The organism is Nonomuraea aridisoli (assembly GCF_003236395.1).
Classification (GTDB): domain Bacteria; phylum Actinomycetota; class Actinomycetes; order Streptosporangiales; family Streptosporangiaceae; genus Nonomuraea; species Nonomuraea aridisoli.
Genome location: NZ_POUD01000014.1, coordinates 1 through 51988, shown reverse-complemented (window position 1 = coordinate 51988; position 51988 = coordinate 1). Strand labels below are relative to the sequence as shown.

Genomic DNA, 51988 nt, shown 5'->3' with positions numbered 1-51988 from the left:
ACGCTCGCCACGGTCATGCTGTCGGTGCGCACCCCCGGACGGCCGGGGGCCGAGTCGCCGCCGAGGAGCAGGAAGTTCACTCGCTCGGCGCCGTTCCAGGGGTCGTGGGCGAGGACGGGCGCGGTGCTGTCGCCGGGGGTGAACAGCGTGTTCACGACGTCGCGCGAGACGTAGGCCAGGCGGGTGGCGTACGCGGTGGGGGCCAGGACGAGTGCGCAGAGGGCGATGGTGAGCGTGGTGGTCAGCACGCGGCCGACGAGGTCGGAGCGCGGAGGCCGGACGAGGAGGAACGACCAGACGATCACCGTGATCCAGGCCAGCGCGATCACCACCAGGGCGACGGTGAGCACGGTCATCCAGCGCGGCTGCACGGCCAGCGACAGCAGGTTGACGCTGAACGCCGTGAACACGGTCAGGGCGCCCGCCAGCATCAGCACGTACGCCGCCATGAGAGCCACGCCGCTCTTGCGGCGCTCCGTGGCGATGTGCGCGACTCCCCACAACACGGTCGAGGCGACTGTCAGCACGATGCTCGCGCCCAGGCCGAAATCTCGCTCTTTCTCCGTCATGCCGGCCGAACCCCCGTTGTGTGCCGATCCCAGAGACCTTAGTAATGGGATGTGCGTGAGAGCCGGTACGAAGGGGAAGGGGCCTGTCAATTCCCCGTCAAAACCACCTTGGGCTCCCACGTGACCATGCACAGACGACACGGCAGTTACGGGTTCGACGCCCCCTGGGCCCTGGCCGGGCTGCTCGCCGGAGCGGTCCTGCTGCTGGCGCTCGCGGCGGTCTCGCTCGTCCTCGACGTGCCAGCACCGGGCGTCGTCTTCCTGTTCGGGGCTCTGTACACGCTGGCCAGCGCCGCGAGCCAGCTCTACACGACGCGGCGCGGCAGGTTCGCCGTCTGGCACGAGGAGCTGCGACGGCTGCGCGGTGACGAGCGGCTGCTCGACCTGGGCTGCGGGCGGGGCGCCGTGCTGCTGCTCGCGGCCCGGCGGCTGGAGACCGGCCGGGCCGCCGGCGTCGACCGGAGGCGGGGGCGCGCCGCGCGGGCGAACGCGGAGGCCGAAGGGCTCGCCGACCGGGTGGAGATGGTCACGGCCGACCCGCGTGACCTGCCGTTCGAGGACGGCGTGTTCGACGTGGTGGTCTGCGGGCGCACGCCGTCCGTGGGGGAGCGGGCCGTCGAGGAGGCGTGCCGGGTGCTGCGGCCGGGCGGGGTGGTGCTGGTCGCCGCCGACGTGCGGCACTCCGCGGCGTACGAGGCGGCCCTGCGCCGGCTCGGCGCGCGGGACGTGCGGCGGCGCGACCTGGGCTGGCGCCACTGGTACGGCGGCCCGTGGGCGCGGACGGAACTCGTCGAGGCCGTGAAGCCCAGCGGATAGGCCACGTTTGCCGGTCGTCTTCCGGGTATCCGAAGGTCGGTATGAGCGACGTGGAGACCGGCACCGTCACCACCAAGGTGCCCGCGCGGCTGGACCGGCTGCCATGGTCCCGCTGGCACTGGATGATCGTCATCGGGCTGGGCACCGTCTGGATCCTCGACGGGCTCGAGGTCACCATCGTCGGTAACCTGTCCGCCCAGCTGGCCAAGCCGGGCAGCGGCCTGGACATCACCCAGGCGCAGGTCGCGGGCGTGGCGGCCGCGCTCTACGTGGCCGGGGCCTGCGCGGGGGCGCTGTTCTTCGGCTGGCTGACCGACCGGTACGGCAGGAAGAAGCTCTTCATCATCACGCTGGTCGTCTACCTGGTGGCCACGCTGATGACGGCGTTCTCGTTCAGCGCGTGGTGGTTCTTCCTGTTCCGGTTCATGACGGGCTTCGGCATCGGCGGCGAGTACGCGGCCATCAACTCGGCCATCGACGAGCTCATCCCGAGCCGGCACCGGGGTCGCATCGACATCATCATCAACGGCAGCTACTGGCTCGGCGCGGCGGGTGGCGCGCTGCTGACCGTGCCGCTGCTCAACGACCTGCCGGTCAACATCGGCTGGCGGGTCGCGTTCGGGCTGGGCGTGGTGCTGGGGCTGGCCATCCTGCTGGTGCGCCGGCACGTGCCGGAGAGCCCGCGCTGGTTGTTCATCCACGGCCGCGGTCGCGACGCCGAGCAGATCGTCGAGGGCGTCGAACGCGAGATCGGCCCCGAGAGACTGCGTGAGCCCGAGTACGAGATCACCGTGCACCAGCGCAAGTCGATCGGGTTCGTCCGCATCGCGCACACGATGGTCGCCCTCTACCCCAAGCGCACGGTGCTCGGGCTGTCGCTCTTCATCGGGCAGGCGTTCCTCTACAACGCGATCACGTTCGGGTACGCGCAGATCCTGTCGACGTTCTTCCAGATCGACACGCACACCGGCTATTACTTCGCGGTCATCGCGGTGGGCAACTTCCTCGGGCCGCTGCTGCTCGGCCACCTCTTCGACACCGTCGGCCGCATCCCGATGATCTCGGCCTGCTACATCGGGTCGGGGGTACTCCTGCTGGGCACCGCGTGGCTGTTCGACCAGGGCGTGCTCACCGCGGTGACGCTGACGGCGTGCTGGTCGGCGGTGCTGTTCGTGGCCTCGGCGGGGGCGAGCTCGGCGTACCTGACGGTCAGTGAGATCTTCCCCATGGAGACCAGGGCGCTGGCCATCGCGTTCTTCTTCGCGGTCGGGACGGCGGCGGGCGGCATCGCGGGCCCGCTGGTCTTCTCCACGCTGGTGGAGAGCGGGGTGCCGGGGGACACGGCGCTCGCGTTCGCGATCGGCGGCGTGGTGATGATCGCGGCGGGGCTGGTGGAGGTGTTCCTCGGGGTCAAGGCCGAGCGCAGGAGCCTGGAGTCGATCGCGGCCCCGTTGACGTCCGCCGAACGTGCCTCCTGAGCGGGGCTCGCATTTTTGACACTACTGTCAAAGTAGGGAAGATTGGCCCACCACGACAGGGGTGTCAAGCATGGCCTCCCTGTGTGACGAGCCTTCCCCGCCGGGGGACGGGGAAGGCTCGCACCTGTGGAGAACTGGTGCGACGGTGTGCATCAGGCGTCATGACTCTCAACCCGCCCAGGCGGCGAGCAGGTCGTCCGGCCGCCAGACCTGATCCAGCGGCAGATCGGGCGCCGCGCCGGCGCGTGTGACGGCGATGCGGGGGGTGTCGTCGCTCGTGCCGGGCACGACGGCGGCGGCGCGGACGAGCTGGTCGTAGTCGTGGCGGTCGAACGGCCGGTTGTCGAGCCACTTGATAAATCCGACGAAGTGCACGCGCCCCGCGACAGGGCCCTTGTCCGCGCCGACGAGGTCGATCTCGGGGTTGTTCCGGCGGTTCCACCAACCGCCGACCTCCTCCGTCTCCGGCCAGGTGTCGTCCGGCAGGGCCCTGGCGAGCGTGTCGCGGACGAGAGGCTCGACGGCCCGGCCCCGCCAGGTCGTCCAGGATCGTTCGATGCGCCGCAGCGCCAGGTCAGGACGGCCACGCTCGCTGTCGCCGATCGCCCGCCGCAGGAACGCCAGCCAGAAGCGGAGATAGTGGTCGGCGACGCGGTATCGCCGGTTCTTCGTGTCCTGCCGCGTGGACAGCGGGAGCTCGGCGGCGACGACCTGCTTCGCGGTCAGCGTGGCGAGTATGGGTGCGAGCGTCCCTGACGGGAGCGGGGACGCTCCTCCCGCCTTGGCGGCGATGCCGGCGAAGGTGCGTTCGCCCGTGCCGATGGCCTCCAGCACCGTTCTGGTGTGGCCGCCCGCGGGGAACTCGCCCAAAAGCGTGAGCTGGCCCGCGGCGAGCAGGGGCGACAGCGGGGAGTCGAGGCTCCGGCTCAGGAAGTCGCCGCGGGACGTGCCCGGCTCCCAGGAGCGGACTATTTCCGGGAAGCCGCCCGTGATGAGCAGGGCGTCGACGGCGTCGGCCGCGGACAGGCCCGTCATCTCCGCGACGTCGCCCAGGTGCAGCGGTCTGACCGTCATCTGAGTGGCCCGGCCGAAGAACGGGCGCCCGTACTCCTGGAGCGCCTCCATCATCGTGAGATCGCCGCCGACGAGGATCAGCAGGATCGGTCTGGCCGACAGGAACCTGTCCCAGGCGGTCTGGAGGGCTCCTTCGAACTCTCGGTCCTGTTCCACGAGCCAGGGCACCTCGTCGAGGACGACGACGCACGGGTCGTCGCCGGCCGCCGTGGCCAGGACTCGCAGTGCCTCGTTCCAGTCCCGGGGCCGGGCGCCGCGCACCAGCTCGGCGTGGGGAAGCCCGGCGCAGCCGATGGTGTCGACGAAGTCGGCGCGCTCGGCGGCGGGCGCCCGGCCGCGTGAGGCCTGGAAGACGAGGTACGGGAGCCCGGAACGGTCGCAGAACTCCTGCGCGAGCCGCGATTTCCCGACCCGGCGACGGCCCGTCATGATGACGGCCCTGCCTCTGGTCGTCAGCTTCCTCTCGGTGACGAGACGTAGCTGGTCGTCCAGCAGCCGGAGATCGTGCGCTCGACCCGTGAACTCGCTCGCCATAGGGCCGCTCCAAAGTAAGAACCAATCTAAGTAAGAATCCACCTTACTGAGGGTTGTGGCACGATGAGGGCACTTCGGAGGTGGGTCGTGGCGATGGTGGAGCGGGTGGAGGCGGTGTTCGCCGGCGGGAAGGCGTCCCGGGTGCATGGGCTGGTGGTGATGCGGGGCGGCGAGGTGGTGCTGGAGCGGTACGGCGCCGGGGCCGACTTCCGGCTCGGCGAGCCTCTGGGGCGGATCACGTTCGACCGCGAGACCCTGCACGACGTCAGGTCGGTCTCCAAGAGTGTGGTGGCGCTGGTGTACGGCATCGCGCTGAGCGAGGGGCTGGTGCCCGAGCCGGGCGCGCCCCTTGTGGCACAATTTCCGGAATATCCGGACCTGGTGGCCGACCCGGCGCGGGCCTACATCACGGTCGAGCACGCCCTCACCATGACCCTCGGCCTCGACTGGAACGAGGACGCCCCCTACACCGGCCCGGAGAACAGCGAGGTCGCCATGGAGCTCGCCCCCGACCGCCACCGGTACGTCCTGGAGCGGCCGGTCGTCGAGGAGGCCGGGAAGCGCCGGACCTACTGCGGCGGCGCGACGGCCCTGATCGGCGAGCTCATCACCAGGGGCACCGGGATGCCCGTGGACGCGTACGCCGCCGAGCGCCTCTTCCGGCCGCTCGGGATCACCCGGCACCAGTGGGTCAAGGGGGGCGACGGGGTCGTCATGGCCGCCTCCGGCCTCCGGCTGCGCCCGCTCGACCTGGCCGCCATCGGACGACTCGTGCTCGACGGCGGCCGCGACCTCGTCCCCGCCGGCTGGATCGAGGAGATGACCCGCCCCCGGGTGACCATCGAGGGCGACTTCGCCTACGGCTACCAGTGGTACGTCACCGGCGACCGCCAGCGGCTCGAGTGCATCGGCAACGGCGGTCAGCGGCTCGTCGTCGTGCCCGGCGAGGACCTGGTCGTGGCGGTGACGGCCGGCGACTACGACACGGACCCGGCCGGCACCACCGCCGTCCTGAAGGCCGTGCTCGGCTAGGGCCGGGGGCCGTACTGGAGGCCGTGCCGGATCGGGGCCGTGCTCGGCCGGGGCCTGGGGGCGTGCTGGGCTAGGATGCGTGCAGCGTCGCGTGCCGGTGACGGGCTGCGTCAGGCATGGAGGCGTCCGACCAGGAAGGCGGTCACGATGACCCTTTCCGCGGCCCCCACCCGTGCGTGAGGGCGACGACAACCGGCTGATCGCCTGGGACCGTGAGCTGACGGCCGCCCACCAGCGGCTCCGCGCAGCGCTTCGCGTCGCGAGAGACTCCCTCGACGGTGGCGAGGCCGTTCTCCCGCGTGACCTGCTGCTGTACTGCCACGGCTTCTGCGCCGCGCTGAGCGGGCACCACGTCAGCGAGGACACCGGGCTGTTCCAGGCGCTGTCCGCGCGCCATCCCGACCTGCGGCCTGTCATCGCGAAGCTGGAGCAGGACCACAGCATGATCGCGTGGCTGCTCCAGCAGCTCGGACAGGCGCTCGACGCGGGCGCGCCGGCGAACGAGCTGGTTCTCCACCTGGTCGGCATCTCCGCGATCATGGAGTCGCACTTCCGGTACGAAGAACGCCGGCTGCTCGGCACCTTGGCGACGCTCGACCTCGACGCCGAACCGAGCTCCTTCCTCGGCCCTCTCTGACCCTAGGGAACGAGCAGGACCCGGCCCTCGACGGCACGGCCCTCGACGAGGCGGTGCGCCTCGGCGGCCTGCTCCAGCGGGAGCGTGCGGCCGATGGAGGCCTCGCTGCGGCCTGAGGCCAGCCGGGTCAGCATCTCCGGGTAATGGACGCCGAACGTCCGGGCGGCCCAGCCGGGCCCGCCGCAACCGATGATCGTCACGCCGCGTTCCATGAGGTCGGCGGCGGTGACGGCGGCGGGCTCGCCGCTCAGCAGACCGTAGTAGAGCATCCGGCCGGTGCCCGGGGTCAGGCGGTCGAGCACCTGCCGGGCCGACGGCCCGGCGATGGACTCGAAGACGACGTCCACGTCGGGGAGCCGTGCGGGCCAGCCGGGTGCGCCGTGGTCGAGGACGGTGTCGGCGCCGTACGCGAGGGCGCGGCTCCGTTTGGCGGCCGATCCGGCCGTGGCGATCACATGTCCGGCTCCGAACTCCTTCGCGTGCCGCACGAGGTACGTGCCCACCGAGCCGGCGCCCGCCTCCACCAGGACGGTCTCCCCATCGTCGAGGCGCGCGCGGTGGAGCAGGGCGAGGGCGATCGCGCCCGGCGCGGCGGCGGCCAGCGCCTGCGAGGGGGTGACCCCGTCGGGCACCGGGCACGCCATGGAGGCGGGGAGCACCACGTATTCGGCGTACGCTCCGACGCCGCCGGTCACGCCCACCACCGTGCGGCCGAGCAGGTCCCGCGCCACCCCTGCCCCGACCTCCACGACCTCGCCGGCCGCCTCCGCGCCGATCACGGCCGGCGGCGACAGCGGGAACGGCAGCACGCCGGCCCTGATCTGGGTCTCGGCGTAGGAGACGCCGACGGCCTGCGCGCGGATGAGGACCTGGCCCTCTCCCGGCCGCGGGCGGGGCAGCTCTGCCGGCTGGAGCCGTTCGGGGCCGCCGGTCCCGGTCAGGACGATCGCACGCATCGCGGGACACTCCCTCAATTGAACCAATGGTCCAGTTAATATATGGACCACCGGTCAAGTTTGTCCATCCGAAAGAATGGCCGGATGGAACGTCGAGAGCGGGCCGACGCAGCGCGCAACCGGCGGGCGATCCTGCGGGCGGCCGAGGAGCTGCTGCGGCGGCACCCGCCCGAGCAGGTCTCCGTCGAGCGGGTCGCCGCCGCCGCGGGCGTGGGCAAGGGAACGGTCTTCCACCGGTTCGGCAGCCGTACGGGCCTGATGCGCGCGTTGATGAGCGAGCGGGCACGCGAGCTGGAGGAGGCCGTCACGCAGGGCCCGCCGCCCCTCGGTCCCGGCGCGGCGCCCTCAGAGCGGCTGGTCGCGTTCCTCGAGGCGGTGGCCGAGCTGGCGGCGCGCAACGGCAACCTGATGGCGGCGCACGAGCACGCCGTGCTGACCAGCAAGTCCGAGCAGCCGCGGGAGGCCAACCCGATCTACGTGTTCTGGCATCGCCACGCGTCCGGGCTGATCGCCGAGGCGCGGCCGGACGCCGACGCCGAGCTGATCGCCCACATGCTGCTCGGCACGCTGCACATGGAGCCGGTCGCGAGCCTGTTGCGGGCCGGCGGGCACGAAAGACTGGCCGCGAGCTTCGCCGACCTGGTCAGAGGGCTGCTGAAGCCGTGAACGGTCAGGAGCGCTGGGTCGCGGCGATCAGGCGCATCAGCGACGTGTGCAGGTGCTCCAGCTCCTCGATGTCCATGCCGAGGCGGGCGACGATGGCCGGGGGGATCTTCTCCGCCTCGGCCCTGAGCCGGCGGCCGACGGGGGTGAGGGTCACGGCGAGGGTGCGCTCGTCATGGCTGTTGCGCTCGCGGTGGACGTAGCCGAGCGCTTCGAGCCGCTTCAGCAGCGGGGAGAGTGTGCCGGGGTCGAGCTGGAGCAGCTCGCCCAGTTCCTTGACCGACAGGGGCTCGCTCTCCCAGAGCGCCAGCATGACCAGGTATTGCGGGTGGGTCAGCCCCATGGGCTGCAGCAGCGGCCGATACAGGCCGATCACGCTGCGTGAGGCGATGCTGAGCGCGAAGCACACCTGCCGGTCGAGCTTCAGCAGATCTGTCGCCTCTGTCACAGGCTCCATGTGTCCACGCCTCCGACTGCTCCTGCTAGATTAATTTGTGCACCAACTAATAGCGTGCAAATAGATGGTACTCCCATCGAGCCCGGGAGGGACGACCTCATGTTTCACCGCAAGCCGCTGGAGGAGCGCATCGCCGAGCGCCAGGCCAAGCTGCCTCCCCTGAAGGAGGGCAAGCACTTCGAGCACGGCCCGGCCAAGTTCGTCTTCGTCGCGCTGCTCACCGCGGTGGCGGCCATGCACCTCGTCGGGCTGGCCATCGTCATGCACTTCACCTGAGAGGCAGACGGGGCACGGCGTCGCGGAAGGCGGTGACCGCCGCGCGGATGGCGGGGTGCTCGCCGTTCCCCCTCCTGAACGCCGCCAGGGTGCGGCGGCCCAGCGGCAGGCGGGTGAGCGTCACACCGGGCGGCGGGGCGGTGGCGGCCAGGCGGGGGACGATCGCGACGCCCTGACCGGCCGCGGCGAAGGCGAGCACCGTGTCGAAGTCGTCGACGTGGTGGCGTACGTCGGGCTCGAAACCGGCCGCCTGGCAGGCCCTGATCGCCATGGTGTGGCAGAGCGTGCCGGGCTTGTTGGTGATCCAGGCGTCGTCGCGGGCGGCGGCGACCGAGGGGCGGCCGGTGAGGTACATCGCCTCGGCGAACAGCGGCTCGGTCTCGATCGAGGCGTCGGTGACCGGCGGGACGAAGTCGTACTCGTGCACGAGGGCCACGTCGAGCTCCCCGGCCCGCAGCGCCGCCGAGACGTCGGCCGGGTCGATCTCGGAGACCATCGGCACGAGCCCGGGGTGGGCGCCGGTCAGCCCGGCCAGCGCGGGCGGCAGCAGCACGCGGGCGGCCGTGGGAAAGGCGCCGATCCGGATCGGCCCCGACGGCCCGCCGCGGGCGGCGGCGAGCGCGGCGGAGGCGCGTTCGAGCTGTTCGAGCACGGTGTGCGCGTGCTCCACCAGCAGGTGGCCGGCCGGGGTGAGCGACACCGTGCGGCCCGTGCGCTCCAGCAGCCGCACCCCGGCCTCCCGCTCCAGGGCGCTGAGCTGCTGGGAGACCGCCGAGGGCGTGAACGTCACCGCCTCGGCGACGGCGGCGATCGTGCCGCGCCGGGCGAGTTCGCGGAGCAGGTGGAGCTTGCGCGGGTCGAGCATAAGACAAGCTTAAGCTGGAACGAAGAAATCGGCGCTGGACCTAACGGGTCGCCGGGCGGCACGCTCGAAGCATGCTGAGAGGAATCCACGTACCGCTGGTCACCCCGTTCGACGCGTCCGGCGAGGTCGCCCTGGACGCGGTCGAGAAGCTCGCCCACCGGGCGCTCGACGAAGGCGCGGCCGGGCTGGTCGCCCTGGGCACCACCGGCGAGGTGGCCGCGCTCGACCCCGCCGAGCGCGCGCGGGTGATCGAGGTGTGCGCGCGGGTGTGCGCCGAGCGGCAGGCGCTGCTCACGGTGGGCGTGACGGGCAACGACACGCGCTCCACGGCCCGTGCGCTGCGCGACCTGCCCGAGGGGGCCGGGGCGGCGCTCGTGACGGTGCCGTACTTCCTGCGGCCGGGCGAGCGCGGGGTCGTCGCGCACTTCGAGGCGCTGGCCGAGGAGACGCCGGTGCCGCTGGTGATCTACCACATCCCCTACCGCACCGGCCAGGCCGTCGGCGCCGCCACCCTGCGCGAGGTCGGCGCCCACCCGATGGTGGCGGGCGTCAAGTACGCCGCGGGCGGCATCGACCAGGACGCGGTGGACCTGCTCGCCGACCTGCCGGAGAACTTCGACGTGCTGGGCGGCGACGACGTCTTCGTCTCGCCGCTGCTCGCGCTGGGCGCCTCCGGCGGCATCCTCGCCTCCGCCCACTTTGCCACCAGGTCCTTCGCCGACCTCGTGGACGCCTGGCAGGCGGGCGACGCGGCCCGTGCCAGAGCGCTCGGGCACCGGCTGGCCCGGCTCTCCGCCGCCCTGTTCACCGCCCCGAACCCGACCGCCATCAAGGGCGTGCTGCACGCCGAGGGCCTCATCCCGACGCCGGACGTACGGCTCCCGCTGGTGCCGGCCGACCCCGGGACCGTCGCCGCGGCCCACGCGGTGGTGCGCCAGGAGCACTGATGTTTTACGTGAAACCTCGCCGCGGTTGACCTCAACCGCGCTTGAGGTAGCAGGCTCGGACCCATGACGGAACTGATGAGAGCGGCGGCGTTCGCCGAACCGGGCGGCCCTGAAGTGCTGAAAGTGATGGAGCTGCCTGCTCCCCAGGCGGGGCCGGGGCAGGTCCGCGTCCGGGTGCGGGCGGCGGGCGTGCAGCCGTTCGACGCGGCCGTACGGGCGGGGTGGCTGCCTCCGTACCTGCCGGACGTGGCCTACCCGCGCATCCCGGGCAACGAGTTCGCGGGCGTGGTGGACCAGGTGGGGCCCGGGGTGAGCGGGGTCGCGGCGGGCGACGAGGTGCTCGGGTTCTCGCGGTTGTTCTCCTACGCCGAGTACGTCGTGGTGCCCGCGACCGACGTGGCGCCCAAGCCGGCCGCGGTGCCGTGGGAGGTGGCCGGCGGGCTGACCGCGGCCGTGCAGACGGCCGAGCTGGCGATCGACGGGATCGACCTGGCCGACGGCGAGACGTTGCTCGTGCACGGCGCTGCCGGCGCGGTGGGCACGGCGGCCGTGCAGATCGCGCGGCGGCGCGGGGCCACCGTGATCGGCACCGCCCGCGAGGTCAACCACGACCACCTGCGCGCTCTGGGCGCCGTCCCGGTGGTGTACGGGGAGGGGCTGGCCGGGCGGGTGCGCGCGCTGGCCCCCGGTGGTGTCGACGCGGCCCTGGACGGCGCCGGCGGCCACGCGCTGGAGGTCTCGCTGGAGCTGGTCGCCGGCCGCCGCCGCATCGTCACGCTGGTCGAGCACGGCAAGGCGGCCCAGCTGGGCGTCCGGGTCGTCCAGGGGGAGCGCACCGCCGAACGCCTCGGCCGCTACGCCGCCCTGTACGCCGAGGGCGCCTTCGCGTTCCCGGTGCGCCGGGCGTACCCGCTGGAGGACGCTGCGGGGGCGCACCGCGAGATCGAGACCGGCCACGGGCGGGGCAAGGTCGTGCTCACCCTCTGATCACCATCTGGTCCGCAGGGCCTCGGCGACGGCGAGCTGGACCTCGGGCAGCTCGCCCGCGCCGCCCTGGACGTCCCACAGGCAGTTCTGCAGCACGCGGCCGAGCGTCCAGCCGGCGGCCCGCCGCCGGTCGAGGCCGAGCGCGTCCACCATGAAGTCGAAGCGGCGCAGCACCGCGCGCGGCACGTCGCCGGTCGCGACGACCTCGTCCCAGCGGTTGTGCAGCGCGGGCAACAGGTCGAACCCGGGGTCGCCGGCCAGCGGCTTGGGGTCGATGGCCAGCCACGGCTCCCGGTCGGCGGCGAGCACGTTCTCGTAGTGCAGGTCCCAGTGGAGCAGCCGGTCTCCGGGCTCGTGGACCAGCTCGGCGACCACCCCGGCGCACCGCCGCAGCCACTCGCGGTCGCTCTCGCGGCGCAGCCGGGCGAGCGCGCCGTCCACGTCGTCCAGCATGCCCTGGGCGATGTCGCCCAGCCGGCGCATCCCCTCGGGGGCGGGATGCGCCACCAGCCGGCGCAGCAGCCCGGTCAGGACGTCCAGCGCCTCCATGACGTCGGGCACGGAGCCCAGGGAGCGGTCGGCGTCGAGCCGTTCGAGCAGCAGCGTGCCGGTCGCGGGGTCGGCGTCGAGCAGGAGCACGCTGCCGTCACCCGCCCACGTGCGCAACCCCGGGGCCTCGGTGACGTTCTCGTCGGTGACCGGCTGGAGCTTGAGCGCCGCGCGGGCGCCGTCGGCGCGGACGACGGGCAGCACGAGCGACACCACGCCGTGCCGCGGCTCGCCGTCCAGCCGCAGGTCCCATTCCTCCAGGTAACGCTCCGCCAGCGCGGGCAGCCCGGCGGACCAGGCGCGACCGGCCTCGCCGTCCCACTTCACGTGGGACGCGGTCAGCGCCTCGGGGACCTTGATCCGCATCTAGAAATGCCAGGGGTACGGCGACCAGTCGGGCTCCCGCTTCTCCAGGAACGCGTTGCGCCCCTCGGCCGCCTCGTCCGTCATGTACGCCAGCCGCGTCGCCTCGCCCGCGAACACCTGCTGGCCCACCAGCCCGTCGTCGACCGCGTTGAAGGCGAACTTGAGCATGCGCTGCGCCGTCGGCGACTTGCCGTTGACCTTGCGCGCCCACTCCAGGGCGGTCGCCTCCAGCTCGGCGTGCGGCACCACGGCGTTGACCATGCCCATGCGGTGGGCGTCGGCCGCGCTGTAGGTCTCGCCGAGGAAGAAGATCTCGCGGGCGAACTTCTGCCCGACCTGCCGCGCGAGGTAGGCCGAGCCGAAGCCGCCGTCGAAGCTGGCCACGTCGGCGTCGGTCTGCTTGAAACGGGCGTGCTCGGCGCTGGCCAGGGTGAGATCGGCCACGACGTGCAGGCTGTGGCCGCCGCCCGCCGCCCAGCCGGGCACCACGCAGATCACGATCTTGGGCATGAAGCGGATCAGCCGCTGCACCTCGAGGATGTGCAGCCGCCCGGTGGCCGCCGAGCCGTCGGCGTACTGGTAGCCGTCCTTGCCCCTGATGCGCTGGTCGCCGCCGGAGCAGAAGGCCCAGCCGCCGTCCTTGGGCGAGGGGCCGTTGCCGGTCAGCAGCACGCACCCGACGTCGGTGGTCTGCCGGGCGTGGTCGAGGGCGCGGTAGAGCTCGTCGACCGTCTGCGGGCGGAAGGCGTTGCGCACCTCCGGGCGGTTGAAGGCGACGCGTACGGTGCCCTGGTCGACCGCCCGGTGGTAGGTGATGTCGGTGAAGCCGAATCCCTCGACGGCCTGCCACGCCTTGGGATCGAAGAGCTCGGAGACCATGGCCGAGAGCTTAACCGATCGGACTTTCCCCCCTTTCCGCACGGCGTGGCACCTCGTCGCCGTCGGCGACGAGGTGCCCGCGTACGCCGGTCTAGGTGACCTCGGCTCGCAGCTCCGCGAGCAGGGCCCCTTGGTCGGCGAGCATGTCGGTGAGGATGCGCCGGGCGGCGTCGAGCAGATCGGCCAGCTCGGGTGTGGCCAGGGTGTAGACCACGGTGCTGCCCTCACGGATGGCGCTCACGATGCCCGCCCTGCGCAGGACGGCGAGCTGCTGGGAGAGGCTCGAGGCCTCGATGTCGATCTGGGCCAGGAGATCCCTGACGGGAAGCGGCCCTTCCTGGAGTAGCTCCAACACTCGGATGCGAGCGGGGTGGCCGAGCGTTCGGAAGAAGTCGGCCTTGGCCTGATAGACCTCCACGTGCATATCGTCCAGACTAATCCAGCGCAGTTGCATAATTCTTCAAGTCGTAACCTTGTTGGGTAGCATGACAGCGGGGACTAGGGAGTAGCCATGGGTCGAGGAAGAGCCAAGGCGAAGCAGACGAAGGTCGCTCGCCAGCTGAAGTACGCCAACCACAACATCGACTACGACCGGCTTCGCGAGGAGCTGGGCGCCGACGGGCGACGCGAGGAGATCTACCCGCCCACGCCGTCCGAGCAAGACCCCGAACGCATGCGCTGACGCGGGTCCGTTTCGCGGGGCACGGGTTCGCCCGTACGGGCGCTCACCGTGCCCTGAAGCGCTGACAGTGCTCTCAAACGCTGACAGTGCTCTCAAACGCTGACAGCGGCCGTCAGGCGGCGCAGGTGTCGTGGGTGGCGTCGAAGCCCTTGATCGCTTCGGTGTCGTCGGCGCGCTGCGCCTTCAGGCCCTTCCAGTCGTCGCCGATCACCAGCACGAGCCGGTTGGTCCGCGCGGCCGGGAGCTTCCGGGGGGTGTCGGCGAGGAGGTCGGCCGAGAGCGTGGGCACCCGGGTCTCGCCGTTCGGGCCGTAGAGGATCGTGGTCCTGGCCTGCGGCTTACGGGCGGTGTCGCCCACCTTGGCGATGTGGTAGCCGCGCTGTTCCAGGAACGCGGCCACCTCGGCGGCCAGGCCGGTGCGCCAGGTGCCGTTGCGCACCTCAATGGTGATCTTGGAACGGCCGACCTTGGCCTGGCCGCCCTTGACGCCCTCGACGCTCTGGTCCTTGGCCACGATCTGGAACAACCGGTTGGCCTGCGGCTGCACCCACTCGACGCGGCCCGGCTGGGTCAGCGAGTAGTGCCACGGGGTCGTGATGAAGCGGATCTTCCCGGCGTCGATGCCCTTCAGGCTGCTCGCGAGGTCGAACATGACGCCGGGGGTCAGGCCGCTGTCGGTCGTGACGGCCTTGGTGCCGGCGTTGAGCACCTCGTAGAGCCGGGCGGGGTTGGTGAGCGTGTCCCCGCTCAGGATCTTCTTGATCATCGAGGCGATGAACATCTGCTGGCGCTGGATGCGCCCGATGTCGGAGCCGTCGCCGAGGCTGTAGCGGGCGCGTACGTAGCCGAGGGCCTGCTCGCCGTCGAGCGTCTGGCGGCCGGCGGGCAGGTGGAGCAGCGCCTTCTTGTCGTCGACGGGCTCCGGCAGGCAGACCTCGACCCCGCCGACGGCGTTGACCATGCTCTTGAAGCCGGTGAAGTCGACCTTCACGTAGTGGTCGATGTGGATGCGGGTGAGCGACTCGATCGTCTTCCACGTGCAGCCGATGCCGCCGGAGTTGAACGACTCGTTGATCATGCCGAGGTGGGCGCGCTGCCCGGGGAAGCTCTTGGTGGCGCGGCACGCGGGCAGCTGCACCAGCGAGTCGCGCGGGAAGCTGACCACCATCGCGTTGTCACGCTCGGACGACACGTGGACCAGCATGATCGTGTCGGTGCGCTCGCCGGCGATGTCGTGGCCGTACTTCGCGTTCTTCCCGTCGCGCTGGTCGGAGCCGACGACCAGGACGTTCATCGCGGACGTCGCGACCTTGGGCGGGCGGGTGGCGCCGAGGTCCTCGGCGCTGACGTCTTCGTGCGTGACGTTGCTCGTCAGCCGGGCGGTGACGCCGACCGCCACCCCGGCGACCAGCAGGACGACCACCACGGTGACACCGACCGCCCAGCGCACCCAGTGGCGCCGCCGTCTGGGCGGCGCGCCGGGCTCGGAGGGCGGCGCGTCGACAAGCCCGCTGCTCACGTGACTCCCAAAGGGATGAGGCTCCGGGCCACCGCGCCGAGAGCCGTTGAACGGGCCTGAGTGTACTCAGTCCAGGTCAGCGCCGTGCGCTCAGTCCGGCAGGTCGACCCGCAGCGTCACCGTGCCCCGCAGGTCGAGCCAGGCCGCGCCGGGCCCGCGGACGAGCCGCAGGATCACCTCGTCGCAGCCGGGACAGCGGCCGACCAGGCCGGGGTCGGGGCCGTACACGTGCAGGGAGCCGATGGGGCCGGTCAGGCCGCAGTTGGCGCAGCGGCCGGTGGCGGTGGTGACGTCCACGGCGAAGATCTCGCCGAGCGGGCCGGCCAGCGTGTTGCCGTCGAGGTGCTCTGCGGTCATGTCAGCCTCCGGTAGGGCCGAAACGTTCGGTTCTGATGCGCTCCGGCGCGTGTCCCAGCGCGAGGAGCAGGTCGGCCGCCGCCTCCACGAATCCGGTCGGCCCGCACACGTAGCAGTCGGGCGCGTGCGCGGCCGGCCAGCCGCCCTCGGCCAGGTCGGCGAGCATGATGCGGCCCGCCGGGCGCGACACGCCCTCCGGCGCGGAGCGCGTGTAGAGGTAGGAGACGTCCAGCCCGGGGTCGGGGCGGCGCAGCTCGTCGGCGTAGTAGACGCTGTCGGGGCCGCGCAGCGAGTACAGCAGGCGGAACGGCGCCCGGCTGCCCGCCTGCCGGCGCGTCCTGATCATCGCCATCAGCGGCACGATGCCCGACCCGCCGGCCACCAGCAGCACCGGCCGGTCGTTGTCCGGCCGCCAGACGAACCAGCCGCCCACCGGGCCGCGGATCTCGACCTGGTCGCCGGCCTCCATGATCTCGGTGAGGTACGGCGACACCTCGCCGTCGGGCACGTCCTCCACGGTCAGCTCGACGTGCTCGCCGTCGGCGGGGCCGGCCAGCGAGTAGCTGCGCTGCGTGCGGTAGCCGTCCTCGGCCGTCAGCCGGACGTCGACGTGCTGGCCCGCCAGGTGTCCCGGCCAGCCGGGCACCCGGAAGCGCAGCGTGCGCGCGGTCGCGGTCTCGGGCGTGCTGCCCACGAGCTCGGCCGCCCGCCAGACCAGGCGGCGCACTAGTCGCCCTCGTAGCGCTGCTCGCGCCAGGGGTCGCCGTAGTTGTGGTAGCCCGCGGTCTCCCAGAAGCCGGGGTGGTCCTCGTCCAGCAGGCGGATGCCGCGCACCCACTTGGCAGACTTCCAGAAGTACAGGTGCGGCACGAGCAGCCGGGCCGGGCCGCCGTGCTGCGGCTGCAACTCCTCGCCGTCGAAGCGGTGCACGATCCACGCCTTGCCGTCGAGCAGGTCCTCCAGCGGCAGGTTGGTGGTGTAGCCGCCGTAGGAGTAGACGAGCGCGTAGTCGGCGGCGGTGTCGACGTCCTCGAAGAGCGTGTCCAGGGAGACGCCCTCCCAGGAGGTGTCCAGCTTGGACCACTCGGTGACGCAGTGGATGTCGACCGTCGGCCTCTCCTGCGGCAGGGCCAGGAACTCCGGCCACGTCCAGCGGTGGGTCACGCCGGCCTCGGTGTCGATGGCGAACTCCCACCGCTCGGGCGGGACGCGCGGCGTCGGACCCGCCGACAACACCGGGAAGTCCTCGACCAGGTACTGGCCGGGCGGGAGCCGGTCGCCCGCGTCTCGGCGTCTGCCGTGGAAACCGCGCGAAATGATGCTCACAATGCCCCCCATGCCCCTATTCGGGCTGTTACATCAGGAAGTATCCCTCAAGGACGGGCGCGCGGGGTCACCAGGCCCGACTCGTACGCGAGGACCACCAGCTGGGCGCGGTCGCGGGCGCCGAGCTTGGTCATCGCCCGGCTGACATGAGTCTTGGCGGTGGTCGGGCTGATCACCATGTGGGCGGCGATCTCGTCGTTCGACATGCCGCGGGCCACCAGCGCGGTCACCTCCCGCTCGCGGTTGGTGAGCACGTCCAGCCCTTCCGGATCGGGCTCGGGACGGCGGGCGACGAACTCGCCGATCAGTCGGCGGGTGATCGCGGGCGACAGCAGGGCGTCGCCGCGGGCCGCCACCCTGACGCCCTGGAGCAGGTCGGCGGGCTCGGTGTCCTTGACCAGGAAGCCGCCCGCGCCCGCCCTGAGGGCGTCGAAGACGTACGCGTCCAGGCCGAAGTTGGTCAGGATGACCACGTGGACGCCGTTCAGCCGTTCGTCGGCGGCGATCCGCCGGGTGGCCTCGATGCCGTCCATCACCGGCATCTGGACGTCCACGAGGGCCACGTCCGGGCGGTGTTCGAGGGCGAGGGCGACGGCCTGCGCGCCGTCGGCGGCCTCGGCCACCACCTCGATGTCGTCCTCCGCCTCCAGCAGGGCGCGGAAGCCGGCGCGGATGAGCGCCTGGTCGTCGGCGAGCAGCACCCGGATCACGAGGGGTCCCCCAGAGGAAGTTCGGCGCGTACGGAGAAGCCGCCCTCGGGGCGGGGGCCGGCCAGCAGCCGGCCGCCGAGCGCCGTGACGCGCTCGCGCATGCCGGTCAGGCCGACGCCGGGCACGTGCGGCTCGCCCGGGGTGGCCAGGCCGTCGTCGTCCACCTGCACGACCAGCTCCGCGCCGCCGTAGTCGATGCGCACCGACGCGGCGCCGCCGCCGGCGTGCCTGGTGACGTTGGTGAGCGCCTCCTGCACGATCCGGTACGCGGCCCGGTCCACCTCGGCGGGCAGCTCGCGCCGCTCGCCGCAGACCGTCACCGTGGCCGGCAGCCCGGCCGAACGGGCCCGTTTCACCAGGTCGCCCAGCCGGTCGAGCCCGCTCCCGTGATCGGCGCCCGGATCCTCGGGGTCGCGCAGCACCTCCAGGGTGGCGCGCAGCTCGCGCATGGCGTCGCCGCTGGCCTCCTGGATGGCGAGCAGCGCCGTGGGCACCTCGTCGCCGCGCTTGCGCGCCAGGTGCACGGCCACCCCCGCCTGCACCTTGATGACCGAGATGCTGTGGGTGAGCGAGTCGTGCAGCTCCCTGGCGATCCGCAGCCGTTCCTCGCCCGCCCGGCGGCGCGCGGCCTCCTCGCGGGTCCGCTCCGCCTCCAGGGCGCGCTGCTCGACCTGCTCCAGGTACGCCTGCCGATGCCGGCTCACCGTGCCCGCCACCCCGGCGGCCACGAACCAGCCCAGCAGCAGCGTCGTGTCCTGGAGGATCTCCTGCGGGTCGCGGCCCGGGGCGGCGGCGGCCAGGTTGCCTGCCAGGCTCGCGCCCAGGAACACCGCCCCCGCCAGCGCCGCGGGCAGCAGGTGACCGGCCCGCACGACGGCGAACACCGCCAGCAGCACCGGGAACGCGGCCGGCGGGCCGGGCTCCACCCGCACGGCAAGGACGAGCATGCACGGCGTGGCGACCAGCAGCGACACCAGGGGCGCCCGCCGCCAGGCCACGAGCGACGCCGCGCCGACGAGCACCGCCGCCAGGTCGAGGGCCCCCGCGCCGGGGATGGCCAGCACCGTGACCGCGAGCAGGACGGCGACCACGGCGGCGAGGGCGCCGTCCAGGGCCAGGGGGCGCCATCCAGGCAGAGAGGTCATTCCTGAACAGTAGAACGCGTTCGCCGCGAGGTCATCGGCATCGAGGCGGAGGCCCGCACTACTCCCGGCGATGTACGCGCCCCGGCCGTGCGCCCCCGGCCGTAAGGCCAGGTGTCTTCCCCGGCACGACGCCCGGTCGCGGCCCGGGAAACCACGATGGCCGTCATGGAGACGATCCGAGCAGGAGGCCGGTGATGGCCGGCCGATTCCGTTACGTCACACCTGTCGGGGCGCGGGACGCCACCGGGCGGACCGCCCGCGTCTACGCCCAGCTCGCCGACGACTTCGGCATGGCCCGCATGCCGGTCTTCCGCACGCTGTCGCCGGCGCCGGACGTGCTCGCCGCGACCTGGGCCATGTTGCGGGAGTCGCTGCTGGCCGGGCGGGAGCCCAGGAACGCCAAGGAGGTCGTCGCGCTGGGGGTGTCGATGGCCAACCGGTGCCCGTTCTGCGTGGACGCGCACACGACGTTGTTGCACGCCACCGGCGACCACCGGCTCGCCGAGGTCGTGGCCGGGGGAGGCACGCCCGGCGACCCGTTCCACGCCGCGCTGCTGGCCTGGGCGCGGGACGGCGGCCCGGCGCCGGACCCGGCGGCCGGGTACCTCGGGACGGCGCTCGCGTTCCACTTCATCAACCGGATGGTGTCGGCGCTGCTCACCGACGACCTGCTCCCGGCCGGGCTGCAGCGCTCGCGCCTGGTCAGGAGCGCGGGCGGCCGGGCGCTGGCGGGGGCCGTCCGCCGGGAGCTGCCCGTGGGCGCGAGCCTGCCGCTGGTCGAGGGGCTGCCCGCCCGTCCCGAGCCCGCCTGGGCGGCGGGCACCCCGCTCGGGGCCGCGTACGCCGTGCTGCGGGCGGTGGCGGAGGCGGGCGGGGAGCTGCTCTCCGGCGCCGCCCGCGCGGTCGTCGCCGACACGGTGGCCGCCTGGGACGGGACGCACCCGCCGATGAGCGGCGCCTGGCTGGACGGGCCGCTGGCGTCGCTGTCCGCCGGGGACCGGCCGGGCGCCCGGCTCGCCCTGCTGGTCGCGCTGGCCCCGTACCGCGTGACGGACGCCGACGTCGCCGCCTGGCGCGGCGACCGCCCAGACGAGGACGTGGTGCGCCTGTTCGCCTTCGCGGCCATCACCGCCACCACGGCGCTGGAGCCCCGGCTCGCCGCGACGATGCCGTACGCCGGAGGGCGGTCGTGAGCGCGCGGCAGGCCACCCGGGCGGCGTGGGGCGTCCGGTGGCTGCAGGCGCTGCGGGCCGTGGTCGTGCTGCACGTCGCCGCGTTGCTGTTCCAGGCCGTCACGGCGGGCATGTTGTTGTCCTCGCCCGGCGGGCGGGCGCTGCACGAGACGTCGGGGCAGGCGCTGGTCGTCATCGGGCTCGTGCACCTCGTCGTCGCGCTTCTCGTGTGGCGGCCCGGGGGCGGCTCGGCCAGGTTCGCCTGGCCGGCGGCGGCGCTGCTGCTGGTCACGGTAGGGGCGATGGCCCTCGGCATGGCGGGCGTGACCACCCTGCACGTGCCGATGGGCGTGGCCCTGTTCGGCGGCGGCCTCCTGCAGCTCACGCGCGTGATGGCGGCGGCGCGGGCTCCCCGGTCGTGAGGGGACCCGCTAGAGCCGGCGTGGGCGGTCGGAGGAGGGCCAGACGTAGTCGAGGTCGTCCGGGGCGTCGCCGAACAGGGGGCGGTAGTGGGCCGGGTTCTTGCGGAGCAGGGCCGAGCGGTGGCTGAGATGGAGTTTCTCGTCGCCGAGCCACGGCGGCAGCTCGCCGTCCGCCGCCAGCTCGGCCTGGGTGCGTACGCGGTCCGTGCCCAGGAGCTCGGCCAGCTCGCCCGTCATCGTCGCGGCGCACGTATCGGGCCGGCCCATCGCGCACCAGCGGGCGCACATCTCCAGGCCGTACCGTACGAGGGCCTCCTCGTAGCCGGTCCACATCTTCACCACCGGGTGATGGCGCCAGCCGTAGCCGGGGACGGTCAGGGCGCGCAGGATCTGCAGGGCCTCGACCCGCTGTTTGCCCAGCCGCAGCGGGTCGAGCACCGCCGCCGTGGCTACGAAATCCGGATAAGGCAGGAACGTTTGCATCAGTACCCCCGCTGACGTGCCCTTTCCCTGCGGATCGTCTGGACCGGCCGCCGACCGGCGCTCACAATCAGGCCATGGCAGAGGGATATGTCGGCGCGCGGACGCCGCGGCGGGAAGACGCCAGACTGCTGACCGGAAAAGGCAGGTATGTCGGTAACGTCCGGCTGCCTGGCACCGTCCACGCCCACGTCGTACGCAGCCCCATCGCGCACGGCCGGCTGCTGGGCTGCGACGTCAAGGCGGTCTGGGCGGCCGACGGCGTCCTCGACGTCATCACCCCGGCCGACGCGCCCGATCTCCGCCTGCCCTGCGTGAACGTGCTCCCCGGCCAGCCCTTCACCTCCTACCCGGTGCTGGACGACGCCATCAGGTACGCGGGCCAGCCGCTCGCCGTCGTCGTCGCCCGCACGCCGGAGGCGGCCAGGGACGCCGCCGACCTGTTCGACCTGGAGCTGGAGGAGCTGCCCGCGGTCATCGGGGTGGAGCGGGCGCTCGAGGACGGCGCGCCGCTGCTCTACCCGGAGGTGGGCGGCAACGTGCTCACCGACTTCACCATGGGCGACCACGACTGCGCGGCGGCCGTCGAAGGGGCCGAGCACGTCGTCGAGATGACGTTCCGGATGGGACGGCTGTCGCCGTACCCGCTGGAGCCGCGCGGCGTGGTGGCGTCGTACGCCGACGACGAGCTGACCGTGCACATCTCCTCCCAGGCGCCCCACCACGTGCGCGAGCACCTGGCGGACGCGTTCGGGCTGGCCCACGACCGGGTGCGCGTCGTCAGCCACGACACCGGCGGCGGGTTCGGCGCCAAGGAACACGTCTACCCCGACGAGGCGCTCGTGTGCCTGGCCGCCATCCGCGCCCACGGTCACCCGGTGAGCTGGACGGAGTCGCCCGGCGACCGGCTGTTCGCCACGCTGCCCGCCCGCGAGGCCGTGCACCGGGCGCGGCTGGCGCTCGACGGCGACGGGCGGTTCGTGGCCATGGACGTCGACGTGCTCGGCGACCTCGGCGGCCACCTGTCGAACGTCGGCGCCTCGACGTTCGCGGTCACGGCCACGCTGCTGCCGGGGCCGTACCGGTTCGACCGGGTCGCCGTACGGGTGCGCGGGGTGGTCACCACCACCACGCCGGCCGGCTCCTACCGGGGCTTCGGCCAGCCCGAGGCGACCCTGACCAGGGAGCGGCTGATCGACGAGGCGGCCCGACGGCTGGGCCTCGACCGGGTGGAGCTGCGGCTGCGCAACATGTTGCGGCCGGAGGAGCTGCCGTACACGACGCGCGTCTTCCAGACCTACGACTCCGGCGACTACCCGCGCGCGCTGCGGACGTTGTGCGAGCTCGTGCGGCCGGTCGGCGCGACCGACGGGCGCAGGCGCGGCGTCGGGTACTCGTGTCACGTCGAGTCCACCGGCATGGGCCCGTCGATGGACCTGAAGGCCATGGGCATGGAGGCCGGCGGCTACGAGACGGCGGTGCTGCGCATGGAGCAGGACGCGTCGGTCGTGGTGTCGTCCGGGGTGGTCTCGATCGGGCAGGGCATCGAGACGACGCTGGCCCAGCTCGCGGCCGAGCACATGGGGGTGCCCATCGAGCGGGTGCGGGTGGTGCTGGGCGACACGGCGGCGACGCCGTACTCGTCGGTCGGATCGGTGGCGAGCCGGTCCCTGGCGCTCGGCGGCGCGGCGCTCACCCGCGCCGCCGCCCGGCTGCGCGACAAGCTGCTCGCCATCGCCGCGCACCGGCTGGAGGCCGACCCCGCCGACCTGGTGCTCGACGGCGACGCCGTACGCGTCAAGGGCGACCCCCGGGCGTCGGTGGCGCTGCGGGAGCTGGCCACGTCGGCCTGGCGCGGCTGGGACCTGCCCGACGGTCTCGCCCCCGGCCTGGAGGAACGGGTCAGCTACGACCCGTCCGCCTACACGTTCGCCTACGGCGCGCACGCGGCGGCCGTGGCCGTCGACCCGGAGACCGGGGCCGTCGAGGTCGAGGGCTACTGGGTGGTCAACGACTCCGGCGTGCTGGTCAACCCCACCGTGGTCGAGGGGCAGATCCTCGGCGGCGTCGCTCAGGGCATCGGCATGGCGCTGACGGAGGAGATCGTCTACACCGACGACGGGCAGCCGATCATCGACTACCTGCCGCCGACCGCGCGCGAGGTGCCGGACATCGAGGTCGTGATGACCGAGACGCCCTCGGGGGTGACGCCGGGCGGCATGAAGGGCGTGGGCGAGTCCGGCACGATCGGCCCGCCCGCCGCCATCGCGAACGCGGTCGCCGACGCGCTGCCGGAGATCGCGGAACGGGTCACGTCCGTGCCGCTCACCCCGGCCGTCGTGTGGTCCCTGCTGGAGGTGTCGGCTCCCCCGGCCTGGGAACGTGGAGCCTGAACACCGGATCCGGGGGGAAACCATGGAATACCGGGAGATGCTCCATGCGATCGGCCGCATGACGGGGCTGGAGGCGGGGCGGGCGCGGGCCGCGGCCGAGGCCACGTTGACCGCGCTGGCCCGCTCGCTCGACGAGGACGACCGGCGGGAGCTGGTCGACGCGCTGCCGCCCGAGCTGACGAACGACTTCGCGCTGGACCGTCCGCGCAACGACGGCACCCAGGAGGGTTTCGTCCGCCAGGTCGCGCTGCTCGGCCGCCGCCCTCCGGAGCAGGCCCGCATCAGGGCGCAGGCCGTGCTGGCGGCGCTCGCCGAGCAGGATCCCGGGCTGGTCGCCCGGCTGCGCATCCCCGAGCAGGTGCGCGGTCTCTTCGAGCCGCCGGGCAGCGGCGGCGTCACCGGGCCCAGAGGGCACAGCGCGCCGCTGACGGAGGACGAGATCGCCTCGGCGCTGGCCGCGCTGCCCCGGTGGAGCGGCGACCGGAACGGGCTGCGGTGGGTCGTCTCGCTGCCGCCGGAGAACCTGCGGGCCGTCAGACGCGCGCTCGACCGGGTCAAGGCCGAGACCGGCCGCCAGCCCCAGTGCCACGAGACCCCCGACGGGCTGGTCCTGGTGGTGCGGACGGTGGCGGTCGGCGCGGTGACGGAGCTAGACGTGCGGCTGGCCCGCCGGGTGGACGCCATGATCGAGGAGATCGGCGCCGGCATCGGCCGCCCGCGGACGTGACTCTCGTGCCCCGGGCTTTCGTGCCCCGGACATGATGAGGGCCGCGGTGGATCCACCGCGGCCGTTGGATTCCTTTCAGGGGGTCAGCCCCGGTCGATGGGCTTGGGGCGGGAGGGCCGCATGCTCTCCGCCAGGCCCGCTTTGCGGCCCTGGCGCCGGTGCTGCTGCATGCGTTCGTCCTCGGTACGGTCGGGGGCCGGGTCCACGGGTACGGACCGCAGCACCTCGGCCATGCTGGCGTACTCGCCGAGCGGCAACGACCGCAGGGCGCGTTCGGCGTCCTCGGTGGCACCGCGGGCACGGGCGTGCGCCAGGATGCTCTCCTTGTCGGCCGGGAAGTCCATGTCGTTCAGCGCCGCGGCGACCGAACGCGTGTCGTGCAGTTTCATCCTGTCCCCTTGCGGCTCACCCGGCCTGCGGCCGGATGAGGTCGTCGAGGCTCATGCCGGCCTTGGACAGCGCCTGCTCCAGCGCCTTGCGTCCGGCGGGTACGGGCTCCTGCGTCCGCCGCCCGTTCCCGGACGGCCGGCGGTCGCTCGTGTTCTCGTCAGAACTCATGCCGGTGTCCGTACCCGTCCTTTTCTGCTCTTTTCGGGCGACCGGCAAAAGAACGGCGATTTCTCGCCGAAGATTCGACCCGGAACGGCCTTTCGTGCGTACAGGTTTCGACAGCCGCATACGTCCACCCCTAGGCAGGTCCTCTTGTTGAGCGAAACGTGTGTTCGCTGCCAACCGGCACAGGAAAGAGACGCCATGACCAGGCTGCGATCAGCTCGGACAAGCCGGATGCGGTACGTGTGGCCGTTAGGCGAGGACGCGCGGACCGTCCGTCACGCACGTACGATCATTCGCGATGAATTGTCGGCACTCGGCCTTTCTCCGGACCTCGTCGACGACGCCGTGCTCATGGTGAGCGAATTGGTGACCAACGCCCTCATGTACGGCGAGGCGCCGTACGAACTCGGGCTCCACGTCGACGCGCGGGAGATCATGTGCGCGGTCGTGGACGGCAGCCCGCTGCTGCCCGAACCGGCCGAACCCGACACGACCGCCGAGCACGGGCGCGGCCTGCGCATCGTCGCCCGGCTCTCCGACGGCTTCCACGGCTGCCACCCGCAGCGCTACGTCACCCACCCCCACCTCGTCGGCAAGGCCACCTGGTTCGCGCTCCCACGCCAGGGCCCGGCCGGCAACGTGGTCCCGATCCGATCCGGCGTCTGACCTCAGCCGCCTCGTCTAACGCCGGGTGAAGCTCGCGCGGTAGGCCGTCGGGGTCAGGCCGACCCGGGCGACCATGTGCTTACGGAGGGAGTCCGCGCTGCCCAGGCCGCTCTTGCCGGCCACCTGGTCCATGGGCAGCCCGGTGGTCTCCAGCAGTTCCCTGGCCCGGTCGACGCGCCGGAGCAGCAGCCACTGGAGCGGGCTCTGACCGGTCTCGGCGTGGAAGCGCCTGGTCAGGGTCCGCACGCTCATCCCGGCGTGACGGGCCAGATCGGTCAGGGTGAGCGGGCGATCGAGGTGCGTGAGCGCCCAGGCCCGGGTGGCGGCGAGCGAGGTGCCGCGTTCGGCAGGCAACGGGGTCTCGATGAACTGCGCCTGGCCGCCCGGGCGTACGGGAGGCACGACCGCGAGCCGCGCGGCGGCGTTGGCGACCGCCGCGCCGTAGTCCACCCTGACCAGGTGCAGGCACAGGTCGATGGCGGCCGCCGCGCCCGCCGAGGTGAAGATGCCGCCGTCCTCGACGAAGAGCAGGTCGGGCTGGACGTCGACCGCCGGGAAGCGGGCGGCGAGGTCGCCGGCCAGCCCCCAGTGGGTGGTGGCGCGCCGCCCGTCGAGCAGGCCCGCCTGGGCCAGCACGAACGCGCCCGTGCACAGGGACGCCACGCGCGCCCCGCCGGCCGCGGCCGTCCTGAACGCGTCGAGGACCTCCTCGGGGGCCCGTTCGCCGCCGCTGCCGACGGCGATCACCGTGTCGGCGCCCTCCACGGCGTCCAGGCCGTCCGTCACCACGATGTCGGGGCCGCCGACGGTCGGCACCGCGCCGGGCCGGGCCGTGCAGACCCGCACGTCGTAGCGGTGCTCGACGCTGTTGAAGACCATGAGCGGGATCGAGACGTCGAAGCTCAGCACGGGCGGCACGATCACGGCGGCGACGCGGTGCATGATCAGGTGCATGGCCAGATCCTCCGGACAGTCGGCATTCCGGCCACTATCGCACGTGGCCGCGGCTCGGCACCGTGGTGGTCATGACCTTCAACGTGATCGTGGGACGCGGTGCCACCGCGTCGAAGACCGCTCTCCTGCTGGCCGAGGACGGCGAGCGGGTACGGATGATCAGCCGCTCCGGGGGCGGGCCCGAGCACCCGCTCGTCGAGAGGGTCGCCGCCGACGCGACCGACACCGACCGGCTCACCGAGCTGACCGAGGGGGCGGACACGCTGTTCACCACCGCCGCGCCGCCGTACCACGCCTGGCCGCGGGAGTTCCCCGTCCTGTCGGCGTCGCTGCTCACCGCCGTGCGCCGGAGCGGGGTCGCGTACGTCATGCTCGGCAACCTCTACGGCTACGGGCCGGTGGACGGGCCGATCAGGCCGGACCTCCCGCTGGCCGCGACCGGTCCCAAGGGCCGGGCCAGAGCGCGGGTGTGGGAGGAGGCCGCCGCGTCGGGGGTGAAGGTCACGGAGGTGCGGGCCGCGCAGTTCTACGGCGCCGGCGCCTACTCCGTGTTCAGCCTCATGGTGCGGCGGCAGGTCCTCGAAGGCCGGCTCGCCCTGGTGTCGCAGGAGCTCGACGTGCCGCACAGCTACTCGGCGATCGGCGACACCGCACGCACGCTGGTCGCCGCGAGCCGCGACGAGCAGGCGTACGGACGGGCCTGGCACGCGCCCGCCTCGACGTTGTCGGTCCGGGAGCTGGCCGGTCGGCTCGCGGAGCTCGCGGGCGCGCCGCGGCCGAGACTGGAGGAGCTGACCGGACGCGACCTGACCCTCCTCGAGCTCACCGACCCCTTCTGGGCCGAGCTTCACGAGGTGCTCACCAGGCCCGGCCACCCGTTCGTCGTGGACTGGTCGGAGACCGAGAAGGTCCTCGGCGTGACCGCGACCCCGGTCGACGACGTGCTCAGGGAGATGCTCTGACGGCAGGCCCGCACCACCGACTGGTTCACGGACGTGCGCCGCCGATAATCGAGGCGTGCCCACCAGACGATCTTTCCTCCGGCTCGGCGGCGTCACCTCGGCGGGGATGCTCGGGGCGCTGGCGCCCGCACGGGCCGCCCACACCCCCGACGACACCTTCGTCCTGCTGCGCCGCCGCTGGCGGGAGGTGCTCGCGGGGCCGGGGCACCCGGGGGAGCCGTACCGGAGACTGCTGGCGGGAGTGGGGAGGGCGGCGGCGCGCCACCGCGACACGATGGCGCCGCGTCCCGCCTCGCTCTGGCCCGACCAGGCGTTCCCCTCGTTCATGGCGACGCCGCGGCGGCTGCGGGCGATGGCTCACGCGTACGCGCTGGAGGGCACCGGGCTGACCGGCGACCCGGGGCTCGCGGCGGCCGTCGCGGAAGGCGTCGACCACTACCGGCGGCACGTGTACGCGGCCGGCGCCGACCCGACCGGCAACTGGTGGCACTGGGAGATCGGCGTGCCGAAGGCGTTACTGGAGGCCGCCGTGCTGACGGGTCTGGACGGCGGGCGCGCGGCGGCGCTGCTGGAAGCGGTCGACCACTTCGCGCCGAAGAGCCGGCTCGGCCGCTACGACGGCACCAGCACCGCCGCCAACCGCGTCGACCGGTGTGTGGTGATGTTGTTGCGCGCCATGGCGGCGGACGACCACGGCTTGGCCGAGCTGGCCGTCTCGGCCCTCGCCCCCGTCTTCCGCACGGTGTCGGAGGGCGACGGGTTCTACCGCGACGGCTCGTTCATCCAGCACTCCTCCGTTCCCTACCAGGGCGCGTACGGGGTGACCCTGCTGTCGGGGACGGCCACGCTGTACGCGGTGCTGCGCGGCTCTCCCTGGGAGATCGCGGACCGGAGCGTCTTCGCCATGGTCGAACGGTCCTTCGCCCCTTTCGTCCGCGACGGCGCCTGCATGGACCTCGTACGCGGCCGGGCGATCGTGAGGAGGCCGTTCGGCGACCACGAGAGCGGGCGGCAGATCGCCGCCGCGATCCTCCTGCTGGCCGCGAGCGCCCCGGCCGCCCAGCGGAACCGCTGGCACGCGATGGTCAAGGGCTGGGCGGCGCGCGACACCGTACGTCCCATGCTGGAGCACGCCGAGCCGGCCTTCCACGCCCGCCTGGCGACGATCATGGACTCCGCCGCCGTGCCCGCCGCGCCCGAGCCGGTCGGCCACCGGCTGCTGCCGATGAGCGCCAGGGCCGTGCACCGCGGGCCGGGCTGGTGCGCGGCGCTCAGCATGGCCTCCCACCGGGTCGCCCACTACGAGCACGGCAACGGCGAGAACCTGCGCGGCTGGCACACCGGCTCAGGGATGCTCTACTGGTGGGCCGAGGGGCACGGCGACCACTACTCCGACGTCTTCTGGGCGACCGTAGACCCCTACCGGCTGCCCGGCACGACCGTCTCCACCCGGCGACTGCCCGACGGCGCGGGCGGGCCTGGGGCGACACCCGTACCCCGTGGCGGTGGGTGGGCGGCGCGACGGACGGCACGTACGCCGCGGTCGGCCAGCACCTGAGCGGCCTCGGCAGCACGATGGAGGCGTTCAAGTCCTGGTTCTTCCTCGACGACGCCGTCGTCTGCCTGGGCGCGGGCATCTCCGGCGCGGACGGCGCGGCCGTCGAGACCGTCGTGGACAACCGCAGGACGCGAGCCCCGCTCACCATGGGGACGGGCTGGGCGCACCTCGACGGCCACGGCGGCTACCTCGTGCCCGGCGGGCAGGAACTGCGCACGCTGCGCGAGAGCCGGACCGGCGGCGGGGCGCGGCGCGACTACGTGACGCTCTGGCTGGACCACGGCGTCGACCCGCGCTCGGCCGGCTACGTCTACGTGCTGCTGCCCGGCGCGAGCCGCGAAGAGACGCGGGCCCGCGCCGCCTCGGGGTGGCTGCGCGTGCCGGCCAACACCTCCCGCCTGCAGGCCGTCCACGTGCCGGGGGCGGCCCTCACGGCGGCCGCCTTCTGGAACGCCGGGACCGTCGGCGGCCTGACCGCCTCGGCGCCGTGCGCGGTGCTGGTCAGGGAGCGTCCCGACGGCACGGCGACGATCACCGTGGCGGATCCCCGGTGCGACCTCGGCGGGTTGTCCGTGACCTGGTCGCGGCCGATGGCGGAGGTGCTGGACGGAGAGGCGCGCCTGTCCGGGGACACGCTCGTGTTCGGGCGCCTCGCCGACCTGGAGGGAGCCTCGGTGACGGTCACCGTACGGATGGCGCTCTAGCCAATAATGGGCCAAAACGTACAAGGAGGGGTCGAATGGGCGGCGACAGGCGGGCATTGGTGCTGGGCGGCGGAGGGATCGCCGGGATCGCGTGGGAGACCGGTCTGCTGGCGGGTCTCGCGGACGCCGGCGTCGACGTGACGACCGCCGACCGGATCATCGGCACGTCGGCGGGCTCCACCGTGGGCGCCCAGGTCACCAGCGGGCTGCCGCTGGCGGAGCTGCTCGCCCGGCAGACCGATCCCGCGCTCCAGACGCCCGAGCTCGCCCCCGGGGTGGCGACCGAGGAGCTCTGGGAGAGGCTCCAGCGGATCGCGGAGAGCTCGGGCGACGCCGCCGAGCAGCGGCGCGAGATCGGCGCGATGGCCCTGGCCGCCGCCACCGTCCCCCAGGAGAGGCGGCGGGAGGTGATCGCGGCGCGGCTGCCGGTGCACGAGTGGCCGCAGCGGGACCTGGTCGTCGTCGCGGCGAACGCCCTCACCGGCGAGCCCCGGCTGTTCGGGCGCGACTCCGGAGTGGGGCTGGTGGACGCGGTGTCCGCCAGCTGCGCGGTGCCGGGCGTGTGGCCGTGCGTGACCATCGACGGGGTGCCGTACATGGACGGCGGCGTACGGACGATGACCAACGCCGACCTCGCGGCCGGGTTCGACCGGGTGCTGGTGCTGGCGCCGATGATGGAGCCGGGCGAGCCGGCGTGGACGAAGCTGGACGGCGTGGTCGAGGTGATCATCGCCGACGAGGCCTCGCTGGCCGCGTTCGGCTCCGACCCGCTCGACCCGGCCGTGCGCGCGCCCGCCGCCGAGGCCGGTTACGCGCAGGGCCGCGCCGTCGCCGCCCGCGTCGCCGCCATGTGGCCGTAGCTACCCGGCCAGCACCTTCCGCAGCACGCCGGCGAACTCCTCCGCCTCGCCCAGGAAGCCTCCGTGGTCGCCGGGGAACTCCACCGGCTCCGTGCCGAGCAGCCCGGCCAGCGCCGCCGACGTCCGGTACGTCAGCAGCCGGCCGGACTCGGCGCCGACCCCCACGACGATCCGGCAGGGCGCGGCCTTCAGCGCCGCCACGTCGGGCACGTACCGGGTGGTGCCGCGCAGCTCATGGGCGAGGAAGCGGGCGCCGTCGGCCATGGCCTGCTCCGACGGCTCACCGGGAGGTCCGGCGGGCTGGTCGAACCCGGCGTTCGCCATGAACTTCCCGAACGCCGCCCCGAGCCCGTCCCGGTGGAAGGTCTCGATGATGTCGTCGACGACGGCCCGCTGCTCGGCGGCCTCGGGCAGCAGCTCCACGCAGGGCGGCTCGTGCGCCACGAGCGTGCGCACCCGGCTCGGGTGCCGCTCGACCAGCGACAACCCGGTCACGGCGCCGCCGCTGCTGCCGAACACGTCGGCGGACTCGGCGCCCAGCGCGTCGAGGATCGCGGCCAGGTCGTCGGCGCGCAGCTCGGGGGTGGAGTCCTCGGCCGGGTCGTCGAGGACGCTGCCCGAGATGCCCCGGGGGTCGTGCGTCACGACGGTGTGGTCGGCGGCGAGCGCGTCGGCCAGCGCCGCGAAGTCCGCCGCCGCCATCGGCGCGCCGGTCACCACCAGCAACGGCCCCGACCCGCGCACCTCGTAACGCAGCCGTACACCTGGGCGTTCGAGGAAATGGGTGGTGATCGTGGTCATGGTCGTCCTTCCTGCGGAGGTGTGGTCCGACCGTTCAGACCTCCGGCGGGAAGAAAACTCATCGGTGCTCCGGACCTCAGGCGCGGGCTCAGCGGCTTCAGAGCCGCCGGTAGTAGACGGTGACGGGGAGCGGGGTGCAGCCGAGGCTTTCGTACAGGGCTCGGGCGGGTGCGTGGAAGGGGTCGCCGCCGGTGCCGATCTCCACCACCTCGGCGCCGCGGGCGCGCATGTCGGCGAAGGAGTGCTCGCACAGGGCGGTGCCCACATGGTGGCGTCGGTGCCGGTCGGAGACGGCGAGGAGCGTGACCACCCCGCTGTGGCGATCCGGGTCGACGCTCCAGGCGACGTAGCCGGCGATGGTGTCCGCGATCTCGGCGACCGCGACGTACCGGTGCCGGTGCGGGTCGTGCAGCTCGGCGACCTGCCGGCCGTAGTCGCCGCGCCAGTCGCCGTGCTGGTTGGCGAAGACGACCGCGCCCACGAGGGGACGGAAGTAGTCCTCGTAGAACGGCCGGAACGTCTCGATGGTCAGCTCGGTGAGCCTGGCGAGGTCGTCTGGAACGAACGGGCGAATGTGCATGGAAGTGCGCCTTTCAGGCTGAGGGCATGACGAAGTCGTCGTTCGGCCCACACCCGTCGGACGGGGGAGCCGGCCTCAGCGGCGGGTACGGCAGGCGGCGAAGCACTCCATGACAGGCGATCCTAGCCTCCGCCCGCTGCCGGCGCGGAGCACTCAGGCGTAGTAGACGCCGATGCGGCTGCCGTTGATGTCGTGGACGTCGATGTCCAGGTCGTAGACCTCCTTGAGCACCTTCGGCGTCATCATCTCCTCCGTCGTGCCCTGGGCGATCACCTTGCCGTGCTTCATGGCCACGATGGCGTCGGAGTGGCAGGAGGCGAAGTTGATGTCGTGCACCACCATGACGACGGTCTTGGCGTAGTCGTCGGCCATGCGCCGCAGCCGGCGCATCATCTGCACCGAGTGCCGCCTGTCGAGGTTGTTCAGCGGCTCGTCCAGCAGCACGTAGTCGGTGTCCTGGCAGAGCACCATGGCGACGTACGCGCGCTGCCGCTGGCCGCCCGAGAGCTGGTCGAGGTGTCGGTCGGCGAGGTCGTCCAGCTCGAAGTAGCCGATGGCCTCGTCGACCAGCGCCAGGTCCCGCTCGGTGAGCCGGCCGCCCGAGTGCGGGAAGCGGCCGAAGGCGACCAGCTCGCGCACGGTGAGCCGTACCGACATGTGGTTCTCCTGGCGGAGCACGGCCAGGCGGCGGGCCAGCTTCTCGCTGGGGGTGGTGGTGACGTCGAGGCCGTCGACCGTGACCGTGCCGCTGTCGGCGGGCGTCAGCCGGCTGACGATGGAGAGCAGCGTCGACTTGCCCGCGCCGTTCGCCCCGATGACGGAGGTCACGCCGCCGGGGGCGATGGTCAGCGACACGTCGTCGACGACCGCCGTCTCGCCGTAGCGCTTGGTGACGCCCTTGATCTCGATCATCGTCGGGGCTCCCGGATGAGCAGGGCGATGAAGTAGGCACCGCCGACGAAATTGATGATCACGCTGAGGGCGGTGTTCATGCCGAACACCTGCTCCAGGACGGCCTGCCCGCCGACCAGCACGATCACGGAGAGCAACGTGGCGGCGGGCAGCACCGTGCGGTGGCGGAAGGTGCCGGTCAGCTGCCTGGCGAGGTTGGCCACCAGCAGGCCGAGGAACGTCACCGGCCCGACCAGCGCGGTCGCCACCGACACCATGACCGCGATGACGACGAGCGCCTGGTTGACCACGGAGGCGTGGTTCACGCCCAGGTTGAGCGCGGTGTCGCGGCCCAACGCCACGACGTCCAGCCGGGCCGACAGCCGCGCGGTCCACACCGCCATCGCGGCGACGAGCACGGCGGAGAAGGCGAGCAGGCCCGGGTCGACCTGGTTGAAACCGGCGAACAGGCTGTCCTGCAGGACCACGAAGTCGTTCGGGTTGATCAGCCGCTGGGCCAGCGAGGAGAGGCTGCCGAAGAGCGTGCCGAAGACCACGCCGGCCAGCACCAGCACGTACAGGTCGCGTCCGTCGCGGCCGAACAGCCATCGGTAGAGGGCCAGCGAGAAGATCACCATGACCGCCGTCTGGCCGGCGAAGAGCAGCCGCGGGTCGGTCGTGGTGAGCGTCAGCGCGCCGAACACGTAGACGATCAACGTCTGGATCAGCACGAACAGCCGGTCGAAGCCCATGATGCCGGGCGTCAGGATGCGGTTGCCGGTGACGGTCTGGAACAACACGCTGGAACAGGCCACCGCGACGCCCACCACGACCATCGTGGCGACCTTGCGGTTCTGACGCCGAGGGCGTACTCCCAGTTGCCGACCAGCCCGACCAGGCAGAACGCGGCCACCACGGCCACGGCGACGAGCGAGAGCAGGCCGAGGCCGCGCAACTCGCGGCGTCGGGTGGCGCGCAGGGCGGTGGCGGTGCTCATCGGACCCCCAGCCGCCTGCCGCCGCGCAGCAGCAGGAGCAGGAAGACGGCGCTGCCGATCACGCCGACGACCGTGGAGACCGGGATCTCGTCCGGGAACCGGACGATCCTGCCCGCGACGTCGCAGAGCAGCAGGAAGAGCGCCCCGGTGAGCGCGGTGGCGGGCAGCGCGTAGCGCAGGTTGTCGCCCAGCACGAGCGTCACCAGGTTGGGCACGATCAGGCTGATGAACGGCACCGACCGACCGTGACCACGACGACGGCGGTGGTGACGGCGGCCAGCACCAGCCCGGTGTTGACCACCCGGTCGTAGCGCACGCCCAGGTTGACGGCGAAGCTGCGGCCCATGCCGGCGACGGTGAAGCGGTCGGCGTACAGGTAGCCGGCGACGGTGACCGCGCCCGCGATCCAGAGCAGCTCGTAGCGTCCGCGCAGCACGCCGGAGAAGTCGCCCGCGGTCCAGGCCCCGAGGCTCTGCACCAGGTCGGCCCGGTAGGCGATGAACGTGGTGACCGCGTCGATCACGCCGCCGAACATGAGGCCGACCAGCGGCACCAGGATCATGTCGCGGAACGTCAGCCGGCGCAGGATCCGCATGAAGAAGAACGTGCCGATCAGCGCGCACGCCACGGCCGTCGCCATTTTCGTGAACAGCGACTCGCCGCCGGCGAACAGGGTGGCCAGCAGCAGCCCGAACGTGGCCGACTCGGTGGTGCCGACCGTGGAGGGGGTGACGAAGCGGTTGCCGGTGATGTGCATCATCACCAGCCCGGCCACGCTCATCGCGGTGCCGCGAGCAGGACGGCGATCAGCCTCGGCAGCCTGGACTCCACCAGGACCCGCGTGTCCGCGGGCCGGCCCGCGAGCAGGCCGGACAGGGTGAGGTCGCTGACGCCGACGAAGAGTGAGCCGGCGGCGACGATGGCCAGCACCACGGTGCCGGCCACCAGATGCCACCGGCGCAGCCGGCGAGCGGTCACGTGAGGCTGTCGCCGATCGTCTTGACCATGTTCTCGACCGAGGACATCGCGTTCGGCGCGAGGTACCAGATGAACGGGTCGAGGTAGACGATCTTGCCGTTCTTGGCGGCGTTGGTGCCGTTGACCAGCTCGTTGTCCAGCACCTGCTTGGCCGCCTGGCCGCTCTCGGCCACGACGGCGTCGCGGTCGACGACGTAGAGCAGGTCGGGGTTCTTGTCGGCGATGAACTCGTGCGAGACGGCGTTGCCGTGCGTGTCGGTCTTCAGGCCGTCCGCGGCCGGCTTCACGCCGAGCACGTCGTGGACGATGCCGAAGCGGCCGCCGGGGCCGTGCGCGCTGACCTTGCCGCCGGTGGTGAGCACGATCAGGCCCTTACGGTCGTCCGCCTTGGCCTTGACCTCCTCGATGGAGGCGTTAGCGAGTTGACCTTCTCGTGGTCGGGCTCGAAGAGTGAGCCGGCCTTGGTGTATTCGTCGCCGGCGTACCTGGCCAGGTGTTCGGGCAGGTCGCTCAGCTCAGGCACGCCGACGACCGGGATGCCGAGGTCGTGCAGGTTGATCAGCGCGCTGGGGTCGAAGACGACGACCTTCCGCGGGTTGGCCGTGACGGTGGTAGTGCCCTGTGCGTGTTCTGAGGATGTTCCACGCGATGTCGATGGCGGGCCCGTTGGGTCGTCCTCCCGGAACGGGGCTGAACAGGGCGTTCGTGCCGCGCCCTGAACCGCAGCATCCTGGCTGGGCGGCGACCACGGTGGCCGCCGTGGCGCTCGGATGGGGCTCGGATAGCCTGGCCGCGCTCGGTTTGGCGATTTCTGCCGAAAAGGTAGTGGGTGGGGGATATCAGCCGAGAATGAAGCACAACGACGTGGGGAGCTTCCTGCGGGCCAGGCGCGAGGCGCTGCGCCCCGCCGACGTCGGGCTCGTCGCCGGCGGCCGCCGCCGTACCCCTGGGCTGCGCAGATCCGAGGTCGCGCTGCTCGCCAACGTCTCCGTCGACTACTACGAACGGCTCGAGCAGTCGCGCAACGCCCACCCGTCGCAAGCGATGCTGGCGAGCCTGGCCAGGGCGCTGCGGCTGTCCGTCGACGAGCGCGACCACCTCTACCGGCTGGCCGGCTACGCGCCGCCGCTGTCGGGCTCGACCGGCGGGTACGTCGACCCGGCGATGATGTTCCTGCTCGACGCCCTGACCACCGTGCCCGCCCACGTCGTGGACGACCTCAACACGGTGCTCGCCCAGAACCGGCTGAGCCAGGCCCTCGTCGGCTCGTGGCGACTCGGCGACGAGCGGGCCGGGAACGTGACCTGGCGCTGGTTCACCGATCCCGGGTCACGCGCGCTCAACCTCCCGGAGGAGCACGAGGCCATCGGCCGCGGCTACACGGCCGACCTGCGCGCCGCCGCCGCCCGCCGGGGCGGGGACGCGGTGTCCGAGCGCCTCATCGCCGACCTCCTGGGGGAGAGCGAGGAGTTCGCCCGGTACTGGGACGACATGGCCGTCGAGCCCCTCCGCTCCACCCGCAAGCACCTGATCCACCCGCATGCGGGACCGCTCGACGTGCAGTGCGACTTCGTCCTCAGCTCCACCACCGGGCACCGGCTGGTGATCTTCCGCCCGCAGCCGGGCTCGACCACCGCCGACAACTTCGCGTTCCTCCACGTCCTCGGCGAGCAGACCTTCGACGGCTGACCTCTCAGCGCGGCATGGGGCTCACGTCGGCGGTGATCGGCACGTCAGGGGCGGCGGTGTTGGTGACCACGGCGAGCTCGTGGCCGTGGCGGGTGGGCAGCCACTGGCCGCCGACCAGGGGGAGCAGGGCGAAGTTCGGCGTGGGGCCGTTCGTCCAGTCGAGGACGCCCGCGACGGTGGCGAGGCGGGTGCGGGCGACCGCCTCGGCGACCGCGCCCGGATCGGCCGGATCGTCCGCGCCGGCCAGGGCGTGGTGGGCCACCTCGACCAGCGCGTGGGCCAGGCCCAGCGGCTGCAGCCACGGACGCCCGGTCGCCTGCTCGTAGGCCGCGGCCAGGTCGGCGGCGGTGGTGTCGTCCAGGGACGAGCGGTGGGGGTGGTGCGGCGTCCAGTAGACCAGGGTGGCCACCCGCGCCTCGGCGAGGTCGGCGGCGATGCCGGCATGGGGATAGGTCAGCCACCGCGAGCAGGTGATCAGCCGGGGGCGCTGCCCGGCCCGCGTGGCCTGGCGGTGATAGAGAGCCAGGTCGGCGGCCGTGGCGGCGCTGGTGACGATGTCGGCCTCGAAGCGGCGGAAGTGGTCGAGGTGGTCGCGCAGGTCGGCGGCGGGCTCCTCGTATCCGCCGGGATCGACGAGGGTGTGGCCGCGCCGGGCGGCCTCGGGCGCGAAGTGGCGGCGCGACATGTCGCCCTGCAGGTCGTCGTTCCACAGGCAGCCGACCGTCTGCGTGCCGCCCAGCCGTTCCCATATCTCCGCGAACACGGCGGCGATGTCGTCCAGCCCCCAGGCGAAGTGGTACGTCCAGCGGAACGCCTCCGCGCCGCGCGCGTGCACGTACGCCTGCCAGGGGAAGGTGGTGGACACGCACGGCACCCGCAGGCTCTCGCAGGTCTCGGTCACCGCGGGCAGCACCCTGGTGCCGGCCATGGTGATCACTATGTCGGCCCGCTCGTCCTCCACCAGTTCGCGCACGGCCTGACGCGCGCCCGACGGCTGGGAACGGCTGTCGCGGATCGCGACCCGCACGCCGTGGCGGCGGCCGCCGGCGCGCACGGGCGGGAGCTGGGGCGCGACGGTGTCGAGGACGAAGGACATCGGGTCGCCGAGCCGGGCGAGCCGGCCGGTCTTGGGGACCACCGCACCGATCGTGAGCTGCGGGTCGGATCCCATCATCACCTCCGAAGGTGCCACAGGAACAATCGACTGAACGCACGCCCGCCGAGGTCCTCTGCGGGGACCTCGGCGGGTGGCCGCGTGATCTTTACTTGTGCACGGTCACGCAGGTCGTGCGGCTCATGAGCGAGATCGTCTCGTTACCGCAGTTGTTGCTGTGGCCGGAGGCGTTGCGGGCGAACAGGAGGTTGGACAGCACCCCGCCGCTCGGGCCGACGTAGTCGCCGCCCTTGGCGTGGCCGTTGTGCTTGGTGACGCAGGTGCGCTCCTTCAGGATGGCCAGCTTGCCCGTGCCGCAGAGGTTGGCGTGACCGGAGGAGTTGCGCCCGGAGACGTTGGACAGCAGGCCGCCGGGGCCGCCGTCGCGGTCTCCGGAGTGGGCGCTGGCCGCGGTGATGCCGGCCGGAGCCAGCATGAGCCCCGCCGCTGCCGCGGCGATGACGGCGAACCGTCGCATGGTCTGCATTGTGCACCTCGATGAGATGGGGAGTGTGACGTCGCCGGGCGCCCAGCGCTACACATCGTAACGAGACTGCAACGCAGAGTAACGAAAATGAAAAGACCCTAATGGGCCCCACTCCCCGGCCGTCCGTCGCGCACCCCCTTCGACGCGGCCCCTGACCGGGGCCGAGCCGACTGTGCGGGCTCTAGCCCATGCTCTTGGCGCCGTCCAGGGACTCGCGGATGATGTCGGCGTGGCCGGCGTGCTGGGCGGTCTCGGCGACGATGTGCATCAGAACCCGCCGGGCCGACCACCGGGCGCCGGCCTCGAACCACGGGGCCTCGGGCAGCGGCTGGGTCGCGCCGAGGTCGGGCAGGGCGGCGACCACCTCGTCGGTCCTGCGGGCCACCTCGGCGTAGTCGTCCAGCACGCCCGCCAGGGTCTCCTCGGGCAGCAGCCGGAACCCGTCGGCCCGCCGCGCCCAGTCGGCCTCGGTCATCGAGGCGTGGTCGGGCATCGCCGACGGCCCATCCAGGATGAAGTCGACCCAGCCCCGCTCGACCTCGGCCACGTGCTTGACCAGGCCGCCGAGGCACAGCTCGCTGGCGGTGGTGCGCTGCCGGGCCTGCTCGTCGGTGAGGCCGCGGGTGGTGAAGCGGAGGAAGTGCCGGTGCTGGGCGAGCATCGCCAGCAGGTCGGCGCGCTCGTCCGTGATCAGCTCTTTGACGGTCATGGTGATGCCTTCCGTTCGTGGTGCCCGGTCAAGGACAACAATGACGGCAATCGAGGTCAGTTTCCGGCCTCGATCGGTCGAGTGTGTCGTTGTGCACGCCGACGCTGATCTGTGCGTTTGTACCCAGAACGGGAGATCGCGGCTGCCTAGATTGAGGGTCGTCCGGAGCGATCGCTTCGGAGGTTCTTCCTCAGAACTAGGGATGGGTTGTCATGTCGAAGCTTCGTAGCCTGCTCGCCGGTACGGTCCTGGCCGGCGCCGTGGTGGCCGGTGTCGCGGCGGCTCCCGCGCAGGCGGCCACCACGAGTGCGAGCACGGCGTCGTCGTTCAGCAAGCACTGGTTCGAGGGGTACTCCGGCTACGGCAGGGGTGAGTCGAGCGGCCACCGTTCCTACTACAAGGGCTTCTACTACTACGCCAACGGCCGTTACTACTTCGATGTGGACGTGTGGGACCGTGACCGCGACCGTGAGAAGACGTACGTGGACTTCTGGTACCACGACGGGCGTGGCTGGCACCAGGGCCACCGGCTGGTCACCGGCGGGCACGGCAAGTTCCGCTTCAGCTACAGCGCCCGTGGCGGGTTCGACGGTTACAAGTTCCGCATCGGCGAGGGCCAGGTCGGGCGCTACGACTGGAGCTCCTACGCCAACCGCTCCTGGTGAAGGCCACCCCCACTGTTAGTTAGCGTAACTAACAGGTCTATTGTCGCTCCCGTGCCCGTCGGTCCGAACTACAAGTGGATCGCGCTGTCCAACACCACCCTCGGCGTGCTGATCGCCACGATGGACGCCTCCATCGTGATCATCTCCCTGCCAGCGATCTTCCGCGGCATCGGGCTCGACCCGCTCGCGCCCGGCAACATCGGCTACCTGCTCTGGATGATCCTCGGCTACCTGCTGGTCTCGGCCGTGCTCGTCGTCGTGCTCGGCCGGCTCGGCGACATGTTCGGCCGGGTCAGGATCTACAACCTGGGCTTCCTCATCTTCGCCTGCGCGTCGGTCGCGCTGTCGCTCGACCCGTTCAGCGCGGCATGGCCCTCGGCATCAACCAGATCACCGCGCTGGCCGGGCAGTTTCTCGGCCTGCTGGCGGGCGGGCTGCTGGCCGTCATCGACTGGCGGGCGGTGTTCTGGGTGAGCGTGCCGATCAGCGTGGTGGGCACGATCTGGTCGTACCGCAGCCTGCGCGCAACGGCCTCCGGGCGACGCGGCCGGATCGACTGGCTGGGCAACGTCACGTTCGCGGCCGGCGCGGGCATCCTGCTGGCGGGCATCACGTACGGCATCCAGCCCTACGGCGGCGGCGCCACCGGCTGGGGGCAACCCCAAGGTGCTCGCCGGGCTCATCGGCGGTGTCGTCCTGCTGGGGCTGTTCTGCCTGATCGAGACCAGGGTCAAGGAGCCGATGTTCCGGCTCTCGTTGTTCCGCGTCCAGGCGTTCGCGATGGGCAATCTCGCGGCGCTGCTGACCGCGATCGCGCGCGGCGGCCTGCAGTTCATGCTGATCATGTGGTTGCAGGGCGTCTGGCTGCCCCTGCACGGCTACGCCTTCGAGGACACGCCGCTGTGGGCCGGCATCTTCATGTTGCCGCTGACCGTCGGGTTCCTCGTCGCCGGGCCGATCTCGGGGTACATGTCCGACCGGTTCGGCGCCCGGCTGTTCTCCACGACCGGGCTGATCGTGATGGCGGGGGCCTTCGTCGGCCTGCTGCTGCCGGTGAACTTCTCGTATCCGGCGTCGGCGTGTTCTTCTCGCTGATGATCTCCGGGCTGGCCTCGTCGCTGCCGCCGGTGAGCACGCTCTTCGCCACCTTCCTCGGCGAGAACCCGATCCAGCACCTGCTCGGCCCCACGCTCGCCCACCTGTCGGCCGTGCAGCGCGACACGCTGACCGGCTTCGGCTTCTCCCCCGGCCTGGTCTCCGGGCCGTTCCACCATGGCCTGGCGATCGTCTTCGGCGTGGCCACGGCCATGGCCCTGATCTCCGCGGTGGCCTCGGCGCTGCGGGGACGCCACCAGCGGACGGACGAGCCGCCCCTCCCTACCGCGAAAGGACGACAATGGCGAAGAGCGCCTTCCTCGTGATGGACGTGCAGCGCACGATCGTCGAACGCTTCGGCGACGACCCCGGCTACCTGCCGAGGCTGCGCCGCGCGATCGACGCGGCCCGTGCCGCCGGGATCCCGGTGATCTACGTGGTCGTCGGGTTCCGTCCGGGCTACCCGGAGATCAGCCCGCGCAACAAGACGTTCGGCCAGATCGCCGCGCGGGCCTCGGCGGGCGGCGGGTTCACCGACGAGCGGGCCACCGAGGTGCACCCGGACGTGGCGCCGCGCCCCGAGGACGTGATCGTGACGAAGAAGCGCGTCAGCGCCTTCGCCGGCAGCGACCTCGACATGGTGCTGCGCGCCGCCGGGATCGACTCCCTGGTGCTGACCGGGATCGCGACCAGCGGCGTGGTGCTGTCGACGCTGCGCCAGGCCGCCGACCTCGACTTCGCGCTGACCGTGCTGGCGGACGGCTGCCTGGATAGCGACGCCGAGGTGCACCGCGTGCTCACCGAGAAGGTGTTCCCCCGGCAGGCGGACGTCGTCACGATCGACGAGTGGATCAAGACGGCCTAAGTCGTACTCTTGGCCCTTAACAGCGACAAGGGGAGTATGCGTGAGTTTCAGCCACCTGTCCCATCTGGAGTGCGGCCGGTGCGGGGCCCGGCACGACAGCGAACGTCCGCAGAACCTCTGCGTGAAGTGCGGCTCGCCGCTGCTGGCCCGCTACGACCTGGCGGCCGTCCGGTCCTCCGTACGGCCCGAGGAGATCGCGGGACGCGCCCCCGACCTGTGGCGTTACCACGAGCTCCTGCCGGTGCGCAGCCCCGAGTCGGTGGTCACCCTCGGCGAGGGCATGACTCCGCTGCTCCCCATGGCGAGGTACGGCGCCCGCATCGGCCTGCCGCGCCTGCTGATGAAGGACGAAGGGCTGATCCCGACCGGCTCCTTCAAGGCGCGCGGCGCCGCGGTCGGCGTGTCGCGCGCGGCCGAGCTCGGCGTCGAACGCCTGGCGATGCCGACCAACGGCAACGCGGGAGCCGCCTGGGCGCTCTACGGCGCGCGGGCGGGCCTGGCCGCCACGGTCGTCATGCCGGTGGACGCCCCCGAGATCACCCGGCGGGAGTGCGTGGCGTCGGGCACGGACCTCTACCTGGTCGACGGCCTGATCAGCGACGCCGGGCGGATCGTCGGCGAGCTGGTCGCGGCCTCCGGCGGCAAGGTCTTCGACACCTCGACGCTGAAGGAGCCGTACCGCATCGAGGGCAAGAAGACCATGGGCATCGAGATCGCCGAGCAGCTCGGCTGGCGCACGCCCGACGTGATCCTCTACCCGACCGGCGGGGGAGTGGGCCTGATCGGCATCCACAAGGCCCTGGCCGAGCTGCGGGAGCTGGGCTGGATCTCGGGTCCGCCGCCGCGGCTGGTCGCGGTGCAGGCCGAGGGGTGCGCGCCGATCGTCCGCGCGTTCGAGCAGGGCGAACGGGAGAGCAGCTACTGGGAGGGCGCGAACACGGTGGCGTTCGGCATCAACGTCCCGAAGCCGCTCGGCGACTTCCTCATCCTGGAGGCGCTGGCCGAGACGTCGGGCACCGCGGTGACGGTCACCGACGAGGAACTGCTGGCCGAGCTGCGGCAGGTCGCGGCCCTGGAGGGCACGTACGTCTGCCCGGAGGGCGCGGCCGCCTTCGCCGCCGCCCGCAAGCTGCGCGAGACGGGCTGGATCGGCGAGGACGAGCAGGTCGTCGTGCTGAACACCGGAGCCGGCGTGAAGTACCCGCAGACGGTCCCGGTGGACGCCCCGGTCCTGGCGGTGGACGCCCACCTCGTCTGACCCGCTAGTGGTAGGCCAGGTTCACGGCCAGAGCGGCCACCGCCAGGGAGAAGAACACGGCCCACATCCCCAGGTGGTGGTCGCGGACCCGCATGTGAGCGCCGAACGCCACGACGAAGTACACCACGAGACCGGCGGCGGCGAGCGTCCCCAGCACCGGCACGGCGAACCCCGCAAGCAGCCCCAACGAGCCCGCCGCGAGCAGGGTGCCGAAGGGAAGCGTGCACCATCGCGGTATGCGCATCTTGTCCGCCTGCCGCCGGGGATGGTGGTGGCCGGTCAGGTTGGCGACGGCCGCCATCCCGATGACCGCCGAGGCGAGAATGGTGACCGTGACGTAGACCGCGAACACGCGAGCCCTCCTTGTCCGTGGGACCTACGTCATGGACGACGGAGACACCCCCGGACGTGACGTCATCGAGGTTCGCTGCTCGGCGTCCCCAGCGGGTGTACGTTGACGGCTCGGGAGATGCGGAGGTGGAGGGCGAAGAGGCGGTCGACGGCGCCGCCGGCCGCCACCGGGTTGCCGGCTTCGATGGCGTCGAGGATCTCCTCGTGCATGCCGACCATCACCCTGCGGCCGATGATGCGGTACCTCGGCGATCGCCGCGTCGGTGTGGCGGTGCTCGGCGGCGAGCATGGCCGCCTGGCGTTCGAGGGCGTGCCGTACCTGGTGCAGGTCGGGGAGGGTGAGCCGGCCGGTGCGCAGGAGCAGGTCGAGGGTGAACGCAGGCCGTCGGGGCTGATGCCCTCCTCCCGGTAGGTGCCGGAGCGCGTTCCTGCTGACGTTCGGCTGGGCGGCCATGTCGCGCTCGTTCGGGAGCCGCTCCCCGGGCTTCAGGCCGGCGACGAGCTTCAGGAGCGCCGAGGAGATCTTGTCGTCGAAGCGGCTGCTGGGCGGGGCCGCGTGTGGTGGGTCGTCATCCTGTGGAGCCGATGCCGCTGACTGGATGGGCAGGCTAACGACCTCCCGGACGTCGGGACGGCCCAGTGAACCCCAGGGGGATCGTCGGGCCGCCGGCTGATCAGTGTGCGGGCGGACCTGGTCGGTGGTCGCGGCCACGCGGGCGGCACCGAGGGCGAAACGACCAAGATCGTGGCCATCGCCGTGAAACTTCTGAAGAATAAGGGCGATGCGGGTTGTATGTCGGATCTGTCCGTTAACGAGGAATTGGCACATGACTCGAACCTGCGACTAGCCAGAACGGTGCTACCAATGTTGGTCGCATGGCGCACGACCAGACCTCGGGGGTAACCCGTCATGGAGAAGGCCTCGACCCGTCGTTCGTCAACCCGTACCTCGGTTCGCAGGGGCTCGTCCTGCTCGGTCACGGCGTGACGGCCGGGCAGACCGTCGAGGCCCTGCTCGACTTCGACCCCGAGCCCGCACCGCGCCAGATCGACGCCGAGTCGCAGCGGGCCATCGGCATCCTGCAGGACTGACCAGACGGGAGACAGCGTGAACATCGACATCGATCCGCAGAAGATGGCCCGGTACGTCGAGGAGCTCGGCAGGCTCGGCGAGCTGCCCGACGGCGGCATGGCCCGCTTCCAGTACGACGTCGCCTGGGCCCAGGCGCAGGACCTCGTGGCCGGCTGGATGCGCGAGGCCGGGCTGCGGGTGCGCCGCGACGCCGTCGGCAACGTCTTCGGCCGCCTGCCCGGCGCCGACGACAGCGCGACCATCCTCACCGGCAGCCACATCGACACGGTCCCCGAAGGCGGCAAGTACGACGGAGCGCTCGGCGTGCTGGCCGGCCTGGCGGCGCTCGAAGCCCTGGCCGCTCTGGGCGAGCGGCCCAGGACGTCGCTCGAGGTCGTCTCGTTGTGCGAGGAGGAGAGCAGCCGCTACCAGGCCAACTTCTTCGGCTCCCGGGCCATGCTCGGCCTCGTCGGTCCCGACGAGCCCGCCACGCTCAAGGACGCCGACGGCGTCTCGATGGCCGAGGCGATGACCGCGGTCGGCCTCGACCCCTCGGCCGTGGCCACCGCCAAGAGGGACGACGTCGCCGCGTTCGTCGAGCTGCACATCGAGCAGGGCAAGGTGCTGGAAACCGCCGGCACGGACGTCGGCATCGTCGAGGTGATCACCGGGCTGGTCTGGGAGGAGATCGTCGTCACCGGACGCCAGGACCACGCCGGCGGCACCCCGATGGACGCGCGCCTGGACGCCGTGCAGGCCGCCGCCGAGATCAGCACCGCGATCACCCGGCACGTCGCCGAGACCGACAAGGCCGGCCGGGTGACCTTCGGCCGCTGGGACGTGCGCCCCGGCTGGCCCAGCATCGTCCCCGGCGAGGTCGTCCTCTCCATGGACCTGCGCCACACCGTCGCCGAGGACCTGAAGGCCCGCGCCGACGAGGTCCATCGGATCGCCGCGACCATCGCGGCGCGCCGCGGCGTCGAGATCACCTTCGAACGCCTCAAGGACGAGACCCCCACCGTCATGGACACGCGCCTGCGGGAGGCGCTCACCCAGGCGGCGGCCGACTGCGGGGCGACGTCGATGGACCTGCCCAGCGGCGCCGGCCACGACAGCCAGCTCATGGGCGAGCACGTCCCGACCGCGATGCTCTTCGTCCCCAGCGTCGAGGGACGCTCCCACTGCAAGGAGGAGTACACCCACCCGGAGGACTGCGTACGCGGCGCCTCCGTCCTGGCCACGGCCCTGCACCGGATGGCCTTCTGATGCGCGGCGTGGTGCGCGGCGGCAGCGTCTTCGACGGCACCGGCATGACCGTGCTGTTCGACTGCCACGTCCACACGACCCTGGACGGCCCCAGCGCGCTCGACCAGGTCGAGCGGCCGTTCTCCTACCAGTTCTGCGTCGCCGCGAGAAACCTCGGGCTCGTGCTGGGCGGCGGCGTCACGACCGTGCTCGCCTAGGCGGCGCTGTCCATCGGACGTACGGAGGTCGAGGTCTTCAAGCGCTCCGGCTGGAAGCTCGTCATCGTCGCGGTCCTGGTCTTCTTCGGGACGTTCATCGGCTCCGCGATCGTCAGCGAGATCACCCTCAGCATCCAGGGGATCATCGGACGGCGCGGAAGAACTCGGTGATGTCGTGCACGAGGAGCTCCGGCTCCTCGTGGGCGGCGAAGTGGCCGCCGCGCGGCATGCGGGTGTACCTGGTGATGTTGTGGGTGCGCTCGGCCCAGCTGCGCGGCGGCAGCGTGAGGTCGGCGGGGAACAGCGCGAGCGCGGTGGGGACGTCCACCCGCTCGACGCGCCTGGTGAGCCGCCGCGCGTACTCGTAGTACGGCCTGAAGGAGGTCGAGACGGTCCCGGTGAACCAGTAGAGCGACGCCTGGGTCAGCATGAAGTCGTCGCTGAAGCGGGACGACAGGTCGCCGCCGCTGTCGCTCCACGCACGGTACTTCTCCACGATCCAGGCGAGCAGCCCGGCCGGTGAGTCGGACAGGCCGTAGCTCAGGGTGAGGGGGCGGGTGCCCTGCTCGTGCTGGTAGCCGCCCTCCTCCCGGTTCCACGTCGCGACGGAGTCGAGGTAGGCCCGTTCCTCCGGGGTGAGGCTGTCGGGGTCGTACTCGGCCGGGCCGGCGACCGCCAGCAGGTGGATGCCGGCCAGCGCCTCGGGGTGGGCCTCGGCGAGGCGTGAGGTGATGCCGGCGCCCAGGTCGCCGCCGTGGGCGGCGTACCGGTCGAAGCCGAGCTCGTCGTGCATGAGGCGGTGCCAGAGCTCGTGGGTCTGCGGCGTTCCGGTGAGCGAGGGCCGCTGCGGCGAGAAGGCGAAGCCGGGCAGCGAGGGCACGATCACCGTGAACGCGTCGGCGGGGTCGCCCCCGTGTCGCGACGGATGGGCCAGCCGCTCGGCGAGACCGGTCAGTTCGAGGAACGAGCTGGGCCACCCGTGGGTGACGACGATCGGCAGCGCGCCGGGGCGTTCAGCGTCGTAGCGCAGGTAGTGGACGGGGGTACCGTCGATGTCGGCGAAATGGGACGGCAGGGCGTTGACGGCGGCCTCGTGCGCACGCCAGTCGTAGCCGGAGGCCCAGTACGCGACCAGGCGTCGCAGCTCGCCGAGCTCGGCGCCGGCCGCCCACCCGCTGAGGGGCCAGGCGGCCGGCCAGCGGGTGGCGCGCAGTCGTGACCGCAGCTCCTCCAGCTCTTCGTCAGATACCGCGAGCACGGGCATGGCGATCTCCTTCCAGGTGCGCCGGGCCGAGGGTCTGGACGATCGCGGCCCGGGTCGCCTCGCGCGACTCCGGCTCGGCCGCCAGCAGGGCGTGCATGATCATGCCTTCGAGCAGGGCGTCCAGGCGCGCGGCGGTGTCGGGGCCGGTGAACCGGGCGAGGACGGCCCGGCTCTGCCACGTCCACGCCTGCGTCAGGACGCGCAGGCCGGGGTCGCGCAGCGCCGCCAGGTGCAGCTCGAAGCCGAGGACCGCGCTGCGGTGCCGGGCGGGGCCGCCGCAGACGAGGTCGACCACGACCTCGACGAACTGCTCGGGCGTCGCCACGTCCTCGAAGAGCTTCTCGAAGGTCGCGGACTGCAGCTCGACGTACCGGGCGAACGCCTGCGCCAGCAGGTCGGCCAGGCTCGCGAAGTGGTAGGTGACCGAGCCGAGCGGCACGTCGGCGCGCGCGGCGATGGTGCGGTGCGTCGTCCCGGCCGTGCCGTGCTCGGCGATGACGTCGAGGGCGGCGTCCAGGATGCGCGTCCTGCGCTCGGGGTCGTAACGCCGCCCCCGCCGCGCACCACCTGCTCCGGTCCCTCCCATGCGTACAAATGTACACTAGTTAGGAACAGATGTACGCAGCGACCGTCCCGGCCGGTCCGGCGCGAGCGACCTGGTGAGCAGGGCCGCCATGAGCACGGAGACGAGCACCAGGGCCAGGTTCGGCCAGGCGAAGGCGCCGCGTACCACGTAGCTGAAGATCGAGACCGTGATGACCCCCGCCGACCAGCCGAAAGCGAAGATCAGCCCGGCGTGGGCGAACCGGCGCGGCAGGGCCGCGGCCGCCGCGAGGAACACGGCGACGGCCACATCGGGCCACAGGAACATGTTGGCCGGGCGGTGGGCTCCGTCGACGGCCAGGTACCCGGCCATGATCAGACTCATGACGGCGGCGACGGATCGGGCCACGGTGACGACGTTCACGGGGAGGGTTCCTCTCATCACGGGAGGCCGCCAGGGGCGGGCCTGTCTCACGGGACGAGTGTGCGGGCGCGCTCACGTGGCCGGAAGCGAGCAGGCTCCCACCCGCGGGCGTGCCACCCGCACGCGGGTGGTGCGGCTACCCGCACCCGGCGCCGGCCGCGTTCAGGCGTTCAGGTAGCGCAGGACGGCCAGCACGCGCCGGTGGTCGTCGGCCCGCGCGGGCAGGCCGAGCTTGGCGAAGATGCTGGTGCAGTGCTTCTCCACGGTGCGTTCGGCGATGACGAGCCGCTCGGCGATGGCCTGGTTCGTCCGGCCCTCAGCCATCAGCGCCAGCACGGCGCGTTCCCGGTCGGTCAGGGTGTGCAGGGAGTCGCCCTCGTGCGCGCGCCGCCCCACGAGCTGGTCCACGACGATCGGATCGAACGCCGACCCGCCCCTGCCCACCTGGCGTACCGCCGCGGCGAACTCGGCCAGGTCCGACACCCGGTCTTTCAGCAGGTAGCCGAGCCCGCGGGCGCCGCCGCCGAGCAGCTCGACGGTGTAGCTGACGCGTACGTACTGCGACAGCACCAGCACGCCCGTGGACGGGTGGGCGCGGCGGATCTCCTGGGCCGCGCGCAGCCCCTCGTCGGTCCGCGTGGGCGGCAGGCGGATGTCCACCACCGCCACGTCGGGTCGGCGCGCCGCCACCTCCTCCAGCAGCGCCGACGCGTCCTCGACCGTCGCGACGACCTCGAACCCCGCCTCGCCGAGCAGCCGCGCGACGCCCTCCCGCAGCAGCGTGTTGTCCTCCGCGATCACTACGCGCACGGCAGCATCGCCTCGATCCTGGTGCCCTGACCGGGCAGGCTGCGCACGCGCAGGCTCCCTCCGTTGGTCTCGACGCGCCCGGCGAGCCCGCGCAGGCCCGACCCGCGCTCGGGGTCGGCTCCGCCGCGCCCGTTGTCGCTGACCGCCACCGACAGCCGCCCGCCGGCCCGGCTGATGCTGACCGACGCCCGGTCGGCCGCGGCGTGCTTGGCGAGGTTCGCCAGGGCCTCCGCCACCACGTAGTACGCGGTGGTCTCCACCTCCACAGGCAGCTCGCCGGCGACGTCGGACGAGATCGCCACCGGCACCGGCGCCACGGCGGCCAGCTCCTGCACCGCGCCCACCAGGCCGCGCTCGGTGAGGATCGGCGGGTGGATGCCCTGGGCGAGCGCGCGTACCTCGTCGAGCGCGGCGAACGCGGTCTCTCTGGCCTCGCCGATCAGCGGACGCACCCGCTCAGGGCCCGACGTCAGCGCGGCCTCGGCCAGGCTGAGCGTCAGCGGGATCGCCAGCAACCGCTGCTGGACGCCGTCGTGCAGGTCGCGCTCCAGCCGGCGGCGCTCCGCCTCGGCGGCACGCACCACCTGGGCCCGGGAGTCGGCGAGCTGGCGCAGGCGCACCCGCAGCTCGGCGGTCAGGCGCTCGTTCTCCAAGGCGAGTGACGCGGCGGCGCACGCGGCCTGAATCAGCTCGGGGTTGTCCAGCAGGGCCGGATCATGAGCGAGCACGGCGAGCGGGCCGTCCCTGTCGACCTCGGTCACCACCTGGCCCGGCTCCGGCAGCACGGGACGTCCGCCGACGTCGAGGTACCCCTCCGACTCCGGCACCCAGTAGCCCACCCGCAGCGTCGGGTCGTGCAGCGTCTCGGCCAGCGCGGTCTGGAGCGTGGCCGGGTGCGGCTCCCCGCTCAGCCGCACCACCAGCCCGGCGACCCCGCCCCTGTCCATCCGGCGTCGCACCAGACTCCAGAGGAACGCCAGCCCGACCGCGGCGAAGGCCACCTGGACGGCCAGGGCGAGCACCGGGGCCGAACCGCCCGCGACCGCGACCGGTTTCCACACCACGAACAGCGCCGTCGCCACCACCGCGGCCACCAGCACCGGCGTCAGCAGGCGGCGCCGCGCCACGCTGCTGCCGCGCAGCCGCCGCGCCTGCAGGACGATCACGCTCACGCCGACGAACACGAGGACCGCCGTCCCCACGTCCCTGATCACCGCGCACGCCCCCGGCCCGGCGAGGTGCCGCAGGCCCATGACCACCACGCACGCGTAGCCCAGGGCCACCACCGCCCGGGACGTCCGGCTGCCCAGCCTGCCGCCGGGAAAGGCCATGACGAGATGGGCCAGCAACGCCGGCCAGGCCCCCACGGTCACCGCGGCGACCTCGGGGGGCACGGGCAGCGGCACCTGGTAGAGCGTCCAGAGCACGCCCTCCGCCGCCAGCAGGAACCCGAGCCGGCCGGATCGCGACCGCCACGCCACCAGACCCGCGACGACGAAACCGGCTCCGGCGACGATCGACACCAGCGCGTACGGGTCAGGAGCGTCGATCAGCGACCGTCCTCTCTCGGAAAGTTGCCTACCTCAACACTACGCGGGCCCTCCGCGCCCCGCCCGGCGACGATCACGCGGGCGGCCGCGTGGACCCAGGTCAGGTTGGGCGGCGGCGTCGTCGCGGATCGCTGAACCCCGCGTGCAGGCCGGGCAGGTCGATCCCTTCGATGCGCCGCCGATCGCGTCGTGATCCATGTGCATCGATCCGCGACCTTCACGGAAGAGCCCTACGGGGCGGCGACGGTGAACCTCGCGGTCGCCGCGACGGTGTAGCCGTCGTCCAGCAGCAGGTGCACGGCGTACGCGCCCGGCGGCAGCGGCCAGGTGGTGCCCTGCGAGCCGGCTCCGAGGGTGCTGGTGCCGCTGGCCAGGCCGGAGACGTAGGCCCAGCGCAGCGACCCCGGGCTGCCGTCGGGCACCTCGGCGGCGGGGTAGACGCCGAGCCAGTCCAGCGCGCCGCCGGGGGCGTTGCCGAAGGTCACGGTGATCGGCTCGCCGGGGGCGTAGGACGACTTGTCGGTCCGCACCCACGGCTGGGCCGCCGGGTCCAGCACGGTGAACGGCGCCGACACGATGGTCGCGTCGCGGCCGGTGGTCATCAGCCACGCGACCCACTCGCCCGGCTCCAGGCCGGAGGTGTCGAAGCCGACCTTCCCGCCGGGGGAGAACTCCTTGGGCCGCTCCCGGGTGCCGGAGGCCAGGTAGGCCCAGTCGGCCAGGCGGCACCACGCGGGCCGGTCCGACGAGATGCAGGCGATGTCGCGCCGGGTCGGCTCGTAACCGGCGGGGAAGAGCCCGACCCAGTCGGCGGCATGCCGCGCGCCGTACCCCTCGAGCTCCAGGCGCTCGCCCCGCGCCACCGTGGCGTCGGCGGCGGTCAGCGTCGCGGGCCGCGGCGCGGGCGTCACCTCGAACGTCGAGGCGACCGCCCGGTGGTCCGACGGCCACGGCTCGACCACGATGTCGGTGTGCGGGCCGTTGAAGTCGCCGGGCAGGGGAGCGGGCGACGGCTTCTCGCCGACCACGTCGCTCCTGAGCGTCTTCGCCGGGCCGGCGGCGTACACGAAGTCGATGCGGTCGTGGACCTCGTCCGCGGGCATCGACGGCGGCGGGTAGCCGGGCGTCCACGTGTAGCCGGGGTCGGCGATCGGGTCCGGCCGCGCCTCCCGGTAGCTGTCGCGGAAGCCGAGGTCGCCGAGCCGCTTCGACACCGGCCACGCCACGGCCTCGTCGTACGGGCGCGGCGTGGCGGCGGCCACCTTCGCCGTCCAGTCCAGGTGCGAGGGAACGTTGAAGTCACCGGTCAGGAAGACGGGCACCCCGGCCTCGGCCAGGGCGGGCAGCGAGGTGAACCGGCCCGCCATCGCGTTCATGTGGATCGTGTTCTCGTTCGCGAGCACGGAGGACAGGCTCGCGCCGTCGCGCAGGTCGTACGGACCGTACGGGTAGGCCTGTAGGTGGACGTTGCTGACGGCCACCACCCGGCCGGGCGAGACCTCGACGTAGACGAAGTCTCCGCCCTGGCGCGGGACGATGATCGGGTAGCGGCTGATGATGCTCATCGGCTCGTACACGTGGTCCCAGCCGAGCGCTTCGGCGACCCGGCCCAGGTTGGCGTCCGTCTCCTGCATGCCGACGACGTCGGCATGCGCCGCCTCGATCGCGGCCGGCACCTTGCCGAAATCGACCCGGCCGCCGCCGGTCCAGATGTTGAACGTCATCACGGTCAGCTCGACCGGCTCGTCTCGCTTGCCGTCGCCGGCGTACGCCGCGGGTGTCATCACTCCGAGGAGCACGGCGAGCGAGCCCGCCGCGAGCATCCACTTCCCCATTCCGTTTCGTCGCACAGCCGCAAACCCAAGCACCCCGCGGTGGACTACGGCGTGGCCGCGGGTGACGGGACACCGACCACGACACGAACGAACGGCGACCTGTCCGGCGCGCCGGGCGATGCGTCACTGCGCTGGTGGGGGCCGGACGGTCCCACGGGCGAGCACCGGCTGCCGGTGTACGTGCTCACCCACCGCCAGTCGCACCCGCCGCCCGCCGACGGGGTCCCCACC

At 72.4% G+C, this 51988-nt stretch carries 67 protein-coding genes and 1 pseudogene (1 of these 68 cut by a window edge); 30 read left to right on the top strand and 38 right to left on the bottom strand.

Annotated features, from left to right (window positions below; translation table 11 throughout):
- Positions 1-569: the 5' end (the start) of an LCP family protein gene (locus tag C1J01_RS05910; RefSeq protein ID WP_235854282.1), read on the bottom strand. The gene continues 808 nt to the left of window position 1, outside the view; only the first 569 of its 1377 coding nucleotides appear in the window; the start codon lies at positions 567-569; its stop codon lies beyond the left edge, outside the window.
- Between the two features lie 126 nt (positions 570-695).
- Between C1J01_RS05910 and C1J01_RS05905 the strand changes: the two genes are divergently transcribed.
- Together C1J01_RS05905 and C1J01_RS05900 are read left to right on the top strand one after the other, a co-directional pair.
- The gene (locus C1J01_RS05905) at positions 696-1385 is read left to right on the top strand and encodes a class I SAM-dependent methyltransferase (protein ID WP_111176874.1); all 690 of its coding nucleotides are present in this window, start codon (positions 696-698) and stop codon (positions 1383-1385) included.
- A gap of 41 nt (positions 1386-1426) precedes the next feature.
- Positions 1427-2863: an MFS transporter gene (locus C1J01_RS05900; protein ID WP_111176832.1), complete on the top strand. Its 1437-nt coding sequence runs from the start codon at positions 1427-1429 to the stop codon at positions 2861-2863.
- Positions 2864-3031: 168 nt separating this feature from the next.
- Here the strand turns inward: C1J01_RS05900 and C1J01_RS05895 are convergent, their stop codons facing one another.
- Entirely contained in the window at positions 3032-4471 is a 1440-nt protein-coding gene (locus C1J01_RS05895) for an ATP-binding protein (RefSeq protein WP_111176830.1), read from the bottom strand.
- Positions 4472-4534: 63 nt separating this feature from the next.
- On the opposite strand from C1J01_RS05895, the gene C1J01_RS05890 reads away from it, so the two are divergent.
- On the top strand, positions 4535-5503 hold the full coding sequence (locus tag C1J01_RS05890) for a serine hydrolase domain-containing protein (RefSeq protein ID WP_111176828.1): 969 nt from the start codon (positions 4535-4537) through the stop codon (positions 5501-5503).
- A gap of 172 nt (positions 5504-5675) precedes the next feature.
- Positions 5676-6140, top strand: a complete 465-nt coding sequence (locus C1J01_RS05885) for a hemerythrin domain-containing protein (RefSeq protein ID WP_111176826.1) — start codon at positions 5676-5678, stop codon at positions 6138-6140.
- Between the two features lie 2 nt (positions 6141-6142).
- Here C1J01_RS05885 and C1J01_RS05880 read toward each other — a convergent pair whose 3' ends face one another.
- Positions 6143-7096, bottom strand: a complete 954-nt coding sequence (locus C1J01_RS05880; RefSeq protein ID WP_111176824.1) for a quinone oxidoreductase family protein — start codon at positions 7094-7096, stop codon at positions 6143-6145.
- A gap of 84 nt (positions 7097-7180) precedes the next feature.
- On the opposite strand from C1J01_RS05880, the gene C1J01_RS05875 reads away from it, so the two are divergent.
- A complete protein-coding gene (locus C1J01_RS05875; protein WP_181448591.1) occupies positions 7181-7762 on the top strand; it encodes a TetR/AcrR family transcriptional regulator in 582 nt (193 codons plus the stop codon).
- A 4-nt stretch (positions 7763-7766) separates the two neighbouring features.
- Here the strand turns inward: C1J01_RS05875 and C1J01_RS05870 are convergent, their stop codons facing one another.
- Positions 7767-8216: a MarR family winged helix-turn-helix transcriptional regulator gene (locus C1J01_RS05870; RefSeq protein ID WP_111176820.1), complete on the bottom strand. Its 450-nt coding sequence runs from the start codon at positions 8214-8216 to the stop codon at positions 7767-7769.
- A 99-nt stretch (positions 8217-8315) separates the two neighbouring features.
- Here C1J01_RS05870 and C1J01_RS49610 point away from each other — a divergent pair, with 99 nt between their 5' ends.
- On the top strand, positions 8316-8492 hold the full coding sequence (locus C1J01_RS49610) for a hypothetical protein (RefSeq protein WP_181448590.1): 177 nt from the start codon (positions 8316-8318) through the stop codon (positions 8490-8492).
- Here the strand turns inward: C1J01_RS49610 and C1J01_RS05865 are convergent.
- On the bottom strand, positions 8485-9357 hold the full coding sequence (locus tag C1J01_RS05865) for a LysR family transcriptional regulator (protein ID WP_111176818.1): 873 nt from the start codon (positions 9355-9357) through the stop codon (positions 8485-8487). The genes C1J01_RS49610 and C1J01_RS05865 overlap by 8 nt on opposite strands.
- A 71-nt stretch (positions 9358-9428) precedes the next feature.
- On the opposite strand from C1J01_RS05865, the gene C1J01_RS05860 reads away from it, so the two are divergent.
- Complete coding sequence (locus tag C1J01_RS05860) at positions 9429-10304, top strand: 4-hydroxy-tetrahydrodipicolinate synthase family protein (RefSeq protein WP_111176816.1); 876 nt, start codon at positions 9429-9431, stop codon at positions 10302-10304.
- A 75-nt stretch (positions 10305-10379) separates the two neighbouring features.
- Positions 10380-11291, top strand: coding sequence for an NADP-dependent oxidoreductase (locus C1J01_RS05855; RefSeq protein ID WP_111176872.1), 912 nt, complete (start codon positions 10380-10382; stop codon positions 11289-11291).
- Here the strand turns inward: C1J01_RS05855 and C1J01_RS05850 are convergent, their stop codons facing one another.
- The 3 genes from C1J01_RS05850 to C1J01_RS05840 form a co-directional block, all read right to left on the bottom strand.
- The gene (locus C1J01_RS05850; protein WP_111176814.1) at positions 11292-12206 is read right to left on the bottom strand and encodes an aminoglycoside phosphotransferase family protein; all 915 of its coding nucleotides are present in this window, start codon (positions 12204-12206) and stop codon (positions 11292-11294) included. It lies immediately after the preceding gene.
- Positions 12207-13085 carry a 1,4-dihydroxy-2-naphthoyl-CoA synthase gene (locus C1J01_RS05845; protein WP_111176812.1) on the bottom strand — a complete coding sequence of 293 codons (879 nt, stop codon included), beginning with the start codon at positions 13083-13085 and terminating at the stop codon, positions 12207-12209.
- Positions 13086-13176: 91 nt separating this feature from the next.
- The gene (locus tag C1J01_RS05840) at positions 13177-13509 is read right to left on the bottom strand and encodes an ArsR/SmtB family transcription factor (protein ID WP_111176870.1); all 333 of its coding nucleotides are present in this window, start codon (positions 13507-13509) and stop codon (positions 13177-13179) included.
- 87 nt (positions 13510-13596) lie between these two features.
- Between C1J01_RS05840 and C1J01_RS05835 the strand changes: the two genes are divergently transcribed.
- A complete protein-coding gene (locus C1J01_RS05835; protein WP_111176810.1) occupies positions 13597-13767 on the top strand; it encodes a DUF3073 domain-containing protein in 171 nt (56 codons plus the stop codon).
- Between the two features lie 112 nt (positions 13768-13879).
- On the opposite strand, the gene C1J01_RS05830 is transcribed toward C1J01_RS05835, so the two are convergent.
- From C1J01_RS05830 to C1J01_RS05805, 6 genes are all read right to left on the bottom strand, one after another.
- A complete protein-coding gene (locus C1J01_RS05830; protein WP_111176808.1) occupies positions 13880-15286 on the bottom strand; it encodes an LCP family protein in 1407 nt (468 codons plus the stop codon).
- 90 nt (positions 15287-15376) lie between these two features.
- Entirely contained in the window at positions 15377-15643 is a 267-nt protein-coding gene (locus tag C1J01_RS05825; protein WP_111176806.1) for a DUF6510 family protein, read from the bottom strand.
- Between the two features lies 1 nt (position 15644).
- Positions 15645-16370 carry a ferredoxin reductase gene (locus C1J01_RS05820; RefSeq protein ID WP_220039758.1) on the bottom strand — a complete coding sequence of 242 codons (726 nt, stop codon included), beginning with the start codon at positions 16368-16370 and terminating at the stop codon, positions 15645-15647.
- Positions 16370-16969 carry a sulfite oxidase-like oxidoreductase gene (locus C1J01_RS05815; RefSeq protein ID WP_111176804.1) on the bottom strand — a complete coding sequence of 200 codons (600 nt, stop codon included), beginning with the start codon at positions 16967-16969 and terminating at the stop codon, positions 16370-16372. The genes C1J01_RS05820 and C1J01_RS05815 overlap by 1 nt, the downstream gene beginning before the upstream one ends.
- Positions 16970-17016: 47 nt before the next feature.
- Positions 17017-17679 carry a response regulator gene (locus C1J01_RS05810; RefSeq protein WP_111176802.1) on the bottom strand — a complete coding sequence of 221 codons (663 nt, stop codon included), beginning with the start codon at positions 17677-17679 and terminating at the stop codon, positions 17017-17019.
- On the bottom strand, positions 17676-18824 hold the full coding sequence (locus tag C1J01_RS05805; RefSeq protein ID WP_111176800.1) for a sensor histidine kinase: 1149 nt from the start codon (positions 18822-18824) through the stop codon (positions 17676-17678). The genes C1J01_RS05810 and C1J01_RS05805 overlap by 4 nt, the downstream gene beginning before the upstream one ends.
- Positions 18825-19018: 194 nt before the next feature.
- Here C1J01_RS05805 and C1J01_RS05800 point away from each other — a divergent pair, with 194 nt between their 5' ends.
- Positions 19019-20017: a carboxymuconolactone decarboxylase family protein gene (locus C1J01_RS05800; protein ID WP_111176798.1), complete on the top strand. Its 999-nt coding sequence runs from the start codon at positions 19019-19021 to the stop codon at positions 20015-20017.
- The gene (locus tag C1J01_RS05795; RefSeq protein WP_220039757.1) at positions 20014-20418 is read left to right on the top strand and encodes a hypothetical protein; all 405 of its coding nucleotides are present in this window, start codon (positions 20014-20016) and stop codon (positions 20416-20418) included. The genes C1J01_RS05800 and C1J01_RS05795 overlap by 4 nt, the downstream gene beginning before the upstream one ends.
- Positions 20419-20427: 9 nt before the next feature.
- Here C1J01_RS05795 and C1J01_RS05790 read toward each other — a convergent pair whose 3' ends face one another.
- The gene (locus tag C1J01_RS05790) at positions 20428-20901 is read right to left on the bottom strand and encodes an MSMEG_6728 family protein (protein WP_111176796.1); all 474 of its coding nucleotides are present in this window, start codon (positions 20899-20901) and stop codon (positions 20428-20430) included.
- 74 nt (positions 20902-20975) lie between these two features.
- Here C1J01_RS05790 and C1J01_RS05785 point away from each other — a divergent pair, with 74 nt between their 5' ends.
- Both C1J01_RS05785 and C1J01_RS05780 read left to right on the top strand, forming a co-directional pair.
- The gene (locus C1J01_RS05785; protein WP_111176794.1) at positions 20976-23291 is read left to right on the top strand and encodes a xanthine dehydrogenase family protein molybdopterin-binding subunit; all 2316 of its coding nucleotides are present in this window, start codon (positions 20976-20978) and stop codon (positions 23289-23291) included.
- 22 nt (positions 23292-23313) lie between these two features.
- The gene (locus C1J01_RS05780) at positions 23314-24018 is read left to right on the top strand and encodes a DUF2267 domain-containing protein (RefSeq protein WP_111176792.1); all 705 of its coding nucleotides are present in this window, start codon (positions 23314-23316) and stop codon (positions 24016-24018) included.
- 83 nt (positions 24019-24101) lie between these two features.
- Here C1J01_RS05780 and C1J01_RS05775 read toward each other — a convergent pair whose 3' ends face one another.
- Both C1J01_RS05775 and C1J01_RS49605 read right to left on the bottom strand, forming a co-directional pair.
- Positions 24102-24407, bottom strand: coding sequence for a DUF2795 domain-containing protein (locus C1J01_RS05775; protein WP_111176790.1), 306 nt, complete (start codon positions 24405-24407; stop codon positions 24102-24104).
- A 16-nt stretch (positions 24408-24423) separates the two neighbouring features.
- Entirely contained in the window at positions 24424-24576 is a 153-nt protein-coding gene (locus C1J01_RS49605; protein WP_181448589.1) for a hypothetical protein, read from the bottom strand.
- 195 nt (positions 24577-24771) lie between these two features.
- On the opposite strand from C1J01_RS49605, the gene C1J01_RS49600 reads away from it, so the two are divergent.
- Positions 24772-25239, top strand: a complete 468-nt coding sequence (locus C1J01_RS49600) for an ATP-binding protein (protein WP_181448588.1) — start codon at positions 24772-24774, stop codon at positions 25237-25239.
- Positions 25240-25254: 15 nt separating this feature from the next.
- Here the strand turns inward: C1J01_RS49600 and C1J01_RS05765 are convergent, their stop codons facing one another.
- A complete protein-coding gene (locus C1J01_RS05765) occupies positions 25255-26193 on the bottom strand; it encodes a GlxA family transcriptional regulator (protein ID WP_235854278.1) in 939 nt (312 codons plus the stop codon).
- A gap of 71 nt (positions 26194-26264) precedes the next feature.
- Between C1J01_RS05765 and C1J01_RS05760 the strand changes: the two genes are divergently transcribed.
- The 4 genes and pseudogenes from C1J01_RS05760 to C1J01_RS05750 all read left to right on the top strand — a co-directional run bounded on the left by C1J01_RS05760 (position 26265) and on the right by C1J01_RS05750 (position 30277).
- Complete coding sequence (locus C1J01_RS05760) at positions 26265-27155, top strand: NAD-dependent epimerase/dehydratase family protein (protein WP_220039756.1); 891 nt, start codon at positions 26265-26267, stop codon at positions 27153-27155.
- 106 nt (positions 27156-27261) lie between these two features.
- Positions 27262-29009, top strand: a pseudogene (locus C1J01_RS05755) (polysaccharide lyase 8 family protein); the annotation flags it as partial.
- Positions 29010-29027: 18 nt separating this feature from the next.
- Positions 29028-29417, top strand: coding sequence for a polysaccharide lyase beta-sandwich domain-containing protein (locus C1J01_RS54245; RefSeq protein ID WP_500047385.1), 390 nt, complete (start codon positions 29028-29030; stop codon positions 29415-29417).
- A 35-nt stretch (positions 29418-29452) separates the two neighbouring features.
- Entirely contained in the window at positions 29453-30277 is an 825-nt protein-coding gene (locus tag C1J01_RS05750) for a patatin-like phospholipase family protein (protein WP_111176786.1), read from the top strand.
- On the opposite strand, the gene C1J01_RS05745 is transcribed toward C1J01_RS05750, so the two are convergent.
- The 8 genes from C1J01_RS05745 to C1J01_RS51925 form a co-directional block, all read right to left on the bottom strand.
- On the bottom strand, positions 30278-31078 hold the full coding sequence (locus C1J01_RS05745) for an alpha/beta fold hydrolase (protein WP_111176784.1): 801 nt from the start codon (positions 31076-31078) through the stop codon (positions 30278-30280).
- Between the two features lie 97 nt (positions 31079-31175).
- Positions 31176-31658 carry a GNAT family N-acetyltransferase gene (locus tag C1J01_RS05740; RefSeq protein ID WP_111176782.1) on the bottom strand — a complete coding sequence of 161 codons (483 nt, stop codon included), beginning with the start codon at positions 31656-31658 and terminating at the stop codon, positions 31176-31178.
- Positions 31659-31811: 153 nt separating this feature from the next.
- Positions 31812-32570 carry an iron ABC transporter ATP-binding protein gene (locus C1J01_RS05735; RefSeq protein WP_111176780.1) on the bottom strand — a complete coding sequence of 253 codons (759 nt, stop codon included), beginning with the start codon at positions 32568-32570 and terminating at the stop codon, positions 31812-31814.
- Positions 32567-33385, bottom strand: coding sequence for an iron chelate uptake ABC transporter family permease subunit (locus C1J01_RS05730; RefSeq protein ID WP_235854277.1), 819 nt, complete (start codon positions 33383-33385; stop codon positions 32567-32569). Before C1J01_RS05730 ends, C1J01_RS05735 begins: the two co-directional genes overlap by 4 nt.
- 157 nt (positions 33386-33542) lie before the next feature.
- The gene (locus C1J01_RS52980) at positions 33543-33782 is read right to left on the bottom strand and encodes an iron chelate uptake ABC transporter family permease subunit (RefSeq protein ID WP_268958581.1); all 240 of its coding nucleotides are present in this window, start codon (positions 33780-33782) and stop codon (positions 33543-33545) included.
- Positions 33764-34321, bottom strand: coding sequence for an iron chelate uptake ABC transporter family permease subunit (locus tag C1J01_RS05725; RefSeq protein WP_268958580.1), 558 nt, complete (start codon positions 34319-34321; stop codon positions 33764-33766). Before C1J01_RS05725 ends, C1J01_RS52980 begins: the two co-directional genes overlap by 19 nt.
- A 2-nt stretch (positions 34322-34323) precedes the next feature.
- On the bottom strand, positions 34324-34524 hold the full coding sequence (locus tag C1J01_RS51930) for a hypothetical protein (protein ID WP_235854276.1): 201 nt from the start codon (positions 34522-34524) through the stop codon (positions 34324-34326).
- Positions 34521-34886 carry an ABC transporter substrate-binding protein gene (locus tag C1J01_RS51925; protein ID WP_235854275.1) on the bottom strand — a complete coding sequence of 122 codons (366 nt, stop codon included), beginning with the start codon at positions 34884-34886 and terminating at the stop codon, positions 34521-34523. Before C1J01_RS51925 ends, C1J01_RS51930 begins: the two co-directional genes overlap by 4 nt.
- Positions 34887-35373: 487 nt before the next feature.
- On the opposite strand from C1J01_RS51925, the gene C1J01_RS05715 reads away from it, so the two are divergent.
- Positions 35374-36213, top strand: a complete 840-nt coding sequence (locus tag C1J01_RS05715) for a helix-turn-helix transcriptional regulator (protein WP_111176778.1) — start codon at positions 35374-35376, stop codon at positions 36211-36213.
- Positions 36214-36217: 4 nt separating this feature from the next.
- Here the strand turns inward: C1J01_RS05715 and C1J01_RS05710 are convergent, their stop codons facing one another.
- The 3 genes from C1J01_RS05710 to C1J01_RS05700 form a co-directional block, all read right to left on the bottom strand.
- Positions 36218-37387, bottom strand: coding sequence for an ABC transporter substrate-binding protein (locus C1J01_RS05710; RefSeq protein ID WP_220039755.1), 1170 nt, complete (start codon positions 37385-37387; stop codon positions 36218-36220).
- An 88-nt stretch (positions 37388-37475) separates the two neighbouring features.
- Positions 37476-37844 (bottom strand): hypothetical protein, encoded by a 369-nt coding sequence (locus C1J01_RS05705; protein ID WP_220039754.1) that lies wholly within the window; start codon positions 37842-37844, stop codon positions 37476-37478.
- A 190-nt stretch (positions 37845-38034) separates the two neighbouring features.
- A complete protein-coding gene (locus tag C1J01_RS05700; protein ID WP_111176774.1) occupies positions 38035-38562 on the bottom strand; it encodes a DinB family protein in 528 nt (175 codons plus the stop codon).
- Between the two features lie 212 nt (positions 38563-38774).
- On the opposite strand from C1J01_RS05700, the gene C1J01_RS05695 reads away from it, so the two are divergent.
- From C1J01_RS05695 to C1J01_RS05680, 6 genes are all read left to right on the top strand, one after another.
- Positions 38775-39227 carry a hypothetical protein gene (locus tag C1J01_RS05695; RefSeq protein ID WP_111176772.1) on the top strand — a complete coding sequence of 151 codons (453 nt, stop codon included), beginning with the start codon at positions 38775-38777 and terminating at the stop codon, positions 39225-39227.
- Positions 39228-39278: 51 nt separating this feature from the next.
- Positions 39279-39701: an MFS transporter gene (locus C1J01_RS51120; RefSeq protein WP_220039753.1), complete on the top strand. Its 423-nt coding sequence runs from the start codon at positions 39279-39281 to the stop codon at positions 39699-39701.
- Between the two features lie 192 nt (positions 39702-39893).
- The gene (locus tag C1J01_RS51115) at positions 39894-40322 is read left to right on the top strand and encodes an MFS transporter (protein ID WP_220039752.1); all 429 of its coding nucleotides are present in this window, start codon (positions 39894-39896) and stop codon (positions 40320-40322) included.
- Positions 40307-40648 carry a hypothetical protein gene (locus C1J01_RS51110; RefSeq protein ID WP_220039751.1) on the top strand — a complete coding sequence of 114 codons (342 nt, stop codon included), beginning with the start codon at positions 40307-40309 and terminating at the stop codon, positions 40646-40648. Before C1J01_RS51115 ends, C1J01_RS51110 begins: the two co-directional genes overlap by 16 nt.
- A complete protein-coding gene (locus C1J01_RS05685; protein WP_111176770.1) occupies positions 40624-41187 on the top strand; it encodes a cysteine hydrolase family protein in 564 nt (187 codons plus the stop codon). Before C1J01_RS51110 ends, C1J01_RS05685 begins: the two co-directional genes overlap by 25 nt.
- Before the next feature lie 40 nt (positions 41188-41227).
- Positions 41228-42445: a threonine synthase gene (locus C1J01_RS05680; protein ID WP_111176768.1), complete on the top strand. Its 1218-nt coding sequence runs from the start codon at positions 41228-41230 to the stop codon at positions 42443-42445.
- A gap of 4 nt (positions 42446-42449) precedes the next feature.
- Here the strand turns inward: C1J01_RS05680 and C1J01_RS05675 are convergent, their stop codons facing one another.
- Together C1J01_RS05675 and C1J01_RS49595 are read right to left on the bottom strand one after the other, a co-directional pair.
- A complete protein-coding gene (locus C1J01_RS05675) occupies positions 42450-42797 on the bottom strand; it encodes a DoxX family protein (protein ID WP_111176766.1) in 348 nt (115 codons plus the stop codon).
- A 62-nt stretch (positions 42798-42859) separates the two neighbouring features.
- Positions 42860-43006, bottom strand: a complete 147-nt coding sequence (locus C1J01_RS49595) for a hypothetical protein (protein ID WP_181448587.1) — start codon at positions 43004-43006, stop codon at positions 42860-42862.
- Between C1J01_RS49595 and C1J01_RS05670 the strand changes: the two genes are divergently transcribed.
- The 4 genes from C1J01_RS05670 (at position 43005) to C1J01_RS05655 (ending at position 45331) form a co-directional block, all read left to right on the top strand.
- Positions 43005-43208: a hypothetical protein gene (locus C1J01_RS05670; protein WP_111176764.1), complete on the top strand. Its 204-nt coding sequence runs from the start codon at positions 43005-43007 to the stop codon at positions 43206-43208. The two genes, C1J01_RS49595 and C1J01_RS05670, sit on opposite strands and share 2 nt — an antisense overlap.
- Before the next feature lie 464 nt (positions 43209-43672).
- Positions 43673-43888, top strand: a complete 216-nt coding sequence (locus C1J01_RS05665) for a hypothetical protein (RefSeq protein ID WP_111176762.1) — start codon at positions 43673-43675, stop codon at positions 43886-43888.
- 16 nt (positions 43889-43904) lie between these two features.
- Positions 43905-45134 carry a M20 family metallo-hydrolase gene (locus tag C1J01_RS05660; RefSeq protein WP_111176760.1) on the top strand — a complete coding sequence of 410 codons (1230 nt, stop codon included), beginning with the start codon at positions 43905-43907 and terminating at the stop codon, positions 45132-45134.
- Positions 45134-45331, top strand: coding sequence for a hypothetical protein (locus C1J01_RS05655; RefSeq protein ID WP_111176758.1), 198 nt, complete (start codon positions 45134-45136; stop codon positions 45329-45331). Before C1J01_RS05660 ends, C1J01_RS05655 begins: the two co-directional genes overlap by 1 nt.
- Here the strand turns inward: C1J01_RS05655 and C1J01_RS49590 are convergent.
- The 7 genes from C1J01_RS49590 to C1J01_RS05625 form a co-directional block, all read right to left on the bottom strand.
- Positions 45328-45465, bottom strand: a complete 138-nt coding sequence (locus C1J01_RS49590) for a hypothetical protein (protein WP_181448586.1) — start codon at positions 45463-45465, stop codon at positions 45328-45330. The genes C1J01_RS05655 and C1J01_RS49590 overlap by 4 nt on opposite strands.
- Positions 45466-45473: 8 nt before the next feature.
- The gene (locus C1J01_RS05650) at positions 45474-46595 is read right to left on the bottom strand and encodes an epoxide hydrolase family protein (RefSeq protein ID WP_181448585.1); all 1122 of its coding nucleotides are present in this window, start codon (positions 46593-46595) and stop codon (positions 45474-45476) included.
- Complete coding sequence (locus C1J01_RS05645; protein ID WP_111176756.1) at positions 46573-47181, bottom strand: TetR/AcrR family transcriptional regulator; 609 nt, start codon at positions 47179-47181, stop codon at positions 46573-46575. Before C1J01_RS05645 ends, C1J01_RS05650 begins: the two co-directional genes overlap by 23 nt.
- Before the next feature lie 15 nt (positions 47182-47196).
- Positions 47197-47562, bottom strand: coding sequence for a hypothetical protein (locus C1J01_RS05640; RefSeq protein ID WP_111176754.1), 366 nt, complete (start codon positions 47560-47562; stop codon positions 47197-47199).
- 162 nt (positions 47563-47724) lie between these two features.
- Positions 47725-48372 carry a response regulator transcription factor gene (locus C1J01_RS05635; RefSeq protein ID WP_111176752.1) on the bottom strand — a complete coding sequence of 216 codons (648 nt, stop codon included), beginning with the start codon at positions 48370-48372 and terminating at the stop codon, positions 47725-47727.
- Positions 48363-49895, bottom strand: coding sequence for a sensor histidine kinase (locus C1J01_RS05630; protein ID WP_111176744.1), 1533 nt, complete (start codon positions 49893-49895; stop codon positions 48363-48365). The genes C1J01_RS05635 and C1J01_RS05630 overlap by 10 nt, the downstream gene beginning before the upstream one ends.
- Positions 49896-50152: 257 nt before the next feature.
- Positions 50153-51772 (bottom strand): endonuclease/exonuclease/phosphatase family protein, encoded by a 1620-nt coding sequence (locus C1J01_RS05625; RefSeq protein WP_181448584.1) that lies wholly within the window; start codon positions 51770-51772, stop codon positions 50153-50155.
- Between the two features lie 24 nt (positions 51773-51796).
- On the opposite strand from C1J01_RS05625, the gene C1J01_RS05620 reads away from it, so the two are divergent.
- Positions 51797-51988, top strand: a 192-nt coding sequence (locus C1J01_RS05620) for a hypothetical protein (RefSeq protein ID WP_220039750.1), incomplete at its 3' end; no start/stop codon positions are given.

Coding starts and splice junctions, on each gene's coding strand:
- C1J01_RS05780 (WP_111176792.1), top strand. CDS start 23,314: ATGGAATACCGGGAGATGCTCCATGCGATCGGCCGCATGACGGGGCTG.
- C1J01_RS05645 (WP_111176756.1), bottom strand. CDS start 47,181: ATGGGAGGGACCGGAGCAGGTGGTGCGCGGCGGGGGCGGCGTTACGAC.
- C1J01_RS05735 (WP_111176780.1), bottom strand. CDS start 32,570: ATGATCGAGATCAAGGGCGTCACCAAGCGCTACGGCGAGACGGCGGTC.
- C1J01_RS05880 (WP_111176824.1), bottom strand. CDS start 7,096: ATGCGTGCGATCGTCCTGACCGGGACCGGCGGCCCCGAACGGCTCCAG.
- C1J01_RS05865 (WP_111176818.1), bottom strand. CDS start 9,357: ATGCTCGACCCGCGCAAGCTCCACCTGCTCCGCGAACTCGCCCGGCGC.
- C1J01_RS05775 (WP_111176790.1), bottom strand. CDS start 24,407: ATGAAACTGCACGACACGCGTTCGGTCGCCGCGGCGCTGAACGACATG.
- C1J01_RS05740 (WP_111176782.1), bottom strand. CDS start 31,658: ATGCACATTCGCCCGTTCGTTCCAGACGACCTCGCCAGGCTCACCGAG.
- C1J01_RS05845 (WP_111176812.1), bottom strand. CDS start 13,085: ATGGTCTCCGAGCTCTTCGATCCCAAGGCGTGGCAGGCCGTCGAGGGA.
- C1J01_RS05805 (WP_111176800.1), bottom strand. CDS start 18,824: ATGACCTCTCTGCCTGGATGGCGCCCCCTGGCCCTGGACGGCGCCCTC.
- C1J01_RS49595 (WP_181448587.1), bottom strand. CDS start 43,006: ATGCACGAGGAGATCCTCGACGCCATCGAAGCCGGCAACCCGGTGGCG.
- C1J01_RS05785 (WP_111176794.1), top strand. CDS start 20,976: ATGGCAGAGGGATATGTCGGCGCGCGGACGCCGCGGCGGGAAGACGCC.
- C1J01_RS05860 (WP_111176816.1), top strand. CDS start 9,429: ATGCTGAGAGGAATCCACGTACCGCTGGTCACCCCGTTCGACGCGTCC.
- C1J01_RS05890 (WP_111176828.1), top strand. CDS start 4,535: ATGAGGGCACTTCGGAGGTGGGTCGTGGCGATGGTGGAGCGGGTGGAG.
- C1J01_RS05715 (WP_111176778.1), top strand. CDS start 35,374: ATGAAGCACAACGACGTGGGGAGCTTCCTGCGGGCCAGGCGCGAGGCG.
- C1J01_RS05900 (WP_111176832.1), top strand. CDS start 1,427: ATGAGCGACGTGGAGACCGGCACCGTCACCACCAAGGTGCCCGCGCGG.
- C1J01_RS05800 (WP_111176798.1), top strand. CDS start 19,019: ATGGCCGGCCGATTCCGTTACGTCACACCTGTCGGGGCGCGGGACGCC.
- C1J01_RS05705 (WP_220039754.1), bottom strand. CDS start 37,844: ATGCGACGGTTCGCCGTCATCGCCGCGGCAGCGGCGGGGCTCATGCTG.
- C1J01_RS05695 (WP_111176772.1), top strand. CDS start 38,775: ATGTCGAAGCTTCGTAGCCTGCTCGCCGGTACGGTCCTGGCCGGCGCC.
- C1J01_RS05765 (WP_235854278.1), bottom strand. CDS start 26,193: ATGCACCTGATCATGCACCGCGTCGCCGCCGTGATCGTGCCGCCCGTG.
- C1J01_RS49605 (WP_181448589.1), bottom strand. CDS start 24,576: ATGAGTTCTGACGAGAACACGAGCGACCGCCGGCCGTCCGGGAACGGG.
- C1J01_RS05790 (WP_111176796.1), bottom strand. CDS start 20,901: ATGCAAACGTTCCTGCCTTATCCGGATTTCGTAGCCACGGCGGCGGTG.
- C1J01_RS05685 (WP_111176770.1), top strand. CDS start 40,624: ATGGCGAAGAGCGCCTTCCTCGTGATGGACGTGCAGCGCACGATCGTC.
- C1J01_RS05855 (WP_111176872.1), top strand. CDS start 10,380: ATGAGAGCGGCGGCGTTCGCCGAACCGGGCGGCCCTGAAGTGCTGAAA.
- C1J01_RS05750 (WP_111176786.1), top strand. CDS start 29,453: ATGGGCGGCGACAGGCGGGCATTGGTGCTGGGCGGCGGAGGGATCGCC.
- C1J01_RS05825 (WP_111176806.1), bottom strand. CDS start 15,643: ATGACCGCAGAGCACCTCGACGGCAACACGCTGGCCGGCCCGCTCGGC.
- C1J01_RS05730 (WP_235854277.1), bottom strand. CDS start 33,385: ATGGTCGTGGTGGGCGTCGCGGTGGCCTGTTCCAGCGTGTTGTTCCAG.
- C1J01_RS05895 (WP_111176830.1), bottom strand. CDS start 4,471: ATGGCGAGCGAGTTCACGGGTCGAGCGCACGATCTCCGGCTGCTGGAC.
- C1J01_RS05905 (WP_111176874.1), top strand. CDS start 696: ATGCACAGACGACACGGCAGTTACGGGTTCGACGCCCCCTGGGCCCTG.
- C1J01_RS05840 (WP_111176870.1), bottom strand. CDS start 13,509: ATGCACGTGGAGGTCTATCAGGCCAAGGCCGACTTCTTCCGAACGCTC.
- C1J01_RS49600 (WP_181448588.1), top strand. CDS start 24,772: ATGACCAGGCTGCGATCAGCTCGGACAAGCCGGATGCGGTACGTGTGG.
- C1J01_RS05835 (WP_111176810.1), top strand. CDS start 13,597: ATGGGTCGAGGAAGAGCCAAGGCGAAGCAGACGAAGGTCGCTCGCCAG.
- C1J01_RS05655 (WP_111176758.1), top strand. CDS start 45,134: ATGCGCGGCGTGGTGCGCGGCGGCAGCGTCTTCGACGGCACCGGCATG.
- C1J01_RS05700 (WP_111176774.1), bottom strand. CDS start 38,562: ATGACCGTCAAAGAGCTGATCACGGACGAGCGCGCCGACCTGCTGGCG.
- C1J01_RS05670 (WP_111176764.1), top strand. CDS start 43,005: ATGCCGACCATCACCCTGCGGCCGATGATGCGGTACCTCGGCGATCGC.
- C1J01_RS05875 (WP_181448591.1), top strand. CDS start 7,181: ATGGAACGTCGAGAGCGGGCCGACGCAGCGCGCAACCGGCGGGCGATC.
- C1J01_RS05760 (WP_220039756.1), top strand. CDS start 26,265: ATGACCTTCAACGTGATCGTGGGACGCGGTGCCACCGCGTCGAAGACC.
- C1J01_RS05870 (WP_111176820.1), bottom strand. CDS start 8,216: ATGGAGCCTGTGACAGAGGCGACAGATCTGCTGAAGCTCGACCGGCAG.
- C1J01_RS49610 (WP_181448590.1), top strand. CDS start 8,316: ATGTTTCACCGCAAGCCGCTGGAGGAGCGCATCGCCGAGCGCCAGGCC.
- C1J01_RS05710 (WP_220039755.1), bottom strand. CDS start 37,387: ATGATGGGATCCGACCCGCAGCTCACGATCGGTGCGGTGGTCCCCAAG.
- C1J01_RS05650 (WP_181448585.1), bottom strand. CDS start 46,595: ATGCCCGTGCTCGCGGTATCTGACGAAGAGCTGGAGGAGCTGCGGTCA.
- C1J01_RS05665 (WP_111176762.1), top strand. CDS start 43,673: ATGGCGCACGACCAGACCTCGGGGGTAACCCGTCATGGAGAAGGCCTC.
- C1J01_RS05850 (WP_111176814.1), bottom strand. CDS start 12,206: ATGCGGATCAAGGTCCCCGAGGCGCTGACCGCGTCCCACGTGAAGTGG.
- C1J01_RS49590 (WP_181448586.1), bottom strand. CDS start 45,465: ATGCTGAGGGTGATCTCGCTGACGATCGCGGAGCCGATGAACGTCCCG.
- C1J01_RS05745 (WP_111176784.1), bottom strand. CDS start 31,078: ATGACCACGATCACCACCCATTTCCTCGAACGCCCAGGTGTACGGCTG.